The following is a 57,671-nucleotide window of genomic DNA, read 5'->3' on the forward strand; positions in this document are numbered from 1 at the left end:
GCTGGGGACGGCCCGCGCCCGTGCACGGTTGGCGCAGACACTCGGCGCGGCGCCCCCCGGGGTGCCGCCCGGAGTGTGGCCCCGCTGAGCCTCGAGTCGGGAGGCGGGGCCCCGGTGTTGCGCCTGGTCATCCGGTGGTGAAGTGTTCGATGCCATGTGCATGCTCGTCGTCGCCCGCCGGGTCCACCCCCGGTACCCGCTGGTGCTGGTGGCCAACCGGGACGAGGTCCACGCCCGCCCCACCGAATCCCTGCACGAATGGACGACCGGCAGGGAGGGGGTCGGCGGCATCGTCGCGGGCCGCGACGTCACGGCCGGCGGGACGTGGCTCTCGCTGGCCGCCGGGGCGCGGTTGGCGGCGGTCACCAACGTCCGGGAGGGCGGCCCCGAGCGCCCGGCGACCGCATCACGAGGTGAGCTTCCGGTCGACGCGCTCACCGGGCCGGTCCCCGTGACCGGGTTCGCCCAGCACGTCGTCGACGATCTGGGCAGGTACGGGCCGGTCAACCTGCTGGCAGGCGACCTCGACGAGATGTGGTGGGCGTCCAACCGGTCCGGTCGGGGGCCGATGCGGCTGGGCGCCGGGGTCCACGGCCTGTCCAACGCGGCGCTCGACACCCCGTGGCCGAAGGTCGTCGGGGCGGTCGCACAGGTGCGATCCCTGCTGGGCACCGAGGCGATCTCCGGTCAGGACTGGTCGGGTCCCCTACTCGACCTGCTCGCCGATCGCCGCAAGGCGCCGCTCCGGCACCTGCCGCGGACGGGGGTCCCGCTGTGGCACGAGTGGCGCCTGTCGTCCCGGTTCGTCCGGATCGGCCGGTGGTACGGGACCCGGTCGACGACGGCGGTGCGGGTCGACGAGCACGGTACGGCCGATGTGGTCGAGCGCACCTGGGACGCCCGGGGACGCGTCGCCGGGACGGCCACCGCCCGGCTCTGAGTGCAGCTCCGCGCGGTGACCGCCCCCGGGACGGTCCGGCCGGTGTGGCCGTCTGACCAGCGTGTCCGCCGTGTCCGTTTAGCCGACGGTCCAGGTGTTGCTGCCGTCGAGCAGTGACTGCAGGTCCGCCGGTGCGGTCTCCTTGGCGGCGGCGACCTGGGCACGGGCCTGGTCGTCGTAGGTCTCGCGGTGCACCTGCCGGATGATCCCGGTGACGGTGTACTCGAGGTCCTGGCTGGACAGGTTCGCCAGCGCGTGCGCGTAGGAGGGGTCCTCGGCGTGGGCGTCGTGGACGATGATGTCGGCCTCGTCGACCTCGGCGGTCGCGGCGACCTTCAGCGAGAATCCGGCGCGGACCACGCAGTGCTGGCCGTCGTCGCCGAAGATGATCTTCTCGCCGTGGCGCACCGGGATAAGGTGATTGCCGGCGTCTTCCTTGCGCAGCAGGTCGAACGAGCCGTCGTTGAAGATCGGGCAGTCCTGCAGGATCTCCACGAAGCTGGTGCCGCGGTGGCGGGCGGCGGCCTCGAGGACCTCGGTCAGACCCTTGCGGTCCGAGTCCAGGGCGCGGGCCACGAAGCTCGCCTGGGCGCCGAGCACCAGCGACAGCGGGTTGAACGGGTGGTCCAGCGACCCCATGGGGCTGGACTTGGTGACCTTGCCCGGCTCCGAGGTGGGTGAGTACTGGCCCTTGGTCAGCCCGTAGATCCGGTTGTTGAACATCAGGATGTTGAGGTTGACGTTCCGACGCAGGGTGTGGATGAGGTGGTTGCCACCGATCGACATGGCGTCGCCGTCACCGGTGACCACCCACACCGACTGGTCCGGGCGGGCGGTGGCCAGCCCCGTGGCGATGGCCGGGGCGCGCCCGTGGATCGAGTGCATGCCGTAGGTCTCGAGGTAGTACGGGAAGCGGCTCGAGCAGCCGATTCCGGAGATGAACGTGATGTTCTCGCGCTTGAGACCGAGCTTGGGCAGCAGGGCGCGGATGGTGGCCAGGATGACGTAGTCGCCACAGCCGGGGCACCAACGCACCTCCTGGTCGGAGGTGTAGTCCTTGGGCTTCTGCGGCGCATCACTCTTGGGCACGGACGCCAACGCGTCCAGGGGCAGCGGGCTGCCGACGAGTCCGGGTTCGGTGGTGGTCATGGAAATCCTCTCCTCGCTCGCGGGTCAGCGGGTTCGGTTGGCGGTGGTGGTGCCGGTGGCGGTGTGGCCGATCCGCCGGTTGCGCGCAGCTGGCTCGCCGGTCGTGGTGATGACCCCGTCGAGCGCCAGTCGGTACTTGTCGTGCTCGGTGTGGGTGAGCCGTCCGGCGAACTCCGCCTCGATGGCGGTCTGCAGTTCCTCGGCCGAGAACGCCATTCCGTGCACCTTGGTGATGGGCTGGATCTGAGCCGGGAAACGTGCCTTGAGCAGCATGGCGAGCTGTCCGAGGTTCATCTCCGGAACGAGTACCCGGTGGTACTTGGCGAGCACCTCACCGATGTTGTCCGGGAGCGGGTTGAGGTGGCGGACGTGCGCGCGCGCCACGCGGTGGCCGTTGGCGCGGGCGCGGCGGACCGCCTCGCCGATGGGGCCGTACGAGGACCCCCAGCCCACCACGAGTACCTCGGCCTCACCGGACGGGTCGTCGACCTCGAGGTCGGGCACGTCGATGAGCGCGATCCGCAGGGCCCGGGTCCGGGTCATGAGGTCGTGGTTCTCCGCCGTGTACGAGATGTTGCCGGTGCCGTTGGCCTTCTCCAGCCCACCGATGCGGTGCTCGAGTCCGGGCTCGCCCGGGACCGCCCAGTCGCGGGCCAGCGTCTCGGGGTCACGGGCGTAGGGGAGGTAGTCCCCCGCGGCCTCCGTTTCGCCGTCGGCGCCGGCCGCGGGCGCGGTGGCGAGGTTCTTGTCGATCGCCGGCAGGTCGGCCACGTCGGGCAGGAGCCACGGCTCGGAGCCGTTGGCGATCGCGCCGTCGGACAGCACAATGACCGGAGTGCGGTAGGTGACCGCGATCCGCGCCGCCTCACGGGCGATCTCGAAGCAGTCCGAGGGCGACTGCGGGGCGATCACCGCGACGGGTGATTCGCCGTTGCGGCCGAACAGTGCCTGCAGCAGGTCGGACTGCTCGGTCTTGGTGGGCAGGCCGGTCGAGGGGCCACCGCGCTGGACGTCGATGATCACCAGCGGCAGCTCGGTCATCACGGCCAGGCCGATCGCCTCGGACTTCAGCGCCAGGCCGGGTCCGGAGGTCGAGGTGACGCCCAGCGCCCCGCCGTACGAGGCACCGAGGGCGGCGCCGATACCGGCGATCTCGTCCTCCGCCTGGAAGGTGGTCACGTCGAACTGCTTGAGCTTGCTCAGCTCGTGCAGGATGTCCGAGGCGGGCGTGATGGGGTAGGTGCCCAGGAAGACGGGCATGTCCGCCGACCGGCCCGCGGTGACCAGGCCGTAGGCCATCGCCGTGTTGCCCGTGATCTGGCGGTACCGCCCCGTGGGCAGCTGGGCCGGCATGATCTCGTACTCCGAGGCGAAGGCCTCGGTGGTCTCGCCGTAGTTCCAGCCCGCGTGCAGGGCCAGGACGTTGGCCTCGAGGATGGCGGGCTTCTTGCCGAACTTGCTGCCCAGGAACTTCTCGATCGAGTCGACCGTGCGGCCGTACATCCAGGTGAGCAGTCCCAGCGCGAACATGTTCTTGCAGCGCTCGGCGTCCTTCTTGCCGATGTCCACGGACTCGACCGCGCCGATGGTCAGCGTGCCCATGGCCACCTCGTGCACCTGGAACGCCTCGAAGGCCGGGGAACCGAGGGGGTTGGACTCGTATCCCACCTTGGTGAGGTTGCGCTTGGTGAACTCGTCCGAGTTGACGATGAGGATGCCGCCGGAGGGCAGGTCGTCGATGTTCGCCTTGAGCGCGGCGGGGTTCATGGCCACCAGCACGTCGGGGCGGTCCCCGGCGGTGAGGATGTCGTAGTCCGCGATCTGGATCTGGAAGCTCGACACCCCGTGGATCGTGCCCTGGGGGGCCCGGATCTCGGCCGGGTAGTTGGGCTGGGTCGCCAGGTCGTTCCCGAAGGCCGCGGCCTCCGAGGTGAACTGGTCACCGGCGAGCTGCATGCCGTCACCCGAGTCGCCCGCGATGCGGATGACCACCTTGTCCAGCTTGGTCTTGGACACATTGCCCACCGCTGCTGACCTCCGTTGCGTCTTTGATGATCGGGGCTGGTCGTGACTCCCGTACGGCCACCGACGGTACGCCGGTTCCGGCGCGACCCGTGGCCGCGGCGGAATTGAAAAACGGTAACACGTTCCAGTTAGGCGTAGTGGCCTCTCGTGATCACCATAGACCGGTCTGTCTATCCGTGCCAATCCGCTGCACAGGATGAGCATTTTCCGGCGACTGACCGGCCAAGATGAGAAAGTAATGATCGCGACAGTGTCACCCTGGGCTGCGCCGGTCGTCGCTTCGGCGCCCGCATAGCCCCTCGAACATGACGATCCCCCTGCGCGAGGCTGCCGGGATAACGGTCCTGCGGAGCGCTCGCCCCATTCACCGCGAAGAGTTCACAGGAAGAAGATCATCGTGGCCATGGCTCGTCTCCTTCGCCCGTCAGCCGTACTCGGCGCCGCTGCCGCTCTCGTCCTGGGTCTGACGCCCACGGCGACCACGGTCCCACCGGGCGCGATGGTCGGTGTCGACGCGGTCGCCTGGACCCCATGTCCCGCCGACTCGGAGGTCGAGAAGATTTTCGGCTTTCCCCGTGCCGACGTGCTCTGCTCATCGGTCTCGGTACCGGTCGACCACGACGTCACGGACGGTCGTCGCGTCGACGTGGAGGTTCGCAGGATCACCGCCACGGGGGAACACACGGGGACGGTGTTCGGGAATCCCGGCGGTCCGGGCGCTGACGCACGGCAACTCTGGTACAACACTTTGAACGGAGCGAACGACGCGGCGATCGATGAGGTCCGACGAAATCACGACCTGGTGATCGTCCAACCCCGCGGGCTGGAGGGTGCGGGCGCGCTCGAGTGCACCGCCGGCGTCGAGGACGCGAGGACCGATTACCTCGCACGGGCGAAGAGGTGCATGGACAGCGATCCGGAGTTCGTCTCGTCGTTCACCACCGAGAACATCGTCCGGGACCACGAGGTGGTCCGCGAGGCGATGGGACTCGAGCGGATCTCCTTCCTGGGGTTCTCCTACGGCACCGCGATCGGGATGATGTACCAGACGCTGTTCCCGGACAGTATCGAGCGGATGGTCCTGGACTCGGCGGTCGGACCCACCGACTACTGGTGGTACGAGATCGACCGCCAGCAGGCGTTGACCCGTCACCAGGCCCGGGGCTATCTCATGCAGTGGATCGCCGATCACGACGCCACCTATCGGCTCGGGAACACCCCGCTGAAGGTCTACAACAACATCCGCGCACTGGACCGTAACGAGGGCAGTGGTGCGTCCCGCTTCCTGCCACCGCCCGCGCAACCTCAGGACGGGGTCCCGGGGTCCCTGGCCACCGGCTCACTGGGTACGGGTTCGGTGGACGGGCTCGCCGCCGGGTCGGTCCGGTTGGACAACGCCGCCCTCGCATCGACAGGGGAGTTCGACCGCGAGGTGGAGGACAGTCCGGAGTTCTTCGCGCTGTTGGACGAGGTCGTGGGGACACCGTCGCGTTGGTCGGATGTCGCCTGGCTGATCTCGGCCGGCGCGAACGGACTGCTCGGGGACGAGGCCGCGGGGAACGACCTGGAGGCGCAGGTCGAGGAGCAGCTGGCGATGCGGTCCGAGGTCCCGGAGCTGACGTCCGACATGGCGACGTACCTGGCGATCCTGCAGTGCAACGAGACCGCTCCGCCAGTTCGCAATCCGTTGGCCCCGGCACTGCTGGGCAGCAGTGACGCTGTCGGCAGCACCGCCGAGGACGTGAAGAACCTGGAGCATCAGACGGCGTTCTGTCCCTTCCCGCCGTCGACGGTCCCGCCGCGCATCAAGGCCAATCCCATGGTCGCCGCACCATTGGTCATCCAGGCGGATCACGACACCCAGACGCCGGGGATGTTCGGGCCGGCGACTGCCGCCGCGACCGGTGGGATCCTGGTCCGGGTCCGCGGGACGGTGCACTGCCACTTCGACACCGGCAACTCGGCGGTCGACGAGGTGGTCCTGAACTACCTGCGCACGGGTGAGGTGACCAAGGGGCAGTACCTGGACACCCCCCGACCGACGCCCGGCCCGGTCCCGTGGGACGAAGGGGATCCAGACGGCGACTGATAGCGCACGATCAGTGGGGGCGATCACCGGAGAGGCTCATCCGCCGCTACGGCGCGCGGGACGGTGAGAGGTGCACCTCGCGCGCGCCGCCATACGCAGGGTGGTTAGGCACCATCTCCGCGCGGAGAGCCCTCCGGGGGACAGGACATGTCGGCCGGTCCGGGGGCCCTCCCCGGTGAAGCGCGACTCTCGTGGAGGACCGATGGCCTGGTATGAATTCTCATAGACAGGCCCCGGCATGCGTACCGTATGCGGGACCGGAGTTCGGTGACACACGTCGCCGACGGATCAGCGCAGGTTGGGAGCAGTTCAGTGGCGAGCAAGAAGACAGCATCGGGCGGAAAGCGGAGCCTGGTGATCGTCGAGTCCGCCACCAAGGCCCGCAAGATCCAGCCCTACCTGGGGTCCGACTACGTGGTCGAGGCGTCGGTCGGCCACATCCGTGACCTGCCCAAGGGTGCCGCCGACATCCCGGCCAAGTACAAGAAGGAGCCGTGGGCGCGGCTCGGCGTGAATCCTGAGGACAACTTCGAGCCGATCTACGTGGTGAGCGCGGACAAGAAGAAGAAGGTCGCCGAACTCAAGAAGGAACTGGCCGGCGTGGACCAGCTCCTCCTGGCCACCGACCCCGACCGCGAGGGCGAGGCGATCGCGTGGCACCTGCTCGAGGTGCTCAAGCCCAAGGTCCCGGTCAAGCGCATGGTGTTCCACGAGATCACCAAGCCCGCGATCCTCGCCGCCGCAGAGAACACGCGCGAGCTGGACACCGACCTGGTCGACGCCCAGGAGACCCGCCGGATCCTCGACCGTCTCTACGGATACGAGGTCTCCCCGGTCCTGTGGAAGAAGGTCATGCCGCGGCTCTCCGCGGGCCGCGTGCAGTCCGTGGCCACCCGCGTGATCGTCGAGCGCGAGCGGGAGCGCATGGCGTTCGTCGCCGCCGACTACTGGGACATCACCGCGACCCTGACGACGCAGCATGCCACCGGCGGGGACGCGGGGGAGCCGCGCAGCTTCACTGCCCGCCTCGCCGCCGTGGACGGTGCCCGGGTCGCCCAGGGCCGCGACTTCGGCCAGAACGGCCGTCTCAAGACCTCCGGCGCGGCCAAGGACGCGGTGGTGCTCGGCGAGGCCGCGGCCCGCGCGCTCTCGGACGCCCTCGACGGCGCCGACTTCGTGGTGGACTCGGTCGAATCCAAGCCGTACACCCGACGCCCCTACGCGCCGTTCATGACCTCGACGCTGCAACAGGAGGCCGGTCGTAAACTGCGCTACACCTCCGAACGCACCATGCGCATCGCCCAGCGGTTGTACGAGAACGGCTACATCACCTACATGCGTACCGACTCCACGACGCTGTCCGAGGGCGGCATGTCGGCCGCGCGCGCGCAGGCCACGGAGTTGTACGGCAGCGAGTACGTCTCGCCCACCCCGCGTCAGTACACCCGCAAGGTCAAGAACTCGCAGGAGGCGCACGAGGCCATCCGTCCGGCCGGGGAGTCCTTCGCCACCCCCGGTCAGCTGCACAGCGCGTTGGACGCCGAGGAGTACCGCCTGTACGAGCTCATCTGGCAGCGCACGGTCGCCTCCCAGATGGCCGACGCCAAGGGCACGTCGGTGAGCATCCGGATCACGGGCGCCGCGGGCGAGAACCCGTCCGGGTACAGCCGGGCCACCTTCGCGGCCTCGGGCCGCACCATCACGTTCCCCGGCTTCCTCAAGGCGTACGTCGAGGCGGCGGAGGAGTCCACCGAGTCGTCCGACAAGCCCATGGCGGACGATGCGGAACGGCGGTTGCCCCGACTCAGCGAGGGGCAGGCGCTCACGGGCTCGGACCTGTCGGCCGACGGCCACACCACCAGCCCGCCGGCCCGCTACAACGAGGCCAGCCTGGTCAAGATCATGGAGGAGATGGGCATCGGCCGCCCGTCCACCTACGCCAGCATCATCCGCACAATCCAGGACCGTGGGTACGTCTATTCCCGTGGCAACGCCCTCGTGCCCAGCTGGGTGGCGTTCGCGGTGATCGGGTTGCTCGAGCAGAACTTCGGTCGCCTGGTGGACTACGACTTCACCTCGCTCATGGAGGACGAGCTCGACGAGATCGCCGAGGGGCGCGAGAACCGCGACGACTGGCTGCGTCGCTTCTACTTCGGTGACCCCGACGGCGCCGGGTCGGCCGGGGACGGGGACCACGCGGTCGGGCTCAAGAACCTCATCGACGTGAACCTCGAGGCCATCGACGCCCGCAGCATCAACTCGATCCGGGTGTTCGACGACTCCGAGGGGCGGCCGGTCCACGTCCGCGTCGGGCGATACGGTCCGTACCTCGAGCGCATGGTCGAAGGAGAGGACGGCGAACCGGAGTCGCAGCGCGCCAACCTGCCGGAGGGGATGAGCCCCGACGAGCTCACGCTCGAGGTGGCCGAGAAACTCTTCTCCACCCCGCAGGACGGGCGTCCGCTGGGCGTGGATCCCGAGACCGGTCACGAGATCGTGGTCAAGGACGGCCGATTCGGCCCCTACGTCACCGAGAAGCTGCCCGAGCCCACCGACGCGGAGAAGGCGCAGTGGGCCAGGAAGGTGCTCGCCGACGCCGAGGCGGAGAAGAAGAAGATCGACGCCGAGCGCGACGCCGCGATGGCGGCCGCGAAGGACGACGAGGCCAAGGCCGAGGCCAAGAAGGCAGCGACCAAGGCCAAGTCCGCCGTGACCCGCAAGGCCAAGAAGGAGTCCGACAACCCCACCGGACCCAAGCCGCGGACGGGGTCGCTCATGCAGTCGATGGAGCCGGCCACGGTCACGCTCGAGCAGGCCCTCAAGCTGCTGTCACTGCCACGGGTCCTGGGCGTCGACCCCACGAGTGGTGAGGAGATCACCGCGCAGCTCGGCCGATACGGTCCCTACCTGAGGAAGGGCACCGATTCACGGACGCTGGACACCGAGGACGCCGTCTTCACCATCACGCTCGAGGAGGCTCTGAAGATCTACTCCGAGCCCAAGCGTCGGGGTCGGCAGGCTGCCGCACCCAAGGCGCTGCGCGAGATGGGGGTCGACGAGGTCTCCGGCAAGCAGATGCTGGTCAAGGACGGGCGATTCGGTCCCTACGTGACCGACGGGGAGTCGAACGCGTCGCTGCGCAAGGGCGACACCGTGGAGACGCTCACCGACGCACGCGCCTCGGAACTGCTGTCCGAGCGGCGGGCCAAGTCGCCGCCGAAGAAGGCCGCCGCGAAGAAGGCCCCGGCCCGGAAGTCGCCGGCCAAGAAGGCCACCGCGGGGCGCTGACCCGACCGCGGTGGCGCTGCCCCAACGCCTGCGGGTGGGCGGGAGCTGCTCAGGTGTCGGCGGTGTCCAGGCCCTCGACGGTGGGGCGAAGCGCCACGTTCCCGGCCTGCCACCGGTCCGCGAGGGTCGGCCGGAGCGGTCGGGCGAGCTGCGTCATGATGCCGCGTCCACGGAGCTCGACGCTGCGGCCCAGCACCCATCTCGCCGCCTCGGGGGCGTCGGCGTTGCGGATCGCGGCAGCCGATGCCAGGACGTGGCCCTGCTCGGACTTGGCCAGGGTGGTCAGGCGTGCGGCCTCGTTGACCGGATCCCCGATCACGGTGTACTCGAAGCGCTTCGCGTGACCGATGTGCCCGGCGATCACGGTGCCGTAGGAGACCCCGATACCCGCCGACAGCGGGGAGAGTCCGGCGAGCTGACTCTGGAGGGCGCGGGCGGCACGGAGCGCCCGTCCGGCCTCGTTCTCGACCTCGATGGGCGCACCGAACACCGCGAGCAGCGCGTCACCCTGGAATTTGTTGATGTAACCGCCGTTGGTGTCGACGGCCTCCACCGCGATGCGGAAGAACTCGTTGAGCACGGCGACGACCTCGGCCGGCTCGTGGGCGGCGGCGAACTCCGTCGATCCGGTCAGGTCGACGAAGAGCACCGCGACCTGCCGCTCCTGGCCCCCGAGCTCCGTCCCTCGTTCGAGTGCGTGGCGCGCCACGTCCTCGCCGACGTAGCGGCCGAAGAGGTCCTGGATCGCCTCGCGCTCCTGCAGGCCGGTCACCATCTCGTTGAAGCCCTGGCCCAGTCGGCCGATCTCGGAACTGTCGTAGATGGTGACGCGGGCCTCCAGGTCGCCCTTCTTGACCCGACCGACGCCGGCCTGCATCTCGCGGACGGGGTCGGCGATGGAGTCCGAGACCAGGCCCATGCCGATCGCGCCGGCGATCACGGCGACGCTGGCCATCACCGCGAGCGCCACGAGGATGTGCCCGGGGTCGTCGCCGAACAGTCCGACCCACTGCCCGGTGAGGATCAGCAGGATCCCGGCGACGGGGATGACCGTGGTGAGCGCCCAGCCCAGGAAGATCCGTCGACGGACCCCCGGGACATGCCGGTTGGCCGGCACGCCCTGAGCGAGGGCGCGGACGGTGATCGGCCGCATGATCCGCTCGGCCTGGAGGTAGGAGATCAGGCAGGTGGTGGTCCCGCCGAGGATGCTCGTCACGCCCACCACGAGGGCGAGGCGGGGCGAGTGGGCCACGTTGGCGACGACAAAGACGACGGTGCCGATCAGCCACATGGCCCCGGAGATGAGCGCCTGGTGGAAGGGCAGTCGCAGGGCCCGGTTGCGGATCGCTCCGCCGAACTCCTCACCGGACCGGTCGACGCGGAGCACCGGCAGCAGGAGCAGGGTCGACGCGATGACCCCGCCGACGAACGCCAGCACCAGGTAGCCGATGAACAGGTATTGGTTGAGGAACCGGAACTGGTCCAGATCGAGGAAGCGGTCCATCGGGAGGACGAAGCGTAGGAACGCGAAGACGAAGACCGCGCCGATGATGTTGGCCTGCACCATCGTGAGGGCATAGACGGGCCAGGGGGTGGCCCACAGCCACCGGAACAGCCTGACCCAACGCTCCATTGGGTCAAGGGTAGTTCCCGGTGCTCGCCACGGGAACGCAGGTGTGACGTACTGCGGCGATATGGTGGGGCCATGCCAGGGGTGTTCGATCGGTTGGCCGGTCAGGCCGACGTCGTGGCGGAGCTGACCGCCGCGGCGTCGGCCGCGCGTGCGCGGGTACCTGGCCAGGGGTGGGACGAGTCGGACGCGCGGATGGTCCACGCGTGGCTGTTCACCGGTCCGCCGGGGAGCGGCCGGAGCGTCGCCGCCACGTGTTTCGCCGCCGCCTTGCAGTGCGAGCACCCGGAGATCGTGGGCTGCGGCGAGTGCCGGTCCTGCCACACCGTGCTGGCGGGGACCCACGCCGACGTGCATCTGCTGGCTCCGCAGGGGGTCAACATCCTTCTCAAGGACGTCAAGGAGACCATCCACCGCGCCGCCAGCCGCCCCAGCACCGGGCGCTGGCAGATCGTCGTGGTGGAGGAGGCCGATCGGCTCACCGAGCAGTCCGGAAACGCGCTGCTCAAGGTGGTGGAGGAGCCGCCGAGTCGCACGGTCTTCCTACTCTGCTCGCCCACGACCGACCCCATGGACATCATGGTCACCCTGCGGTCCAGGTCCAGGAATGTGGCCCTGCGCCAGCCGGACGCGGCCGCCGTGGAGAGCGCCCTCCTCGCCGGCGGTGGGATCGATCCAGAACGCGCGCGGTGGGCCGCGGCGGTCTCCTCCGGACACATCGGACGCGCCAGGTGGTTGGCCACCGACGAGGCCACCCGCGAGCGTCGGGACGTGGTGTTGGAACTTCCTATGGTCATGCACAACCCTGGCCGGGCATTCCCGCTGGCCGACCGGCTGGTCAGCGCCGCCGAGCAGGAGGCGCTCGCGCGCAACACCCGGAACGACGAGCGAGAGGTGGAGGAGCTGCGCACCGCGATGGGGGTGGGTGGCACCGGGAAGGGGGCGGTCGCGGCGGGTCGCGGCGCCGCGGGTGCGGTGAAGGAGTTGGAGAAGGCGCAGAAGTCGCGGCGGACCCGCTCCACCCGTGACTCGCTGGACCTCGCGTTGGTCGACCTGGCGGGCTTCTACCGGGACGCGCTCATGGCCGGACTCGGGGTCGCGGACGTCGCCCCGGTGCACCCGGACAAGGCCGAGGAGTCGGCGCGCCTCGGGGGGCACTATTCGCCGGCGTCCGTGTTGGCGGCCATCGAGGCGATTCAGGAGTGTCGCGCGGCCATCGAGGTCAACGTGAAACCGAAGTTCGCCGTGTCAGCGATGGTGGGGGCCATCCGGGAGGCGCTGGGGTGACGCGACGGGTGCGCCGACAGGGCCGGGGGGCAGTACGCGTGTGTACCGGGCGTTTTTCGACCGCGCGGGTCGGTCGTATATAGTTGCGGCGCCCCACAAGGGCTCGCCGCGTTAGCTCAGTCGGTAGAGCATTTCACTCGTAATGAAAAGGTCGTCGGTTCGATTCCGACACGCGGCTCAGATAGAAGAACGCCCCTGATCTCGGGAAACCGGGGTCGGGGGCGTTCTGTGTGGGGAGTGCGTCGTGTGCCCGAGTCGGATGCTTGATTCGCTGCGCTGGGTCCCTCGGGACCTTTCACGGGCCTCTCCCCGACGTGCTCAGCCACGCAGTTCCTCGGCGGCGTGGCGGATGAACCACCCCTCCCACTGCTGCGGAGTCCACCCCCGTTCTCGCGTCAGTCTCAACCACACCGACCTGCTCGTGAGCATCCACAGCGCGTCGACGACCGCATCGTCGGGAGGGGATCCGAGGATGAGGCCGGAGGCCCACCGCACTTCGTCCCACCGGGTGCGTTCTCTTTCCGTCAGTCGCACGGCGGCGACGTCATCGACGACCGCGGCCTCGTCGAGTACGTGCTGGATGGTGGCCGATCGCTCGTGAGCCCCGCGTAGCCAGCTCGCGCCGGCGGCGAGCCGGTCCCCGATAGACCCCTCGCCCATCTTGATGTAGTCGGGCAATTCGCGGACAGGCGAGTCCGCACCGTCGGACAACGCCAGGTCTATGCACGCGTCGAGCAGCGTGAGTTTGCCGTCGAACTGCTGGTAGACGGTCTGCCGGGAGAGTCCGGCGGCGGAGGCGACGTCGGACATCGTCGTCGTCACCCATCCCCGCTCGACGAACATCCTCCGCGCCACGTCCACCACCACTGCCCGGTTGAGGCGAGCACGCTCCGCACGGAGGTCCGAAGAGTAGGTCCTGGCCATGAACCGAGTCTAGACAGAATTGATTTTACAGAGTGTAATGTCAATTATGGATTCGGGATTCGTTGAGACGCGGCTCGGGCGACTGCACGTCGACGTGGTCGGAGAGGGTCCGCCTCTCGTGTTGTGGCACAGCATGTTCGTCGACTCGGCCAGTTGGAACAGACTGGTTCCGCTGCTGAAGGGCGCCCACCGCCTCCACCTGATCGACGCGCCGTCCTGCGGGAGGAGCGACCCGTTGACCGAGGCGACGACCATCTCCGCGTGCGCGGACGCCGCGATCGAGGTGCTGGAGCACATCCGCTCGTCGTCAGGGCAGGCCGGGATCGACTGGCTGGGCAACGCGTGGGGTGGCCACGTCGGCCTGGAGGTGGCTGCGCGCAGGCCCGACCTCATCCGCAGTCTGGTCGCCGTCAGCGCACCGACTCATCCGATCGATCGAGCTCTCCGCCGCAAGGTCCGGATGCTGGTCCCGCTCTATCGGCTGATCGGCCCCCACGGACCGGTGAGGTCCGCCATCGAGGAGACCCTCTTCACGGATCGCACCCGTGCACACGACCGTGAGGCCGTCGGCCTCCTGCGCGACTCGCTCGACCGGGCGGGGCGTACGGCGACGATCAGAGCGATCGAGACCGCGATCCTCAACCGCACCGACCTGCGCCGCGCGGCTCTCGCGGTGACCTGCCCGGTTCTGTTCGTCACCACCGACGACCGCGGCGAGTGGACGCCGGAGCAGGCCCGCGCGGTCGCCACCGACATGGTCGACGCACGTGAGAGCACGGTCCGCGGAGCACGGGTGATACCCGCGCTGGAGCAGCCCGAGGCGACATCCCGGGTACTGAGCGAGTTCTGGGCGGGGCTGATGCGCCGCTGATCCTCATCAGTGGAGTGGAGCAGCCCGGGGCGACGACGGCGAGGTCGCGCCGTTGCGGAAGTGTGCGGCATCGGGGCATTGGTGGTGACGCGGCCACCCGCTTGGCTACCGTTGGGCTGCGACCCCCTCTACAGGAAGTGCCCATGACCTCTCAGCCCCTGATAGTCGAGCGAGCCGACCACATCGAGACGTGGACGCTCAACCTGCCGGAATCCCGCAACGCCATCTCCGACCCGGCGATCGTCGACGCACTGTGCGCCCGGGTGGCGGAGGTCAATGCTGATCACGAGGTCAGGGCCGTGGTCCTCACCGGCGCGGGGTCGGCGTTCTCCGCCGGCGGCAACGTCAAGGACATGGTCGACAGGGCCGGGATGTTCGGTGGCAGTCCCTACGAGCTCCGCGACGGTTACCGCTCCGGTATCCAGCGGATCCCGCGGGCGCTGTACCACTGCGAGGTGCCGGTGATCGCGGCGGTGAACGGTCCGGCCGTCGGTGCGGGGTGCGACCTGGCGGTGATGTGCGATCTGCGGGTGGCCTCGACGACGGCGTGGTTCGCGGAGAGCTTCGTGCAGCTCGGGATCATCCCGGGCGACGGCGGCGCGTGGCTGCTGACCAAGGCGATCGGCCCGGCTCGAGCGGCGGAGATGGCGCTCACCGGTGACCGGGTCAAGGCCGAGCAGGCCGCGGCGTGGGGCCTGGTCAACGAGGTCGTGGAGCCCGAGGAGCTGCTCCCGGCAGCCCGGGCACTGGCCGGCCGGGTGGCCAAGAACCCGCCGCACGCGGTCCGGATGGCCAAGCGTCTGCTCCGCGAGTCCCAGCACCAGTCACTCGAGTCACTGCTCGAGCTCTCGGCGGCGATGCAGGCACTCGCACACCACACCGCCGACCACCGCGAGGCGCTCACCGCGTTCGGGGAGAAGCGCGCGGGGGAGTACGAGGGGCGCTGACCCGGTGACTCGCTGAGCTGACCCGCTGACCCATTGACCGCTGCCCGGCTGAACCGCCGTCACGACCACCGCCAGGCCTGCCCCAAGGAGCACCGATGACGTCTGCACTCGTCCCACCGACCACTCTGGCTTCGGCGGGGATGGATGCGCTGCGGGCTGAGGTCCGGGCGTTCCTGTCGGCGGAGATCGCCGCCGGGCGGCTGACGCCGTGGATCGACACGTGGCTGACCCGGTGGGATGAGGACTTCACCCGTAGGCTCGCCGAGCAGGGGTGGGTGGGGATGACGGTCCCGACCGAGTACGGCGGGCGGGGGCGCACGCACCTGGAGCGCTTTGTCGTCACCGAGGAACTCCTCGCGGTCGGGGCGCCCGTCGCCGCGCAGTGGGTCGCGGACCGGCAGATCGCCCCCTCGCTGCTGCGGTACGGGACCGAGGAGCAGAAGCGCGAGTTCCTGCCGCGGATCGCCGCGGGGGAGTGCTGTTTCGGTATCGGTATGAGCGAGCCGGATTCCGGGTCGGACCTGGCCAGCGTGCGGACGAAGGGCGTCCGGGTCGACGGGGGCTGGGAGATCACCGGCACGAAGGTGTGGACCTCCGGGGCCCAGCACGCGGAGGCGTTCATCGCACTGGCCCGCACCGAACCGCTGGACACCTCGGACCGTCACGCGGGGCTGAGCCAGTTCATCGTCGACCTGCGTGGCGAGGGTGTGACCATCCGCCCGATCGTGTCTCTGTCGGGTGACCAACATTTCAACGAGGTGGTACTCGACGAGGTGTTCGTCCCGGATTCCCGCGTGTTCGGCACCCTGGGCGAGGGGTGGGATCAGGTCAACTCCGAGTTGGCCTTCGAGCGCAGCGGGCCCGAACGGTTCCTGTCGTCCTTCCGCCTGCTCGCCGCCGAGATCGGGGCCGTCTGCGAGGGGCGGTTGCCCGCCCGCACGGATCTGGGCCGCTCGGTCGCGAGAATGGCGGGCCTGCACGCCCTGAGTCAGAACATCGCCGGGGCCCTGCAGCGCGGCGAGCCGGCGGACAACGCCGCAGCGCTGGTCAAACTCCTGGGCACCACCACCGAGGGCGACATCGTCGATGAGGTCTCGGCCCGGCTCGGTGACGAATTCACACCCGGTGACGCAGGCGGGGCTCCGGCCGCGTCCGAACTCACCGATCTCCTGCGTGCCGGACTGCACCAGCGGCCCGGCTTCACCCTGCGGGGCGGGACCAACGAGATTCTGCGCGGCGTGATCGCGCGGGGACTGGGGATGCGATGAACGCCGGGACCGGGCATGCGATGAACGCGGGGGCGGGGGACGCGAAGCCGACGGACACCGGGACCCGCGAAGGCGGCGAGAGCGTCGGTCTCGAGATCGACCAGGACCTCGAGTCGATGATGGCCGACGTGCTGGCGCAGTTCTCCGGCCCCACCGCCCGGCCCGACGCGACGATCGTGTGGCAGGCCCTCTCGGAGGTGGGGATCGGCCGACTCACGGCCCCCGAGGACACCGGGGGCAGCGGCGCGGGGTGGGCCGAGGCCGCCACCTTGGTGCGCTTGTCCGCCGCCGCCGGGGTCGCGGTCCCGTATGCGGAGACGGACCTGGTCGCAGGGCCCCTGCGCCGCGCGGCGGGCCTGGACGACTCGGCCACCGGAACGGCGACCCTGGCCGTTCTCGGGCCCGATGGTCGCGCGCGTCGTGTGGCCTGGGCCGGGGCGACCGACACCGTCCTTCTCGTGCGCAGGTCCGCAGCAGCCGACGATGCCGTGCCGCGGTACGAGGTCGCGGACATCGACACCGGCCACGTGGAGATCACGGCCGGCGACGGTGTCTCCGCCGTGCCGCTCGGGGACGTCGTCCCGCCCGAGGGCGCGGGGTGGACCGAGGTCGAGTCGGCCGCCGTGGAGGCGGCGGTGCTGCGCGGCGCGCTCGCTCGGGCGGTGCAGTGCGTGGGGGCCCTGGAGGGGATGCTGGAGTCGGCGATCGCCCACTCGACCGACCGCACCCAGTTCGGTCGGGCACTGGCCAGGTTCCAGTCCGTGCAGAACCTGGTGGTGGACATCGCCGCCGAGACCGTCCTGGCCCGCGCCGCGGTCGACCAGGCCGTCGCCGACGCCATGGCCACCGACCTCACCGGGCCGCTGTCGGGTTTCCGGGTGGCCGTGGCCCGCAGTGTGGCCTCTCAGGCCGTCGCGGTCGCCGTCCGCAACGCCCACCAGGTCCACGGGGCCATCGGCACCACGTACGAACACACCCTGCACCGCCTCACGCTGCCCGCTCTGCAGTGGCGCGGTGAATTCGGATCGGCGGCCTTCTGGGAATCCCTGCTCACGGACGCCGCGGTCGCCGGAGGGATGGACGGCGCATGGCCCATGGTCGTCCAGGGCGCGGCCGTCGAGGGCGCCGCCGCCACGTGGCTCGACCTGGTCACCCTCGGCAGGGTCGGTGGCGACGGTGGGGGCCCCGGCCGTGCACCGGGAGACTGAGCCCGTGACCGAGCCGCACCCGACCGAGCCGCACCCGAACGAGCCGCACCCGACCGAGTCACCACAGGCCGAGCCACCACGGACCGGTGCCCTCACCGACATCCGCGTCGTGGATCTGGCCCGGGTCCTCGCCGGACCGCTGTGCGGTCAGATGCTGGCCGACCACGGCGCGGACGTGATCAAGGTCGAACCGCCGGGCGGGGACGAGACCCGTGGCTGGGGGCCACCGTTCGTGCGGGATGACCACAGCGCGTACTTCGACGGGCTCAACCGGAACAAACGGCACATCAGCCTGGACCTGCGCAGTGACAAGGGGCGGGAGGTCCTGGAGAAGCTGCTCGACGACGCCGACGTGCTCATCGAGAACTTCAAGGCCGGCACCCTGGAGAAGTGGGGATTCGGTGACGGCGAGCTCGCCGAGCGCTTCCCACGACTGGTCCACTGCCGCATCACCGGCTACGGGGTCGACGGACCGCTCGGAGGCGCACCCGGGTACGACGCGGTCCTCCAGGGACTCTCGGGGCTGATGAGCATCAACGGCGAGCCCGACGGGGCGGCAATGCGGATCGGGATCCCGCTGGTGGACATCGTCACCAGCCTCAACGCGATGAGTGGCATCCTCATGGCGCTGCACGTGCGGACCACGACCGGGCGCGGCCAGCTCGTCGATCTGGCCCTGCTCGACAACGCGGTGTCGATCCTGCACCCGCACGCCGGCACGTGGTTCGCCACGGGCGAGGCCCCGGTGCGCACCGGGGTGGCGCACCCGACCATCTGTCCGTACGAGACCTTCACCTGCTCCGACGGACCGTTCTTCATCGGCGCCGGAAACGATCGTCAGTTCCGGGCGCTGGCGGAGGCGTTGGACGCGCCCGCACTGGTCGACGACCCCCGCTTCCTCACGAACCCGGACCGTCTGGCCCACTCGGAGGAGCTGCGCGCGATCCTCGGGGGTCTCGTCGCAGGTCTCCGTCGTGACGACCTGACGGATCGACTCCGCGCGGTCGGGGTGCCCTCCGGGGCGGTGAACCACGTGGGTGAGGCGTTGTCCATGCCCCAGGTGCTGCATCGCGAGATGGTCGTCGAGCGCGACGGGTACCGCGGTGTCGGAATCCCGATCAAGCTGTCCGACACCCCGGGATCCGTGCGGTTCGGTCCCCGACCCCACGGTGCGGACACCGAGTCCGTGCTGTCGGAACTGGGGGTCGATCGGACCGCGCCCACCGAGCCCGGCGGACGCTGACCGGCGGGACACAATCTCGGTACGCTGGTGAAGTAGTACCGAGAAAGGTCGATCCGTGGAATTCCTCCTCATCGCCGCAGTGATCGCCGTTGCTGTCGCCGTGGTCTCCCGCAGCCAGAACAAGGGCCAGACCCAGCTGGAAATGCAGCACAACCGCCATATCGAGGACTATCGCGCCGAGGCCGCGCGCTGGGTCGAACGGCTCGGCGGTCAGGTGTTCAACCTCGACGGCACCGACGAGGCGTCCAAGCAGGCGATGGCGGACGCCTCCGAGCGCTACACCGCGGCCGTGACGGAGCTGGAGAACGCGCGCACGCCTGTCCAGACAGAGCTCGCGAAGGACACCGCCCTTGAGGGTCTCTACTACGTGCGGGCCGCGCGTTCGGCGATGGGGCTGGACCCCGGTCCGGAGCTGCCCACGACCGAAGGACAGCAACGTGCCGGCCGGGTGACCGAGGACCGGACCGTCGAGGTCGAGGGCCGCACGATGACCGCGGCGACCGAGCCCAGTGACAAGACCCCGCACTACTACCCGGGCGGTGTGGTGGCCGGCCGACCGGTGCCCGCCGGGTGGTACTCGGAGCCGTGGTGGGCCTCCGCCCTGGCCACGGGCATGTGGATGATGGGCTCGATGATGATGTTCAACATGATGTTCGCCGGCATGGCGGGCGTCGGCTACTCCGGCGAAGACTTCGCAGCCGGGGTCGGCGAGGGGGGCGCGGACGTCAGCGACATGGGCGGCGGCGACGTGGGTGGCGGCGAGGGCGGCGACGGCTTCTTCGACGGCGGGCTCATGGGCGGGGACGGCGGCGGCGGCGACGGCGGCGGGTTCTTCGACGGCGGCCTGTTCGGCGGCGACGGCGGAGGCGGCGGTGGCTTCTTCGACGGTGGCCTCTTCGACTTCTGAGCTCAACCGCAGCCGGCCAGGACCCGCTCCATCGCCTCGTGCTCGGCCGGGGTCACCCAGAGTCCGTAGCGCTCCTTGACCAGGATCTGCCGCGAGATCAGGGGACAGCGGAACTCCCGTCGCGGGGGCAGCCAGGTGGCCGCGTCACCGTCGCTCTTGCTCTGGTTGGCGTGACCCGCCACCGCCAACAGGTTGAGCGGATCGTTGGCGAAGTCGCGCCGCTGGTCAGGGGTGAGCTGCTGGGCGCCCTTCTGCCACGCGTCCGAGAGGGCCACCACGTGGTCGATCTGCACCGCCGACGAGGTGTCCTGACCCCGCACGAACTCGATCCGCTCCCCGGTATACGGCCCGTACAGCACCCCGGTGAGCACCACACAGTCCCGGGTCCCCGGTCGCACCGTGATGTCCTGCAGGTCGCGACGCAGGATGTCGTTGCGCGTGTCGCACCCGTTGCGTCCGAACTCCACCGAGACGTCGTCGGACCACGCCTGTCCGAACAGGTCACGGTCGTATCCCGTCTTGGGCGCGCGTCCCTTGATCTCCAGCTGGGGTAGGGCCACCCGTGCGGCCGCGACCATGGGATCACCCGACGGGACGGCCTCGGTCGACGCCGGCTCGGGAGGCGCGGGTTCGGGGACGGGCGGGGCTGCCGGATCCGACATCGGGGGAGGGGGCGGTGGCGCGAGCGACGACGACGAGACGGGCATCCCGACTCCGCCGCCCATCTCCTGCTCGACATCCGCGCACCGGCCCAACCCCGCCAAGACGAGGACCGCCAACACCGAGACCACTGTGACGCGAGTGGTTCGAGTTGATCGAGTTCCCCGAGTTCTTCGTGCGTTCGAAGTGGCTCGGGAGGTCCGTGATGCCATGCACGCACCCTAGCGACACCGTCCGACACCGCGACCCCCCGTCCGGTTACGCTGGCGCCGATGCCGTCCGACGCCGACACCCAGCCGAGAGCCCACGACCCGGTGAACTCCGGGCCGCAGCGGCGGGATCCCGGCGAGGCGGCCCGCACGGCGCCCCGCGTGGTGGCGGCGTGCGTGGTGATCATCGTGGTCTTCACGGCGCTCCGGACCTGGGTGGCGGCCGCGGGCTGGTTCTACTGGGACGACCTGATCCTGCACGGCAGGGCCGCCGCGCACCGGCTCCCGGACCCGGGGCTGCTGCTCTCCGACCACGACGGCCACCTGATGCCCGGAGGGATGGCGCTGGCGTGGGTCGCGGCCCACACGGCCCCGCTCGACTTCCGTGTCCCGCTGGTGCAGATCGCGGCACTGCAACTCCTCGCCGGCGCGGCGCTCGCCCGGATGGTGTGGGTGCTGCTGCGGGGGCGGCCGGTGCTGCTGGTCCCGCTCGCCGCGACGCTCGCGATCCCCCTCGGTCTGCCGGCCGCCACCTGGTGGGCGGCCGCTCTCAACGCGCTGCCGCTCACCGCGGCGATGGCGTGGTCGGTGGCCTCGACGATCCGGCTGGCCGAGACGGGACGCCGACGGCACGCGGTGGGCGCGGTCCTGGCCACCGCGGTCGGCCTGCTGTTCGTGGAGAAGGCCGTCCTCGTTCCGGTGGTCGCGGCCGCCGTCCTGGCGGGCTGGTGGTGGGTCGGCCGGAGTGGGTCGGTGACCCCGGTTGTCATCTGGCGGCGGACGCGGATGGCCTGGGCTGCCCAGGGGGCCGTGCTCGTGGTGTGGGCGACGGTGTTCCTCGTCGTCGTCGGTCGTCTCGGTGGTCGGGGGTCGTTCGGTGAGGTCGAGGGCACGCGCCCGGGGTTCCCGGACCTCGTCGACCACACCTACAGACTGGCCGTCATCCCGACGTTGGGAGGTGGCCCGTGGCGGTGGGACCGGTGGCACCCGGGGCCGCCGATGGCGGACCCGCCGGTCGCCGCCGTGCTCCTCGGTGTCCTCGCGTGTGCCGGGGTGCTGGCGTGGTCTCTCGCCACCCGTCGGCGCACCGGGGCGCTCTGGGCGGTGGTCGCGCTGTACCCGCTGCTCTCCGTGGTGCTGGTCGCCGTGGGGAGGGCAGGCCCGGACACCGCGGCGGAGATCGTCCAGACCCTCCGGTATCACGCCGAGTTCCCGCTGGTCCTGGGCGCCGCCGCGGCACTGGCGCTGTCGGCGCCACGACGGGATACCTCCGCGACCGGACGCAGGATGGTGTCGGCGGGCGTGGTGGCGCTCATCGTGCTGCTCGCCTCGTCGGTGGCCTCGACTCTCACCTACCGGACGACGTGGGCCGAACAACCCTCCCGCGACTACGCCCTCCCGCTGCTCGAGACCCTGCGTGAGCGGAGCGCCCCGCTGCTCGACCAGGATCTCCCGCTCGAGGTCCTCCTCCCGGTCACCGCACCGTCACACCGGCTCTCGTCGTTGCTCGCGGGTGTACCCGGGATCCCACCGGTGGCCGGGTGGACCACTGATCCGGTCCTGATCGACGCCCTCGGCACCCTTCATCCGGCCGAGGTCGCGGCGCTCCGGACGATCCCCCAGGGGCCCGAGCCCGACTGCGGCTACCGGGTCTCCGGGGGCGGTGCCCGGATCCCGCTCGACGGCCCCCTGATCGACCGGGACTGGCTCGTCCAGCTCAATCTCTTCGCCGACGCGGACGGCGAGGTGGACGTCCGCCTCGACCAGGGCGCCGAGGTGACGGTGCCGGTGTCGGCGGGCCTGGGAACGGTCGTCGTCAGGGTCGAGGGAGGGGGAACGGGGCTGACCGTCTCCCCACGCGAAGGAGTCTCGGAGCTGTGCATCGGCAGCGGACCGGTCGGAGTCCTCGTCCCGCGCTGAGGGCCGCGGAGCGGGTGGACCATAATGGTCGGATCGGATGAGTACGACAGGGACGGAGGCGGGTCATCGACATCGCGATGGTCATGCTGACCCTCATCGCACTCCTCGTGGTCCCCGGGCTGATCGTGGGACTGGCCGCACGGCTCCCGCTCCGGCTGGCGGTGGGCACGTCGATCCCCGTGTCCGCGGGGATCGTCACGATCGCCACCTATGCGTACGGCCGGTCGGGTGTGCCGTGGTCGCTGGGCGCGTACGCGGTCGCCACGGCGGTCACCGCGGTGATCGTCGGGCTGGTGGGGTTGCTCATCTCCGGATCGCTGTGGTTCTGGCGTCGCCGTCGCGGGCGGGTGGGGGAGAGCCCGCGCGCCCGCCGCTCGTGGTGGTGGCTGCTGCCGGCCGCATCGATCCCGGTGAGCGCGTGGCTGATCGGGCAGATGATCCTCACCGAGCTCTCGGCCACCCCGGGCGGCACCGGCAACGTCTTCCAGGGCTGGGATGCCCACTGGCACGCCAACTACATCCGGTTCATCCACGACACGGGCCTGGCGTCCCCCGACCAGGCGGGCGAGCTGCGGTTCCCGGAGAACGGGGCCACCCTCTACTACCCGAGCACCTGGCACGCGGTCGCCGCCCTGGTCATGGGGCTACGCGGCATCGGGGCGGTCGAGACCTACAACCTGGTGCAGATCGGCGCCATGGCGATCGCGTTCCCGCTCGGTGTGGCCGCGCTCGCCTGGCTCATCACCCACCGGCGTTTCTCCCGACCGGCCGCCGCCACGTCGGCCGCGGTCGCGGCCCTGGCCACCCCGCTCTTCCCCGGGTTGCCGTTCGTCGAGGTCATGGTGGCCGCGACCCCCTCCGGCGTGGCGAGCGGGCTGGCGGGCCTGGTGGCCGCGGTCGTGGTGGCCGCGCTGGCCGACCGACGTCTCGTGCCCGCCGCCGCCCTCGGCCTGGTCGGCGTCGGGGGCATCCACCCGTCGGCCATGGTGACCGCCGCGGTGTTCGTGCTGTTCTGGTGGTTGTTCGAGGGTCTGTGGCGCCCGGTCCGGGGCCGGCTGCGGGACTTCGTCGTCCTGGCCGGGATCGGCCTGGCGGGTGTGCTCACGCTGCTGCCCCAGGTCCTCACCGTCTCCGAGGACGCGGACGAGATCTCGGCGTTCGAGTTCGAGATCAACGCCGACCGGGCGGCCGTCTGGGGTCGGGCCCTGGCGCTCCAGGTGCGGCACGTGCAGGACTGGGGAGTGCGCTGGGTGTTGCTGGCCCTCGCGGTGCTGGGGGTGATCGTCATGCTCCGCCGCCTCGTGCTGTGGCCGCTCCTGCTCTGGGGCGGGGTGCTCGTGGTGTGCGTCAACTCCATGAGCACGTTCGGCAACTGGACCGGCGGCGCCCTCCGCGGGATCGGGAGCATCTACTACAACGACCCGCGCCGGATCGGGGTGCTCCTTGCGGTCCTCGTGGCGGCCGCCGTCGGCGTGGGCGTGGGGGTGACCGTCCAGGCCCTGGCGGGGTGGACGGCCCGGTTGATCGACCCGATCACCGACCCGCGGGGGACCGGTGCGGCGGGCCTGCGGGTCGCGGTAGCGCTGGGCGCGCTGGTGGCCACCGGGTCGTGGGTGGTCCAGGCCTCGCCCGAGTACGCCGCGGCGGCGGGCGCGAACCAACGGGCGGGCCGGATGGTCGACAGTCACGATCTGCGGGCCTTCGAATGGCTCTCCGAGCAGCCGCAGGCGTACTCGGGACTCATCTACACCAACCCGGACGAGGGGTCGGGGTGGATGTACGCCACCGACGGTCTGCCCTCGACCGCACGCCACTACCTCCAGTCGGGGCCAACCGCCCCGCTCACCCACTTCCTGCTGCGCTCCATGGACCGGGCGGGGACCGACCCGCGTGTCGACGACGCGCTCGACGAACTCGGCGTGACCTACGTGTACGTCAGCCCCCCGAACTACTGGGGATTCCAGAAGCCCAATGAGAACCTGCTCCGGCTCGACCAGACCCCCGGCCTGGTCAAGGTTTACTCGGACTCCCAGGTGCGGATCTTCGCCGTCCGCGCCGCCTTCACCGAGGCCGAGCTGGAGCGGATCCGGTCCGACTCGCCGTTCCCGCCCGAGAAGCGGACCCCGCTGACCCGCGCCACCGCGCTGTACGGCCGGGAGTGAGCGACCCGACCCGGGACGGGTCGTATCCTGGGGGCTGTCGTCCGACAGGGCGTCGCGGCGGGATCGCCGCGCATCGGGAGGGGATCTCCAATGAGGGCACTCGTGACGGGTGGGGCCGGGTTCATCGGGTCGACGCTGGTGGACCGCCTGCTGTCCGAGGGACACGAGGTGACGGTCGTGGACGACCTGTCACGGGGCCGGCTGGAGAACCTCACGAGCGCCCGCGAGGCCGGTTCGCGGTTCACCTTCCGTCAGCTGGGCCTGACCGACCCCGTGATCGGGGACCTGATGGCGGACCTCGCCCCGGAGGTCGTGTTCCACCTGGCCGCGCAGATCGACGTCCGCCTGTCGGTGGAGGACCCGGTCCGCGACGCCGAGGTCAACGTGGTGGGCACCGTCCGGCTTGCCGAGGCCGCCCGACGGGCAGGGGTGCGGCGGATCGTCTTCACCTCCTCGGGGGGATCGATCTACGGACCCGTCACCGAGCTGCCGGTGGCCGAGTCACGGCCGGTGGACCCGATGAGCCCGTACGCGGCGGGCAAGGTCGCGGGCGAGGTCTACCTCGAGATGTTCGCCAAGCTCTACGGCATCGAGTGGGCGGGCGTCGCCCCGGCCAACGTGTACGGACCACGCCAGGACCCGCACGGTGAGGCCGGGGTGGTGGCGATCTTCGCCCAGCGACTGCTCGCGGGGGATCCGACCCGGGTCTTCGGGGACGGGGGCAACACCCGGGACTACGTGTTCGTCGACGACGTGGTCGACGCCTTCGTCCGTGCCGCGACCGTTCCGGCCGCCGCCGGGTTGCGCTTCAACGTGGGCACCGGCGTCGAGACCAGCGATCGCGAGCTGCACACGCTGGTGGCCGCGGCCGCGGGATCGGGGGACGACCCCGAGTACGCCCCCGCCCGACTCGGTGACGTCGCGCGGTCCGCGCTGGACGCCGGTCGCGCCGCCGAGGTGCTCGGCTGGACGCCGCGGGTGACGATCACCGAGGGCGTCGCCCGCACCGTGGACTATTTCAGGGCGTGAGCCCGGGCCCCTCGGCCGCCGCGCCGGTCGCGGTCTCGGCCGCGGGCGCCTGCCGCGCCGCGTCCGGCTGCGGAACGACGGGCTGCGGCAGGAACGGGCGGACCAGGTCGATGAGCCCCGGTAGGACTCCTCCCGGCGCGGGGGCGGGTTCGACCGGTTGGGTGATCTCCTGTTCCGAGGGCTCCCCGGTGGCGTCCCCGGTGGTCGTGTCGGTGGCGCCGCCTGCGGTGGCGGGGGTCGCCTGCGCGGCGACGGGGGTCGGCGCGGGCGCCTGACCGACCGGTCGCGGGGCGACCGCCACTGAAGTGGCGGACCGCGGCGCGGGGGCCGGGGTCCGCTCGACCGCCACCGTCGACGGCCCGGTCTCGGTCCCGGCCCCGGCCCCGGCGCCCACCGCGGGCTCGGGGTTCTCGGCGGGGGACCCGGTGGAGGTCTCGGTCGGCTCGGGAGTTCCGCTCCCGGCGTCCGGGTCGGAGGTGGTCGCGGCGACGGGCTCCGGTGAGGCCAAGGCGGTCTGGGCGGAGGTGACCTGCTCGCGTGCCCGCTCGACCGCCTGTGCGCTGCGGTGCGAGTCGTACCAGAGCCCTGTCGAGATCAGGCCGACGGAGACCACGCCGAGCGCACCCATCCCCAGAGCGGTGGCAGAGGGGCGGGAGAACCTGGTGTCGAGCGGAGCCATGGGCCCCAGTATCAGGCACCCCCGGTGTCGGCGACAACCCCGCGCTTCGCCGCGCGTGTCGAGAGCGGAACCGGGACAAGGCGTTCCGGTGCCTCCCAGACGACCTCCGCGTCGCCGTACGGGTCGTCGGCCCGTCGGAGCCACAACCCGGTGACGTGACGCCACACGGTGGGCAGGACCCGACCGTCGTCGCCCGGTCGGACACCCGTGTGCCGCGCACGGATCCCGCGGTCGCGCCAGAGCGGGACCAGGCCGCCGAGCATCACGCCGAGCATGGCGTCGAACGCGCCGCAGCCCCGGTCGAACACCCCGCCGTGTCCTCGCGTGCCGTAGACGGGGGTGCCGTCGGCGAAGTACCCGGTGTCGAGGCGGGTGGCGCTGTCGGCCAGGTCGGAGGTGGACCACCTCCACCGCAGGCCGGACCTGATCTGCAGCAGCTCGACCGGGTCCCCGGGGGCGGTGAACGAGAACCTGCGCACCGGGCCGGGGGACCGCCAGTCGGCCGGCCCGGACACGCCCACCCCGAGGTCCGGGGACTCGGCGTAGATCACCCGGTCGGCGCGCAGGCCCAGCCGCTCGGCGGTCCCGACGATGCGCCCGCCGTAGGAGTGGCCCACCACGGTCAGCGCGGCGCCCGGGCACTCGATCTCGATCACCCGGTCCACCTCCAGGCAGAACCGGACCAGGCGGGGCGCCATCGCCTCGGCGTAGCGCGGGTCACCGGCGTCGGCCATGATGTCCTGCGGGAACTCGCCGTCCAGGAACGCCACCACGGCCAGCCGGCCACCGCCGGCCTCGACCAGGTCCACGGCGACGTCGGTGTTGACGTGCGACATGTCGAGATTGGTGCCCGTGCCGGGAACGTAGACCGCGACCGCCTCGGTGTGCGGACCGAGGTCCCCCACCACCTCGATCATCCGCCCGCCCCGGAGCGGGGAGAACCCCACGAACGACCGACGACGACGAGGTGCCCGTCGAGCCATGGTCTCCAGTCGCCCGATCCGCGGGCTCCACGGTGTCCCGGCCAGCTGTTCGCGGTGCAGCGCACGGCGCACCAGGACGGAGTTCGCGCGCGCACGCACCGCCCACGGCACGCCGTAGGTCCCGCCGACGGCGTCGGGCTCGGTCAGCGCGAGCAGGCGCCGGTCGGCTGTGCTCATGTGCTCGATGCTGGAGTACACCTGATCCGGCGTGGCCCCCGCCCAGGCCGCGACGGTGGCCCGGGTGTCGAGGGTCCCGGAACCGGACTTCTCCGCGACACCCACCTCGCCCGCGGCGCCCGCCACCCCGGCGACGCCCGTCCCGGCCATCCGGGACAGGTCGTTGAGTGCGTTGTCGACGGCCCGGTCCAGCGAGGCACGCAGGCGGTCCCGCTCCTCGACGGGCACCGGGTCCGGGCCGTCGAGGTCGTCCCAGATGTCCTCGGCGAGCTCGACGAGCCTGTAGACACCCGCCAGGAGTTCGTCCACTCCTCTGACCTCGCCGTCGACCGCCTCGGCCAGGGCGGTCAGGGCGGGCGAGCGGGTGGGGGACGACGCGAGCGCGTCCCGCGCCGTGGTGAGGGCGTCACGCGCCGCCACCAGCCGGGCCGCCAGCTCGAGAAGCGACCGCACCTGCCCGGGCGGCGGGTTCTCCGGCCGGGCTCCGGTCACCTGGGTCGCCGCGCCTCTTGGGTCTCGGCCAGTTCCCGGACGGCCCGCGCGGCCGCGGCGTCGGATGTCGTGCCGTCCGCCAGTGACCGGGCGATCTCGTGCAGTCGGGTGACCCTGGCGAGGGCGGGGGCCAGGAGGTCGCTCACCTCGTCGTCGTCGAGCCGGGTTCTCGCCACCTCGAGCCGGCGCGCGAGCCGGCCCGCCTCGGCGCGAACCTCCGAGCCCTGAACTTCCGAGCCACGTACCTCCGAGCCACGTACCTCCGAGCCACATACCTCCGCGCGGGGGGTCGACCGCCCGGTCACCGTCGCGGGCGGTCGTCGTCGTCCGCGGCGGGCATCACCGCGGTCGCGTGGGGCTCGTCCTCCGGCCGCACCGCGTTCTGCAGCGCGATGGACCGGGCCAGCCTGGCGTAGCGCAGTTCCTGCTCGCGGAAGCGCACGTACGTGGAGACGGTGACGAAGGCGAAGCCCATGACCAGTGCGTACAGCACCAGGTCCGTGCCGCGCTGCACGCCCAGCGCGTTGGCCACCACGGTGAGATCGTCCGGGCGCATCACGGCATAGACCATGAACACCACAAACAACACGAAGCCGATCTTGACCCCGGCCTTGGCCCGCGCCTTGCGCCGGTTGGCCAGGAAGAACGCCACCAGCGCGGCGCCGGCGAGCAGCAGCAGTGCCTTGATCATCGCGGCAACCTCTTTCCCACGAAGCCGTCGGAGAGGATGTTGATCCCGTTGAGCAGCGACTGCCCCTTCGACATGGAGTACTCGGTGTAGAGGATGTCGACGGGCTGCTCGGCCACGCGCCACCCACGGCTGTCCATCAGTTCCACGAACTCGCTGGCGTGACTCATGCCGTTCATGCGCAGGTTGAGGTCGTCGGCGACGCGCCGGTTGAACACCCGCAGTCCGTTGTGGGCGTCCGTCAGGCCGAGCCTGCGGGTGCGTGGGCTGAGCATGACGACGGTCTTGAGGACGATCCGCTTGATCAGCGGCACCTGGTCGCCCTCGCGGCGTGGGCGACCGAATCGGGTCCCCACCACGATGTCCACGGGCTCACTGCGCAGCCGCTCGACCATCGCGAGGACGTCCTTGACCTGGTGTTGGCCGTCGGCGTCGAAGGTGACGAAGTAGCGGGCGCCGGGTTGCGCGCGGGCGTACTCGACACCGGTCTGGATGGCGGCCCCCTGCCCGAGGTTGACCGGGTGCCTGACCAGGTGTGCGCCCGCACGGTGGATCGCCGCCGCGGAGTCGTCGGTCGAGCCGTCGTCCACGGCCACGATGTTGGGGAACGTCTTGCGTGCGGTGCCGAGGACGTCCTCGATCACGGTGCCCTCGTTGAAGCAGGGGACGACCAGCCAGACGTCACGGTTGCCTACGGGGCCGCCCCCGGCCGTACCGGAGGGTCCTGGGAGTCGCTCACTGTCACTGCTCATCGCCGGTCGATACTATGCGATCGAACGGAAAACCCTGTGACGAGAAGGACGGCGGTTCCCCGATGGCCATCGATGTGATGCTCCCCTACTACGGGGATGTCGGCCACTTCAAGAAGGCTGTGGACAGTGTCCTCTTTCAGAGTTACACCGACTTCCGTCTGGTCGTGGTGGACGACGGCTACCCGGACCCGGAGCCGGCCCGCTATATGGGGGAGATCACCGCGCGCGACGAGCGTGTGACCTACGAGAAGAACGAGACCAACCTCGGGGCCAACGGCAACTACCGCAAGTGCCTGGAGATGGTCACGGCGCCGATCGTCGTGGTGATGGGCGCCGACGACGTCATGCTGCCCAACTACCTGCAGGTGGTGGCGGACGGTTTCGCGGCCGTTCCCGACGCCGCCGTGATGGAGGTCGGCGTCAGCGTCATCGATGAGCACGGTGCCCCCGTGCGGCCCCTGTCCGACACCGTCAAGGCGTTCACCTCGCCCAAGGCCGACGGTCGCACGGTCTTGCACGGCGAGAAGCTCATGACCTCGCTGATGCACGGGAACTGGACCTATTTCCCGTCGCTGGCGTGGAGTTCCGAGTGGATCCGCCGCATCGGGTTCCGCGAGGGACTCGACGTGGTGCAGGACCTGGCGCTGTTGGTCGACGTGATCACCGGTGGCGGACACATGGTCTACGACCCGACCCTGGCGTTCCTCTACCGCCGGCACTCCGCCTCCGACTCGTCCGTACGCGCGCTCGACGGCCGCCGCTTCGACGAGGAGGCCCGCTTCTTCGCCGGTGAGGCCGACGCGTTCGCCGCCCGGGGCTGGAAGAGCGCCGAGCGGGCCGCGCGTCTGCACCTGACCTCGCGGTTCAACGCGCTGTCGCTGTTGCCGACCGCTGCCCGGGCGGGCAAGTTCGCCGAGGGCGGCAAGCGGCTGCTCGGTCACAGCTTCCGGAAGTTCTGACCGCCCGCGCCCGCTGTGGTCGCACTCACCGTGCTCGCGGTCGCACCTGCCGAGGCGAATCGCGCCCAGCGCCGCGGTGAGTGCAACCAGTAGAGACCAGGGGGGAGGGCCCACATGATCCCCGAGGCGTGGATCCCGCACCGCCGTGAGGACGGCGAACTGATCGGCTGGATCGACATGACCACCGCCGAGCCGCTGCTCGTGCCGATCGACCGGCTCGGCCGCCCGCTCGACCCGGTCGACGACTGGCACAGGGCGGAGGACGTACTCGAGGGGATCGGTCTGCGGTTCCTCATGGAGCGTTTCCTGTTCCACGAGAACGGCCGCGACGCCGTGGTGCGGATCTCCCACCTCTACGAGGACCGGATCGTGTTGTCCACCGCGCTCACGGACGCGATCGAGGAGGTCGGCCGCGAGATCGTGGTGCCGTTCCCGGCGCCGGCGACGCTGCGCCCCGCCTGACCCGCACCGGCGACGCTGCGCCCCGACTGACGGCTCAGCCGGACGCTGCGTCCAGCCTCACCTGCGCCCCGCCTGCGCACCGGCCCGGCCCGGTCACCGCCGCACCACCACCACCACCCGTGAGCCCACCTCGCGGACGTCGAACACCTCCGGGTCCTCGAACACCTCCGGCGTGAACCGGATCTCCTCCCGACTGTTGTTCCGGGCCAGGGGCATCTCGTTGATCGCCACCGGCACCACCCAGCTCCGAGAGCTCTCCCGAGAGAACACCATCACATCCGGACCGCGGAACGGGCCCGAGTCCATCGCGTCGGCCAGCTCGCGTGGGGAGGCTTCAGAGGCCCACGCGCGGATCTCGTCCGTCCGTGCGGTGTACCGACCGGCCGGGGTGGCGTAGGCCTGCGCAGGCGCCTGGAAGGTGAAGTACGGGCGGTAGGCGTAGACGGTCGGGACCGAGGTGAGGACCACCAGATCCGAGGGCTCTCGCCCGGGGGTCATCTCGTCGATCGCCTCCAGTACCTCCGTCGGGGCCGCGGGGGTCTCGCGGGCTGCAGCGGCGAACCGCGAGTCCTCCTCGGAGACGTGTTGCACCATCTGAATCGCGGCCAGACCGGCCACCACCACGGCCACCGCGGCGGCCCGGCCGCGCGAGTGTGCGGGCGACGTGGCCAGCGCCCACCGGGCCAGGGCGAGCGAGCCGGTCACCCCGGCGAGCGCGAGTGCCAGCGTGATCACCGGGATCATCCGGAACGGCAGCAGCGTGGACCCGGTGACCGCCCGCAGCCCCGAGAGCGCGTACCAGCCGAACACCGCCAGGACCATCAGCCCCAGCGCCTGCGCCAGGACGAGGCCGCGGTCTGGTGTCGGGAGCGGCCAGCCCGGTGAGTGGGTGGCCTCGTCGTCATCGTTGTCCTTGTCGTCATCGACGCCGCGGCGGTCAGCTTCGCGGCTTCCGATCCGGGCGCCCAGGGACGCCGACGCCCGGCCGGTGAGCCGGCCGGCGCCGCCCGGCCACACCGTCACCACCACCCACACCAGCCCGATCAGACACAGCAGGCCGGCGGCGGACACCTCGAACATCGGCAGCGGCCAGCGCGAGCCGATCTCCGGGGCGAAGTCGTTGGCGACGGACGCCTCGGTCTCGGCGCCACCCAGCACCGCCAGGAGGAAGCGGTGCCAGAACACCAGCGCGAGCAGCATGGAGATGCCGGCCGTCGCGGCCAGGTGGGCGATCAGCGCGGCGACGATGCGGCGGTCGGCGCGGTGGCGCCATATGTTCACGACGACGACGAGGGCGACCAGCAACGCCGCGACACCCGCGATGAGTGTGTACGCCAGGGCGGCCCAGCCGAGGTAGACGCCGATCGTCACGACCAGCGGCCACGTGGGTCGGCCGCTCCCCGGGTCCCGCGACCGCGCGGCGGCGCGTGCGCAGAGCAGGAAGGTCGCCACCACGACCTGCGGGAGCAGGCAGATGAGGATCCACGAGTAGGGCTCGTAGGCGTTGGTGTGCCCGCCGACGACCGCGGTGAGCAGGCCGAACAGCACGGCCAGCCGAGTCGGCACCAGCCAGCGCCAGGCGACGAACGCGATCGCGCCCGCGACCGCCATGGTGACGATCGCGTAGGGCTTGTAGAACTCCCATGCCTCGACCCCCGCCAGAGCGGCCAGTCGCCCGCCCACCCAGAACCACTGCGGCGGGTAGAAGGGCGCGGCATCGGCGTAGAAGGGGTCGCTCAGGGCGGGGGAGTCGGCGAAGCGGGTCACGTAGGCGACACGGTTGAGCTGGTCGCCGCCGAGCCCGAAGAGATAGTGCGGGGTGCCGCCGAGCAGCAGCCCGAGGTGGGAGGAGGCCAGGAACGCGGGGCCCGCGGTCCCGAGGAACCACAGTCCGCGCTCGCCGGTCCCGCGGCGACTGTCTCGGCCCCGGCGCCCCCCGCGCAGCAGGAGCCAGCCGGCCAGCGCCACCAGGCCCGCGGCGACGGTGGCGCCCAGAGCCTGGGGCAACCAACTGGGCTCCGGCAGGGACAGTGCGTCGATCGCCGTGAGGCTCAGGGCACCGACGAGTGCGGCCACCACGAGCCCCGCCACGAGTTCGCACCCGCGCCGCAGGAGCAGCCGGGCCTCGCTCATCGGGGGGGCTCCGCGCCGAGGCGGGCGATCACCGCGAGGCCCACGACGTGCACCACCACTCCGATGCCGGGTCCGGCGAGGAGGGCGATGGCCGAGCGCACGTCGAGCGGGCCGGGCACCGAGACCAGGAGGACCAGGGCGGCCAGCACCGCCACCCACCAGCCGACGTTGTAGAGCAGATGTCGATCGAAGGCCAGCGCGGCATTGCCGGTGACCATGAGCGCGGCGGTACCCACGGAGGCCGCGGTGAGGGCGGCCAGAACCGCCCCGGGCAGTTCGAACTCGGCACCGAACAGCACGCGGATGAGCCATGGTCCCACGAGCCAGGCCGCGCCCGCGCCCACCAGTCCGACCGCGGTGACCAGGCCGAGGGGCGCGGCCAGGGCGCGTGGGCCGAGCTCGCGACGCTGGACAAAGTAGACGATGATCGCGCTCTGGAAGCTGGTCAGCGGCACCAGTAGCGGGGCCCGGGTGAGGGTGATGGCCAGGATGACCGCGCCGACCAGCGGCGCCGGATCCGTCTCGCGGACGGTAGCGGTGACGAACACGGGGAAGCCCACCACGAGCGCCGCCGTGCCCGCCGAGGCCAGCATCGCGGAGGCGGTGTTGCGCCAGAACCTCTGGCGCCCCACATCGAGCGCGCGGGCCAGCGCCTCGCGGGTGGCCGGGTAGAGCGAGACCATCAGGGCCCAGGTGACCGTGCCCGCGACGGTGGCGAGCGCGAATCCGAGTCCGGCGTCACCGGCCCACCACGCCACCCCGGCCACCACCAGGCGCAGTGCGGCGTCGACGGTGAGCAACACCGCGTACATGCCCCAGCGCTCGGTCCCCGAGAGCGCCCCGGCCGTGGCGGCCTGGAGGCTGAAGCCGAGGATCCCGACCGCCATCACCGCGACGCCCATCCCGGAGAAGGTGGGCAGTCCCAGGGCGGGCCAGGCGGGAGCGCTCACCGTCACGACCGCCGCCAGCGCCAGGCCCAGCATCAGTCCGGCGGGCAGGAGTCGGACGCGGCCGCCCGTGCCCGGTGCCCGAGCGCGCCCGTCCCTGCCCGGTCCGGAGACGCGTCCCCCGCGCGCGTCGTCCGGCGTGGGACCCACCCGCGCCGACCGCACGGCCCGCGTGGCCTCCTGCATGAGCCCGTTGGCCACCCCGCCCAGGGCGAAGAACGCGCCCCAGTAGGTGGCGAAGAGCGGGTAGTCCGCCGGGCCCAGCGCCCGGCCGGCGACCAGCATGACCAGGTAGCCGGAGGCGGCGGCGAACACCGTCGCCAGCGTCAGGGCCCGCATCCCACCCGCGGCGCGGCGGCCGGCTGTGGGTGTCGGTTCAGCGGCGGCCGGCGTGGTCATCGGGCATGCCGAGGGTGGGTGGCAGCGGCTGCGAGAACAGCCACGCGGCCCACAGGGGGCGCAGGTCGACGGGGGAGTGGTCGGCGGCCATGTGCAGGAAGTCGTCGGTCGTCGCGGTCTTGCCCGAGTACTTGGTCACCCAGTCGCGCAGCAGTTGGAAGAACCGCTCGTCGCCGATCGTCAGGCGCAGGGCGTGGAGGGTGAGTGCGCCGCGCTTGTAGACGCGGTCGTCGAACATGTCCTTGGGGCCGGGGTCGGCCAGGAGTAGGTCCTGGGGCGAGTTCTGCAGCTTGGAGTAATAGCGGAGCGCGTGGCTGCCCGCGTCGGCGCCGCCGGAGAACTCGGTCCACAGCCACTCGGCGTAGCAGGCGAAGCCCTCGTGGAGCCAGATGTGCTTCCATTCGGCGGCGGTGACGGCGTTGCCGAACCACTGGTGCGCGAGTTCGTGGGCGATCAGCCGCTCGTCGTCCGTGCCCGCCTCGGCGGTGTTGCGGCCGAACGTGGACATGCCCATCGCCTCGAGGGGGATCTCCAGCTCGTCGTCGGTCACCACCACCTTGTACTCACCGAACGGGTACGGGCCGAACAGGTCGGTGAAGACGTCGATCATCTCGAGCTGGCGGGCGAACGCCACCCGGAAGTCCCGCTTGAGGTCCGCGGGCAGGTAGGCGTGGAACGGCACCGCCCCACCCGTCACCTCCAGGTGCTCGTACTGACCCAGGTTGATGGTCACGAGGTAGGTGGAGGTGGGCTGCGGGAGGTCGAACTCCCACGTGGTGGTGCTGCCGCTGCGCTTCTTGCCCACCAGCGAACCGGTCACGACGGCGCGGTACGGGGAGTCAGTGGTGAGCCGGATCCGGAACGGGGCCTTGGACGACGGGTGGTCGTCGCACGGGAACCAGCTGGCGGCGCCGTTGGGCTGGTTGGCCACCAGGACCCCGTCGCTCAGTTCCTCCCACCCGACCTCACCCCATGCGCCGCGGATCGGGCGTGGGTTGCCCGCGTACCGGATGGTGAGTGTGAACGCGGCACCGACGGGGATCGGCTCGGCCGGGGTGACGGTGAGCTTGCCCCGGGGCCGGCTGTACCTGGCCACCCGACCGCGGTCGAGAGACACCTTGGATACGTCGAGGTGGGGGGACAGGTCGAGCTGCACCGAGTCGAGCGGTTCGGTGGCCGTGGCGGTGATGACGGCCTGGCCACGCAGGTTGTTGGAGCTCATCTTGTAGGTGAGGTCCAGTTCGTACCGGGTCACCCGGTAGCCGTGGTTTCCGGCGCTGGGCAGGTAGGGGTCGACCGGATCGGCGCGCGACGAATCGCGGGGGGCTGCGATCTTGGCGATGAGGTCCTTCTTGACTGCCTTCAATTCCATGACCTGCGCGAGTGTAGTGGACCCGGGGTGATCGGCACCGGTCCCGGCGTCCGACTGGTGGAAATTACTTGCCAGAAGGGAAAGTAGTTGACTATGGTCTAGTCATTGCCCGGGCGGCTACCCCGGGACCGTTTCGAGGAAGGTGTCGCCATGACCACGGAGAACCCCACCACCGGCGCGCTCGATCGCGCCGAGGCCGCCCGGCTCCTCGCGGAGGTCGAGGGTCGCCCGCCGGTCAGCTCCACGCGGGACGCCCGGGTCTTCGCCTGGTTCGCCGCCGTCATCGCGGTGGTGATGGGTGCCGGGACCATCGCGATCATGTTCTCCAACTGGGCGATGGTGCCGTACGTGGTGCTGCTGTTCGCCGTGATCTTCTGGCAGCGGCGGTCGATCGGCGCCAGCCCCCGCGGTTCGGCCCGGACGTACCTCTGGGGGGTCGCGGGCTCCGGCGTGATGGTCCTCGTCGTCGTCACCGGGTTGCACGTCATCCGCACCACGATCGGCCTCACCCCCTGGTGGTACCTCCTCGGTGCGGCGCTGGTGGCGCTGCCCGGACTGATCGCCTCCGCGCGCATCGCACGCCGGGGCGCCGCCCGGTGACCGGCCCGCAGGGCGGGGCCCCCGACGTTCCCGACGCCCCCGCCCACGGCACCGCTGCCGCCGACGTTCCCGACGCCCCCGACGCCCGGCCGGACGGGCACGCGAGGCACCGGCTCGACGAGGTCATCCACGCTCCGGTGAGGTTCTCGATCGTCGCCGCGTTGGCGGGGGTCGACGACGCCGAGTTCGCCACCATCCGCGACGCCGTGGAGGTGTCCGATTCGACGCTGTCCAAGCAGGTCGCGGTGCTCGAGAAGGCCGGGTACGTCAAGGTGCGCAAGGGGTACGTGGGCAAGCGTCCTCGGACCTGGCTGGCGCTGAGCCGCGAAGGGCGCAGGGCCTACGGGTCACACCTGGATGCCCTCCGCTCGATCGCCGGCGGCTGACCCGCGCGGGCGCAGCGCCGCCGGCTCAGCCCCGCCAGGGCGCGATCGGGTTGCCCTGCCAGCGGGTGCCCGGGGGGATGCGGTCGCCGCGCATGACGAGCGACGCCGGGCCCACGGTGGAGCCGTCGCCGATCGAGGACGCCGGGAGGGTCACACAGTGGCAGCCCAGGGTCGCGCCGTCGGCCATGTCCACCCGGTCGATCTGCATGATGCGGTCGTGGAACAGGTGGGTCTGCACCACACAGCCGCGGTTGACGGTGACGGCGTCGCCAAGGGAGACCAGGTCGGCCTCGGGGAGCCAATAGGACTCGCACCACACCCCTCGGCCGATGCGCGATCCGAGCAGCCGCAGCATCACGGTGAGGATCGGGGTGCCGGAGGCGGGGCGGGCCATCCAGGGCGCGGCCAGGAGCTCGACGAACGAGTCGGCGACCTCGTTGCGCCACACGAACGAGGACCACAGCGGCTGTTCGCCCGCCCGGATCCTGCCCACCAGGAGCCACTTGGCCAGCACCGAGACGAACAGGGCCACGAGTCCGGCGTACGCGAGGGTGACCCCGGAGGTCAGAGCGGCGACGCCGAAGCCCCACTCCCGGTGGATCTCCTGCATCACGGCCAGGACGCTGACCAGCAGCAGGAACGAGAGCCACACGGGGACGAGTCGCAGCGTCTCCCATGCGCCCCGGGCCACCTTGAGGCGCCGGGGTGGCTGGTAGGTGCGCGCGTCGCTCTCGCCGTCGGTCACGGCCCTGGGCAGCTTCTGCGGGGGCGAACCGAGCCACGAGGTGCCCTTCTTGGCCTTCTGCGGCGCGGAGGACAGCACCGCGACCAGCCCGCGCGCGGGGACCTTGCGGCCGGCGGACGCGATCCCCGAGTTGCCCAGGAACGCACGCTTGCCGACCTGCGCCTGCTCCAGCCGCATCCAACCCGATCCCAGCTCGTACGGGGCGACCATCGTGTCGTCGGCCAGGAACGCCCCGTCACGGACGGTGGTGAGCGAGGGGATGAGCAGGACGGTCGAGGCCTCCACGTCCTTGCCGATCCTCGCGCCCAGCGCCCGGAGCCACATCGGGGTGAGCATCGAGGCGTAGAGCGGGTACAGCCAGTTCCGCGCGGCGTCCATGATGCGTTCGCTGCACCACGCCTGCCATGAGATGCGCGAGTGAACCGGGTGGAAACCCTCCTCGAGGCCCACGGAGAGCGCCCGGACCGACACCAGCGTGAGCACGGCGAACAACGCGAGTGCGAGCAGCATCCCGGGGACGGACCACAGGGCGGAACGCAGGAACAGCTGGCCGGGGGTCGTGGCGTCCCGCGCCCCCCAGGCCACCACCGCGAGTCCGGCGGCCAGGGCGAGTAACGGCATCGCGCCGAGGGCCACCGCCGAGAGCTGGTAGACCACGCTCCACACGCGACTGCGGGGAGCGGGCTCGGCCGGCCAGCTCGAGCCCCGCTTGCCGCGCTTGAGGGCGGGCGAGCCGGCGTAGCGTTTCCCGGCCTTGACGGTGCCCACCACGGCCGACCCGATCTCCACGTGCGCGCCGTGGCCGACCACCGCGCCGGGCAGCAGCGTGGACCGGGCTCCCACCACCGCGTTCTCGCCGATCGCCACGGCGCCGATGTGCAGGACATCGCCGTCGATCCAGTGCCCGGCCAGGTCGACCTCGGGTTCGATGGAGGCTCCGTCGCCCACGGTCAGCAGCCCGGTGACGGGGGGCAGGGTGTGCATGTCCACGCCGTGGCCGATCCTCGCGCCGAGAAGCCGGGCGAACGGTGTGAGCCAGCCGGCACCCTCGAGGTTCGCGACCCCGGAGGCCTCGACCAGCCGTTCGGCCGCCCAGAGGCGCAGATGGACCGAGCCGCCCCGCGGGTAGGTGCCCGGCGTGACCCCGGCCATGAGGACCCGGCACAGGAGCCCCGTCACCACCGCGCGGCCCGCGGGCAACAGCAGCAGCACCGCGAGGATCCCGAGCACCCACCACGAGACCGGGCGCGCCCAGGGCACGCCCATGGATGCGGCGACGTTGTTGGCGATCCCCAGCCAGGTGAGCCACTGCAGCCCGGTGATCGTCAACAGCGGGAGGGTCGCCAGGACCTGCACCACCTGCGTGCCGCGGCCGACCGGACTGACGTGGCGCGGCTCCACCGCGGCCACGGGTTCGAGCTGGTCGAGGTATTCGGCGAAGTCGCCCAGGCGAGGGCGGTCGTAGATGTCGCCCACGGTGACGGCAGGGAAGCGCTCCCGGACGGCGACCACCACGTGGGCGGCGGCGAGGGAGCCGCCTCCCAGCGCGAAGAAGTCCTCGTCCACCCCGGAGACGTCGGCGCCGAGCGCCGAGGACCACAGTTCGGCCACCCACGCATCGGTGCCGTCCAGCTCGGTCTCGGCGGCCGAGGTCTGCGCGAGGGGCCACGGCAGGGCCGCGCGGTCGACCTTCCCCGACGTACGGGTGGGCAACTCGTCGACGAGGGTCAACCGGGGGACCACACCGGCAGGCAGGCGGTCGCGCAGGATGCCGGCGGCGTCGGCGAGATCGAAGCTCAGGGGGTCGTCGGCCACGAGGTAGGCCACGAGCACGGACTGGCCCGCGTCGGTCTTCTTGACCGCGGCGGCTCCGGCGCTCACGCCGGGCAGGGCGGACACGGCGGTGTCGACCTCGCCCAGCTCGAGTCGGCGTCCACCGATCTTGACCTGGTCGTCCACGCGGCCGGTGAAGTACAGACCGTCGGCCTCGAGGCGCACGACGTCGCCGGACCGGTAGGCGCGCTCCCACCCGAGGGTCTCCATTGGCGCGTACTTCTCGGCGTCCTTGTCCGGGTCGAGGTACCGGGCCAGTCCGACCCCGCCGATAACCAACTCGCCGGATTCGCCGTAGCCGACCGGCAGGCCCGTGGCGTCGACCACGGCCAGGTCCCACCCGTCCAGCGGCAGGCCGATCGAGACCTCGCCCCTTCCGTCCAGCTGCGCCGCGCACGCCACCACGGTGGCCTCGGTCGGCCCGTAGGTGTTCCAGACCTCCCGGCCGTCACCGGCGAGTCGCGCGGCGAGCTCGGGCGGGCAGGCCTCGCCGCCGAGGATCACCAGGCGGATGTCGGCGAGCATCTCCTCCGGCCATATCGAGGCCAGGGTCGGGACGGTGGAGATCACCGTGATCCGGCGGTCGCGCAGCCACGGGCCCAGGTCGAGACCGGACTTGACGATCGACCGGGGCGCGGGCACCAGGCACGCCCCGTGAGCCCAGGCCAGCCACATCTCCTCGCAGGAGGCGTCGAACGCCACGGACAAGCCCGCCAGCACCCGGTCGCCCGGGCCGAGCGGGCCGCCGGTGAGGAAGATCCGCGACTCGGCGTCCACGAACGCCGCCGCACTCCGGTGGGTCACCGCCACACCCTTCGGCAGGCCGGTGGTGCCGGAGGTGAAGATGATCCAGCAGTCGTCGTCGACGGTGGGGGCCCGGTGCCGCGACGGGTCGGCCGGGCGTCCGGGGTCGGTGACCCGCATCCCCTGCGCGGTGTACACGGCCGCCACCTGCGCCTGCCCGAACACCAACTCGGCGCGCTCGACCGGATCGTCCACGTCCACGGGGACGTACGCCGCCCCGGCGGCGAGGGTCGACAGGATCGCCAGGTACAACTCGACGCCGCCGGACGGCATGTGGATGCCCACCCGGTCGCCCGCCCCCACCCCCTGCCGCTGCATCCAGCGTGCCGAGGTGTGGATCTCCTCCCACACCTCGCGATAGCTGAGCACGCGCGAGCCGTCGTCGAGGCACGGGGCGTCCGGGTGACCCTGGGCCGCGGAGCCCAGAATGTCCAGCAAGGTCCGGGGGCTCGGGGCCTGTGAGCTGCGAAGATACTGCTCAGGGATGGTGTGCACGTGCGGATGGTATCCCGGTCGGGTGAACTTCCCCCCGCAGCGTGGGCGGAACTGGTTCTATTAACTCATGTCAGAATCTCTTCAGGGCAAGACCGTCGTGATCATGGGAGCAGGGCCCGGTTTCGGCCGGACCCTCGCCCTGCGGGCAGCCGAACAGGGGGCGACCGTCGTCGTGGCCGCCCGGACCGCCTCGAGGCTGGACGGGATCGTCGACGAGGTCCGTGCCGCCGGTGGCACCGCGATCGCCGCCGCGGTGGACGCCACGGAGCCCGACTCCGTGCGGGCGTTGCGGGAGACCGTCGCCCAGCACACCGATGCGGTGCACGGCCTGGTCTACAGCGCGTTCGCCGTGCCCAGCATGAAGCCGCTGGCCCAGACCGATCACGAGCAGATCTCGCGGGGGATCGACCTGTCGGTCCTCGGCGCGCTCCGCACCACCCAGGAGTTCTCCCCGCTGCTCGAGGCGGGTGCGGCGACCCCGGATGCGGAGCAGGCCGACGCCGCACCCGCGAGCAGTTCCGTGGTGATGATGGCCTCGGCCGTCATCCACCATTCCCGCGAGCGTTACGCCGGCTACAAGATCGCCAAGACCGCCCTCGTCGCGCTGGGGCATTCTCTGGCCACCGAGCTCGGACCGCGCGGGATCCGCGTCAACACCGTGGCGCCCGGGTACATCTACGGCGAGACCCTCAAGGGGTACTTCGAGCACCTGGCGGGTAAGTACGGCGGGACCGTGGAGGACGTCTACGCCCACACCGCCGAGAAGATGGACCTGCGCCGTCTGCCCAGCGAGGGCGAGATCGTCGACCCTGTGTTGTTCCTGCTCTCGAACGCCGCGTCGGCGATCACCGGCCAGACCCTGACCGTGGACTGCGGCGAGTTCCACACCTGAGCCCGCGCCCGCTCCCGCGTCCCCACCCCGAGGCGCGGCTCAGGGTCGGATTCGGGGTCCATCCCGGATGTGGGGCGCCCCGTGGAGGAGGAGACTGGAGGTCATCGGGGAGAGGTCCCCGGCCACCAATTTCCGACGACGACGAGGTGACATGTCATGACCTACCCTTCAGACTCCAAGCCCAAGCGACTGACCAGGTCCGAGGACCGCTGGATCGGGGGCGTGTGCGGCGGACTGGCCGACTACTTCGGGCTGGACCCGGTGTTGGTCCGCGTCCTGTTCGTGGCCTCGCTGCTGCTGCCCGGGCCGCAGGTGCTGCTGTACGTGATCCTGTGGTTCGTCATGCCTGACGCCCGCGCCTGAGGAGGCCATGGCAGGCTGAGCGCATGAGCACTCCAGACACCTCGGCCGCGCCCGGTCAGTACTCCTCCGTCCGCATCGAGAAGGGGGTCCGGGACCCGTACGTCGCCCAGGTGACGCTGATCGGACCCGGCCCCCACAACGGCATGGGGCCGGACTTCTGGTCGGAGATGCCCCGCGTGATGGCGGAACTCGACGCAGATCCCGAGGTCCGCGCGGCTGTCATCGCCGGTGAGGGTCGGAACTTCTCCTACGGGTTGGATCTGATGGCGATGATGCCGCAGTTCATGGAGTTCCTGCCCCAGGACAAGACCCCGGACGCCTCTCGGAGCGAGCGGATCCTGGACTTTGTGGAGAACATGCGCCGCGCCATCGACTCGGTGGCGTCGGCCAAGACCCCCACCGTCGCCGCGGTCCAGGGCCGCTGCATCGGGGGCGCGGTGGACATGATCTCCGCGTGCGACGTCCGTCACGGCGCCGCCGATTCCACCTACTCGATCCGCGAGGTCAAGGTGGGGATCGTGGCCGACATGGGCTCGCTCGCGCGTCTGCCCCACATCATCGGCCAGGGTCTGACCCGGGAGCTCGCCCTGACCGGACGGGACATCGACGCGGAGACCGCCCTGCGCTACGGGCTGGTCACCCACGTGGCCGACGACGCCGCCGGCGTGTTGGACTCGGCCCACGCCACCGCCGCCGAGATCGCGGGAAACCCCCCGCTCGTCGTCCGCGGGACCCGCGAGGTGTTGAACCGCGGCATCGAGGGCCAGATCCACGAGAACAACCGCTACGTGGCCACGTGGAACGCCGGCTTCCTCGCCTCCGCGGACATGATGGAGGCCATCTCGGCGACGCTGGAGAAGCGCGAGGCGAAGTTCACCGGCCGCTGAGGCCGCGCAACCACTCCCGCGAGCCGTCCCGCGCCGAGGCCGTCCCGCCCCGCCCGCGCCGCCCCTTCCCGACTCGCTCATCGACAAGAGCGTTCCGCACACCCGCTTCTCGGGCGATGTGTGCGGAACGCTCTTCGCGTGGCCGTGGGACGGGATCCGGGGCCCGGCCGGGGTCAGCCGCGGTTGGGCTCGGCCTTCTCCTCGGGGTGCGTGCCGAAGTTCTCGATACCCTCGGCCACGAGCTTCTCGCCGTGCGCCTTGCCCTTCCACTCTCCGGGCGTGACGTGCTTGCCGGGCTCGAGGTCCTTGTAGTGGAGGAAGAAGTGCTCGATCGCCTTGAGCTCGAAATCCGGGACGTCGTCGATGTCCTGGATGTGCTCCCACCGGGGGTCCAGGGCCGGCACGCACAGCAGTTTGTCGTCGCCGCCGGCCTCGTCGGACATCGTGTAGACCCCGACGACACGGGAGTTGACGATCACGCCGGGGTGGACAGACTCATCGAGAAGCACCAGCGCATCGCACGGGTCGCCGTCGTCGGCCAGCGTGTTGTCGATGAACCCGTAGTCGGCCGGGTAGCCCATCGAGGTGAACAGGAACCGGTCGAGGTAGATCTTCCCGGTCTCGTGGTGGATCTCGTACTTGTTGCGCGAGCCCTTGGGGATCTCGATGGTCACTTCGACGGACACTGGCGTACCTCGCTGATCGGCGTTCTCGGGACCCCGGACGCGCGCCCGGGAATTCGCGTCGAGTGTAGTAGGCCGGTGCGGCACCGGGGGCGCTCGTCGTCAGGTCGCCCGCTAGCGTGGGTGGTTGATGGCCGCTGCCCGGTCGGGTGCGGGGTGAGGCGAGTCCGGGAGGGTGGGGGTCTGTGACCGAACGGCGCGTGTGGCGGGGGCGGGGCCCGGCGTGGCGGATCGGGGTCGTCCTCGTCACCGTCGCGCTGCTGGTCGCGGGCCTCGTGGTGGCGGCACTCCTCACCGATGTCGAGGGGGAGTTGCGTGTCGGCCGGGACATGTCCGCGTCCGCCTCGCCCCCACCGTCGCCCGGACTCGTGGCCGCCGGTGACGACGCGCCGACCCCCGACCCGGCCGCTCTCGACGGCATCCTGGGGCCGCTGGCCTCGTCGCCCGCGGTCGGGGACCTGACCGCGAGCGTGGTGGACGACGCCACCGGACAGGTCCTGTGGGAGCGCCGCCCCCGCGACGCCAAGGTCCCGGCCTCCACCGTCAAGCTGCTCACGGCCGTCGCCGCGCTCAGCCGCCTGCCCGCCGACGCCCGCGTCGACACCGTCCTGGCGCGTGGCACCCGGCCCGACACCCTCGTGGTGATCCCGGGGGGCGACCCCACCATGTCAGGCTCCGCCGAACCCGGCCCCCTCTTCCCCGGCTCCGCCACGATCGCGCAGGCCGCGGGGGTCGTGCGCACGGCCGGTCAGACCCCAGCGCGCATCGTGGTGGCCCCGGGTCCGTACACCGGGCCGCGCCTCGGCCCCGGCTGGTCCCCGGTCGACATCGCGGCGGGGAACATCGCCCCCGTCCAGGCATGGATGCTCGATGCCGGTCGCCTGGACCCGGCGGACGAGTACTCGCCCCGCACCGCCGAGCCCACGTTGGCGGCCGGCCGGGCACTGGCCCGTGAGCTGGGCGTGGACCCGGCCGAGGTGCAGGTCTCTGAGGAGCCGGTGGAGACGACGGAGGAGTTCGGTCGCGTGTCGTCCGCGCCGCTCACCGAGCGGGTGCGGTCGATGCTCGTCCACTCGGACAACGTGCTGGCGGAGGCGATCTGCCGGGAGGTGGCGCTCGACCGGAACCCGGATCAGGCGGCCGGGTTCACGGCGGGGACCACCGCCGTGGTGGACACCCTCGCCGAGCGGGGACTCGACATGTCCGGGGTCCGACTCGACGACTGTTCGGGGATGAGCGCGGGCAACCGGCTCTCGGCGGCCGCCCTGACCGACGTCCTGCGCACCGCCGCCGCCCCCGACGCGACCAGGGAGCTGCGCGATCTGCTCGACGCCCTGCCCGTCGCGGCGGGTTCGGGAACCCTCGTGGACAGATTCGACGGCCCGTCGGCGGCGGGTGCGGGATGGGTGCGCGCCAAGACCGGCACCCTCAGGGAGACCAGCGCCCTCGCCGGGACCGTGACCAGCGCCGATGGCCGCACGATGAGCTTCGCCCTGCTGGCCTCAGGCACCGACCCGACCGTCGCTCGCCCGGTCCTCGACCGGATCGCCGCCGAGTTGCGCAGCTGTGGCTGCCGCTGACGGACCGGACCGGGCCCACGCCCAGTCCGCCCACGCCCAGTCCGCCCACGCCCGGTGGACCGGCCCGGCGTGGACGGTCCGCAGGGCCGTGCGGGCGTTCCGCCGCGCCCATCCCGAGGTGGGCGACGAGGTGTGCGTGGCGCTGTCCGGGGGTGCGGACTCGCTCGCCCTCACCGCGGCCGCGGTGACCGAGTTCGCAGACGTGACCGCCCTGGTGGTGGACCACGGCCTGCAGGCCGGATCGGACGAGGTCGCCCGGGGTGCGTGCCGGGCGGCGCAGCGACTGGGCGCGCGGTCGCGGGCCCTCGTCGTCGTCGTCGACCCGGACGGTTCCGGCCCCGAGGCCGCCGCGCGCACCGCGCGGTACGCCGCACTCGACGCCGCGCGCGAGGGCCGGCCGGTCCTCCTTGCCCACACCCTCGACGACCAGGCCGAGACGGTCCTGCTGGGCCTCGGCCGTGGTTCCGGCGCGCGGTCCCTGCGCGGGATGGCCGCCTGGGACGCGCCGTGGGGCCGCCCGTTGCTCGGCGTACGTGCGACCAACACCCGCGCCGCCTGCCGCGCACTGGGCCTGGACTGGTGGGACGACCCGCACAACCTCGACCCGGCCTTCACCCGCGTGCGACTGCGCCGCGAGGTGCTCCCGCTGCTCGAGGACGTCCTGGGGGGCGGGGTGGCGGAGGGGTTGGCGCGGACCGCGGAGCTGCTCCGGACCGACGACGACGAGCTGGACCGTCTCGCCGCCGCCGTGCCCGCCTCCGGAGACGGCGGACTGGACGTCTCCGTCCTCGAACCCCTACCGATCGCCGTGCTGACCCGGGTTCTGCGGCGATGGCTGCTGGCCAACGGCTGCCCGTCGCCCACGTACGCGCACCTGTCGTCGGTGGCGGCCCTCGTCACGGACTGGCACGGGCAGGGGGGCGTGGCGGTGGGGGGCACGGGGCCGGACGGGTCGGGTGTGTCGGCGGGCCGGGGCAGGTTGGTCGCTCGGCGGCGGCATGGAAAGGTGGTCCTGGAGATCGAGCGGGCGAGCGGAGCGGGGACGTAGATGAGCACGGACAAGTACGCCGACGAGATCGAGTCGGTGCTCATCGACACCGATGTGATCCACGACCGGATCGCCGAGATGGGCGCGACGATCGGGGAGCGCTACCGGGACTCCGAGCAGGAGGTCGTGCTGGTCGCCGTCCTCAAGGGTGCGGCGATCTTCGTCTCGGACTTCGCCCGGGCGCTGACCATCCCCTCCGAGCTGGAGTTCATGGCGGTCAGTTCCTACGGCTCGTCGACCAGCTCCTCGGGCGTCGTCCGGATCCTCAAGGATCTCGACCGTGACATCGCGGATCGCGACGTGATCATCGTGGAGGACATCATCGACTCGGGTCTGACCCTGTCGTGGCTGATGCGCAACCTCCGGACCCGCAATCCGCGGTCGCTGGAGATCGTCACCCTGCTGCGCAAGCCCGACGCGGTCAAGGCCGACCTCGACATCCTCGAGATCGGGTTCGACATCCCCAACGAGTTCGTGGTGGGCTACGGCCTGGACTTCGCCGAGCGGTACCGCGACCTGCCGTACATCGGCCGGCTGCACCCCCGCATGTATTCCTGAGCCCCGCTACGGCGGCCCCCGCGATGGGCGGCGCGAGCTGTTCCGCCGCCTGGTACACGGACAGCAGTGTTCGCCGTTTCCTAGCGGGTGAAGGCGAACGCCAGGACCCCCCCGAGGGCGACGTAGATCAGGGCGACGGGGAAGGTAGAGCGCAGCACTTTTCCCTCTCGCCCGGTGAGGCCCACCGTGGCGACGGCGGCCACGATGTTGTGCGGACAGACGATGTTCCCGACTGCTGCTCCGAAGCCCTGTGCGCCGAGTAACGGCAAGGCAGGAACGCCGACAGCGTGGGCGGTGGTGGTCTGTAGTTCGGTGAACAGGACGTTGGACGCGGTGGCGGAACCGGTGACGAAGGTCCCGAACGCCCCGACTGTGGGGGAGAGCAGGGGCCACGCGATACCCAACCCGGCTGCTGCAAAGGCCAGCTCGTCGGTCATCCCTGAATGGGACATCGTGCGGGCGATCGTGACCATGGCGATCAGCGCCACCATCACCGGACCCAGCTGTCGGGTCGCAGTCACGACAGCCTCCCGGACATCGCGTCCCGAGGCCCGCTGCAGAACGGCGCCGGCACCGAAGGCCAGAGTCAGCAACATCGCCGGGTGGAACAGTGGCTGGACACTGCCGGAGAAACCAGTACCGGTCTCCCATTCGATCGTCACGGTCTCCAGCGCATCTCGGACCGGGGGAATCAACCGGGTGCCGAGGACGAGGAGAACCAGGACCAGGTAAGGAGCGGCTGCTCGCATCAGCTCCACCGGGTCACCCGGCTCAGCGGATCCACCGCCGCCGGCGGGCGTCTCCCGGCGCCGTCGTCGGACGAGGACGAAAGCGAAAACGACGACTCCGACCAGAGCTCCCCCGAGCGTGGGCAGTTCCGGACCGATGAACGCCGCGATGAGTCCATAGGGGACCAGGAAGGAGACAGCGGCCAGGAGCCCCCAGGGCCAGAGCCTTCCGTCACCGGGCATGGCGCGCCCGATGGTCACGATGACGGCGGCGGTGAGAATCCCACCGAGAATGACGTGGTAGGGAGCTGTGGCCCGGGCCAGTTCCGCGCCGGAGAAGTCCACCAGCGCGCTCTGGACCAGCACGGGCGTGCCGATGGCGCCGAAAGACACCCCCGCGGCGTGGCCCAGTAGGGCAGCTGCCACGGCGCTCACCGGAGGCATGCCCGCCGCTACGAGGAATGGCGCGGCCAGCGCCACCGGTGTCCCGAACCCGGCGGCTCCTTCGAGAAACAGCGCGAAAAACCAAGCCACTAGAATTGCGCCCATCCGGGGATCCGGGTGGAGTCGAGCCAATCCAGCCTGCAACTGCTTTGCCGCGCCGGTACGTTGCTGGAGGTAGTGGATGCCCAGAGCGGGGCCGATGATGCCCGCCACCGTCGCGGCGATGAAGGAGGCTTCGGCCACCACCCCGACCGTGCCGTGGACAATGCTGAACTGATCTCGCGGACCGCCGAAGCCGAACGCTGCGGTCGCGACCACCAGTGTGATGCCGGCTGTCACCACACCCGCCCGCGCGGCCGACCAACTCGCGATCGTCATCAGTGCGAGCACGAGCAGCACTGGAGCGGCTGCGAGAAATGCCAGCATCGTGACCGGTTACTCCGCGAGAAGGTCTGCGGAGACCAGATCGAGGTCCACGTGGTTGAATCCCGCAGAGCGCGACATCACGTAACGCACTCCGAGCCGGGCCAGACCCTCCGGAGCCTGTGAGCTGAGGCCGTCATTAGCACACGCGCACACGGCGTCAGCGCCTGCGGACGGGGAAACTGTGACCAGGGACAACCGTTCTTCCGGGAACGTAGGATCGTGCCCATGAGCAGCATTGGCCTCGTGGGGAAAGTCGCGGCCATAGGGCTTCGTGCTGAAGAGAGCTACCCTCATTCCTCGCCTCCGCCTGTCGCTCCGTGACTCCCCCGGCTCCGTCGCGGAGCCCTCCCGAATCGCAGTGGTTCTTATGGGGATTCGGGCTATCGGTTTCCGACGACGGTCTGGTCGGCTACGTCTCGTAGCGTAGAACGTCCCCCCGGTCTCTGCTGGCCGGACGTCGACGAGCTACCCACATGGGCGGCGCTCCCTGTGCCGGCACACCCGGTCGGGCATCGCCACCGCCCAAACCCGTGATCCGGATCACATGTGGGATATATGCTTCGCGCATGTTCCCGGGAACCTTCGCCGCCACCACGCCCGACAAGCCCGCCGTGATCCGCCCCGCGACGGGCGAGCAGATCACCTACGCCGAGCTCGAGGCCAGGTCGGCGCAGCTCGCGCACGTCCTGACCGACGACTGGGGGCTGCGCCCCGGCGACACCATCGCCGTGGTCTCGGACAACACCCTCGAGATGGTCGAGATCTACTGGGGCGCGCTGCGGGTCGGGCTCTACATCGCCGCCATCAACCATCACCTGACGGCCGAGGAGTCCTCCTACATCATCGGGGACTGCGGCGCCCGTGCCCTCTTCGTCTCCGCTCCCGTGGCCGACCACGTGGACCTGTCCGCGGACGCGCACCCCGACGTCGAGCACCGGGTGGTGTTCGACGGGACGCTCGACGGATTCGCGGACTACCGCGACCTGCTGGCCGACAAGCCCACCGACCCGCCCGCCGACCAGCCCCGGGGCCACGACTTCCTCTACTCCTCCGGCACCACCGGCCGGCCCAAGGGCGTGCGCGTGGACCCGCCGGAGGGGCAGATCGACGAGGTCCCCGACGTCTACACCCCGGTGTTCAGCTTCCTCTACGCCTTCGACGCCGACAGCGTCTACCTGTGCCCCGCGCCGCTGTACCACGCGGCCCCGCTGCGGTTCTGCGGCGTGGTCAACTCCGTCGGCGGGACCGTGATCCTCATGGACCGCTTCGACGCCGAGGAGTCACTCCGGCTCATCGAGGAGTACCGCGTGACGCACTCCCAGTGGGTGCCGACGATGTTCGTGCGCATGCTCAAGCTGCCGGAGGAGACCCGCGAGCGCTACGACGTCTCCAGCATGACCCACGCGATCCACGCCGCCGCGCCGTGCCCGCCCGAGGTCAAACGCCGGATGATCGAGTGGTGGGGCCCCGTGATCCACGAGTACTACTCGGCCACGGAGGGCATGGGGATCACGTTCATCAACTCGCAGGAGGCACTCGAGCGCCCCGGATCGGTGGGTCGCGACGGGCTCAAGGGCATCGCGCACATCTGCGACGAGGAGGGCCGCGAGCTCCCCATCGGCGAGATCGGCAGCATCTACTGGCAGCAGGACGAGGGCACGTTCACCTATCACGGGGACCCGGAGAAGACCGCGTCCGTCTTCCACCCCGAACACCCCAACTGGTCCACCTTCGGCGACGTGGGTTACCTGGACTCCGACCGCTTCCTGTACCTGACCGACCGCAAGGCGTTCACCATCATCTCCGGCGGCGTGAACATCTACCCGCAGGAGATCGAGAACGCACTCGCGCTGCACCCGGCGGTCGAGGACGTCGCCGTGATCGGGATCCCGGACGAGGAGATGGGGGAGAAGGTCCACGCGGTGGTGGTGCCCGCCCCCGACCGCGCCGACGACCCCGACCTGGGCGAGGATATCCTCGGATCGCTCCGGGGCCACATCTCGGACTTCAAGATCCCGCGGGCGGTGGACTTCGTCGACGAGCTACCCCGCACCCCCACCGGGAAACTGGTCAAGCGTCGGATCCTCGACCGTTACACGAGCGGGACCGTCGCCTGAGGCGTCGATGGACCTGACCGGCGAGTTCGAACGCGAGCGACCCAGACTCACACGGATCGCCGCGCGAGTCCTCGGTGATCCGGCCGAGGCCGAGGACGCGGTCCAACAGGCGTGGCTGCGGCTGGTGAGGGCCGACGCCGACGCTGTCGACAACCTGCAGGGCTGGCTCACCACCGTCGTCACCAGAGTGTGTCTGGACCGTCTCAAGGCCTCGGTTCCGGTGCCAGTGCCCGGGGATGCGCCCGATCGTCCGGGTACCGATCCCGACCCGGCCGAGGAGGTGGCCCTCGCCGAGTCGGTGGGATCTGCGCTGCACCTGGTGCTCGACCGGCTGTCCCCCGCCGAGCGGGTGGCGCTGGTCCTCCACGACTCGTTCGCCGTGGACTTCGCCACCATCGCCGGGATCCTGGACTGCACCCCGGCCGCCGCCCGCAAACACGCCTCCAGGGCGCGGTCCAAGGTGGCGGCGCCGCCGGACGGTCGGGGAACGGCGGACTGGAACGTGGTCGACGCCTTCCTGGTCGCGGCCCGGGACGGCGAGTTCTCCCGACTGCTCGGGCTCCTCGCGCCTGACGTGGTGGTGGCCGGCGACCCGGTCGCCGTGGGCCTGGGGACCCCCGCGCGCATCGAGGGGCGCGACGCGGTGGCGGAGTTCTTCAACGGCGCGGCGGCCTCCGCGTTGCCGGTGTTCGTGCACGGCCGGCCCGGAGCGGCGTGGTTCGACCGCGGAGTCGCCAGAGTGGCGTTCGACTTCCGCGTCTCGGGTGGGCTCGTCACGCGCATCGACTTCCGCGCACGGCCGGAGGCACTCGAGACGATCAACCGCCGGCGGGACGGCGCCGTGCGCTGACTCCTGCCGGGGAGGCGCCGCCTCTCCGGCCTCGGGTTGGTCACATCTTCGGCCCGCTGCTCGTCATCATGGTGAGGAGCGCACACCGCGCTACCCGGACACGGGAGGAACGAACCATGAAGACCATGTCCTGCAGAGACCTCGGGGGGCCCTGTGACCTCGCCCATTCCGGCGAGACCGCAGACGACGTGATCAACGCCCAGGACGCCCATCTGAAGGAACTCGTCAAGGCGGGGGACGAGGCGCACGGGCCCGCGCGGAAGGAGATGAAGGGGCGGTGGATGCGGCCCAGGCAGGCGCTCGGGTGGTACAACGACGTCAAGAAGCGCTTCGCCGAACTGCCGGAGGACTGACCCGGGGGCTGGCCCGTCGCGGTCCCGCCCGTCGCCGTCCCGCCCGCGTCAGGCCCCGGCCCGTGCCCCCTCGATCGCGGCGGCCAGCGAGAGCAGGGTCGGCTCCGAACCGGGCCGCCCGACCAGTTGCACCGAGGTCGGCATGTCCCGGCCGGCCGGGGTCACGGTGCGACCGCACGGGACGGACATCGCGGGCCACCCGAGCACGTTGGCTAAAGGGGTGAACGGGGAGAACCTCATCGACGCCCACAGCGAGCGTCCCCACGAACGCCGGTGCCAGTCGGTCGCCTCGGGCGGCAGGTCGGCCAGCGCCGGGGTGAGCCACACGTCCACGCCGGAGGAGTCCATCGCGCGCTCGACCTCGGCGCGCAGCGCCTCGGTCGCCCGGTTCCACCTGGTGTCCCCGTCGCCCGCCCCGCCGTGCCGGAACGCGGTGCGGCCCAGCAGGGCGTGGTGTCGGGTGCGGCGCTCCATCGCGGAGAGCGGGAGGTTCTCGTCCTCGGCGGCGCGGGCCACCGCGGAGGTCCACCGCGCCAGATAGAGCACCGGGTCGCGAGGTGACGGCAGGGGGGTGTCGACGACGACGAGGTCTCGGGCCCGGAGCAGATCCGCAGCCTCCCGGGCCGCACGGGTCCACGGCTCGCGGATCCGGACGAGATCCCGGCCGAGCCGGATCGGACTCGTCGTGGACAGGCCCACGCGCGTCCCGCCGGGCACGGGCCCGACGGAGGCGAGCTCCGGTCGCCCCGCCATCACGGACAGCGCCAGTGCCACGTCCCCGACGGTCCGGGCCAGTGGTCCCGACTCCGCCAGGCGGCCCCAGTTGTCGCCGGCCAGCCGGGTGGGGACGACCCCCGGTCCGGGCTTGATGGTGACGATCCCACAGGCGGCGGCGGGGATCCGCAGGGAACCCATCCCGTCGTCACCCACCGCGAGCGGGACCATGCCGGAGGCGACCGCCGCGGCGGACCCGCCCGAGGACCCGCCCGCGGACAGGGACTCGTCGAGGGGGTTGCGGGTGATGCCGTGCTCCTCGGAATCCGTCATCCCCCACGTGCACAGCTGGGGCGCGGCGGTGATGCCCACCGGGACCGCGCCGGCCGCGAGCAGGGGAGCGATGACCGGGTTGTCGAGGGTCACGGTGCTCTTGACGGCCAGGGGGACCCCGGCCAGGGGCAGTCCCGACCGTCCGGCCTCGTCCCGGGCGTCCACCGCCGCCGCGGCCGCCCTGCCGTCAGCCCCGAGGAGAGTGGTGAAGGCCCGGAGTGCCGGATCCAGGTGCGCGATCCGGTCCAGGGCGGCGTCGAGCGCCCCCGTCGCGGTGTCGGCGCCGGATCGCACCGTGTCTGCGGTCCGGGAGGCGGGCGGGGTGGTGGTGGTCACGAGCCCGATGGTACGGGGCGGATACGACACGATCGCCTGTCCGCCCACGGCGATCAGCACGGTCGGCCGTCGTGCCCCGCAGGTAGCCTGGGGCGATAGGCGACGAGGTCGGTCGCATCACGAGGTCCGCCGACCGGCGGGGCCGTCCTTCGCACTCGAGGACCGAATGGAACGTAAGAGCAACACCGTTTTCCGCAACGTGGCGATCGCGGGCGTCATCATCCTGGCGATCGTCGGTTTCTCGTTCTTCGCGAACGACGAGCGGGGGTACACCGAGGTCGACACCTCGGTGGCCCTCGCGCAGATCGACGCCGGGAACGTCAGGGAGGCGACGATCGAGGACCGCGAGCAGCAGCTGCGGCTCACCCTCGAGTCGCCGATCACCCCTGACGAGGGTGCGGACGAGACCGACCAGCTGCTCGCCAAGTACCCGGAGTTGGCGGCGGACCAGATCTTCGACCGGATCGCCGCCGCCGAGCCGGAGAAGTACGACACCACCGTCACCCAGCAGGGGTTCCTCACCCAGATGCTGTCGTTCCTGCTGCCCATGCTCATCCTCTTCGGGCTCCTCTTCTACTTCATGACGCGCATGCAGGGCGGCAAGGGCGGCCTGTTCGGCGTCGGCAAGTCGCGGGCCGTCGAGTTCACCAAGGACATGCCCCAGACCACGTTCGCCGACGTCGCCGGTGAGGACGAGGCCGTGGAGGAGCTCAACGAGATCAAGGACTTCCTCCAGAACCCGGCGCGGTACGAGCGTCTGGGGGCCAAGATCCCCCGCGGCGTCCTCCTCTACGGGCCGCCCGGAACGGGCAAGACCCTGCTGGCGCGGGCGGTGGCCGGCGAGGCCGGGGTGCCGTTCTTCTCGATCTCGGGCTCGGACTTCGTGGAGATGTTCGTGGGCGTGGGCGCCTCGCGTGTCCGCGACCTGTTCGAGAAGGCCAAGCAGAACGCGCCCTGCATCGTGTTCGTCGACGAGATCGACGCCGTCGGTCGGCACCGCGGCTCCGGGACGGGCGGCGGCCACGACGAACGCGAGCAGACCCTCAACCAGCTCCTCGTGGAGATGGACGGGTTCAGCGACCGCGAGACGGTCATCATGATCGCGGCGACCAACCGCCCCGACGTGCTCGATCCGGCCCTGCTGCGGCCCGGACGGTTCGACCGTCAGGTGCCGGTGACCAACCCGGACCTGCGCGGTCGCGAGTCCATCCTCGCCGTCCACTCGGTGGGCAAACCCCTGGCCGCCGACGTGGACATGAGGTCGCTGGCCCGCCGCACGATCGGCATGTCCGGCGCGGACCTGGCCAACGTGCTCAACGAGGGCGCGCTGCTGGCCGCTCGGATGGGCCGGGACGAGATCTCGATCGACATCCTCGAGGAGGCCACCGACCGGGTCGTGGGCGGACCCCGCCGCAAGCACCGCGTGATCAGCGAGCACGAGAAGAAGGTCACCGCCTACCACGAGTCCGGGCACGCGCTCGCCGCGTGGGCGATGGAGGACCTGGAGCCGGTCCACAAGGTCACGATCCTCGCGCGCGGCCGCACCGGCGGGCATGCCCTTGTCGTCCCGGAGGACGACAAGTCGCTCATGACCCGCGCGGACATGATCGCGCGGATCGTCATGGCCATGGGCGGCCGCGCAGCCGAGGAGTACGTCTTCGGCGAACCGACCTCCGGCGCCAGTTCGGACATCGAACAGGCCACCAGGATCGCCCGCACGATGGTCGCCGAGTACGGGATGAGTTCCAGGCTCGGGGCGGTCAAGTACGGCGGCGAGGGCGGGGACCCGTTCCTCGGGCGCGGTGGCGGCGCGGGCTCCGAGTACTCCCCGGAGGTGGCCAAGGCCATCGACGACGAGGTCCGCCGGATCATCGACGCCGCGCACACCGAGGCGTGGAAGGTCCTCGAGGAGAACCGCGAGATCCTCGACTCCGTGGCCGGGGAACTGCTCGAGAAGGAGACGCTCCGCCAGGAGGATCTCCAACGGCTGTTCGCGGACGTGGTCAAGCGTCCGAGGATCACCGAGTTCGACGACTTCGCCGGTCGTGTCCCGTCGACCCGGCCGCCCATCAAGACACCGGGTGAGCTGGCAAAGGAACGCGGCGAGCCGTGGCCGCCGCCGGTGAGCGACCCGTTCGCGATGCCCGTCCTCCCGGCGAGCCGCGAGCCGGGTGGCACAGGGCAGGACGCGGGCCGGGACCCCGGCGACCGGACCGATCGCGAGCGTGAGTCGGTGCCGGCGGGTGCGTCGTCGTCCGGGATCCCGGCCTACGGCACGCCACCGCCCCCCGGCTGGTCGGCCCCCGGGTGGCCCCCGCGGGCGACGACGCCGGGAACGGGCCGGGCGCCCGACACGGGACGGGGCGGCGGACAGGGACCCGTCGGGGACCGACCCCTGGACAGGACGTATGGTCCGAGCGAGTCCGAGACCACCAGGCTCCCGGCCGCCCCCGCCGAGCCCGAGACCACGGTCGACGAGCCGGACAGCCCGGGTGACCGGGACGCCTCGCCGTCCGATCGGTCGACCCGCGCGTGGTCGGCGGTGGACGGGGACGGGCGCCGGAGCGGGTCGCGGCGACGTGAGGACAAGGAACCCGGGTGGCGCGCCCCGTGGGAACGTGACGACTGACCCCCCGGTCGGTTTCGTGCGAGAAGAGGACTGATGACAACCCCTGACCACATTCCCCCGGCCGACGCCCGGTCGAGGTCCACCGACCGCGTGTTCGACGCCGAACGCGCCGAGGCGGCGGTCCGGGAACTCCTGATCGCCGTGGGCGAGGACCCGGAGCGCGAGGGACTCCTGGACACCCCGGCTCGCGTGGCCCGCGCCTACCGGGAGGTGTTCGCGGGGCTGTACACCGACCCCGCGGACGTGTTGTCCAAGACCTTCGACGAGGATCACCGCGAACTGGTCCTGGTGCGTGACATCCCCATCTACTCGACCTGCGAGCACCACCTGGTGCCGTTCCACGGGGTGGCCCACATCGGGTACATCCCGGGGCGATCCGGCGCCGTGACCGGGCTGAGCAAGCTCGCGCGACTCGTGGACCTCTACGCCAAGCGCCCGCAGGTCCAGGAACGCCTGACCGGCCAGGTCGCCGACGCCCTGGTGGACAGGCTCCAGCCCACCGGCGTCCTCGTGGTGATCGAGTGCGAACACCTGTGCATGAGCATGCGGGGGATCCGCAAAGCCGGTTCCGTCACCACCACCTCCGCGGTCCGGGGCAGCATGCGGTCCAACGCCTCCACAAGGGCGGAGGCCCTCGGCCTCCTCCGGGGTACGTGAGCCACCCGGCCGCCCCGCCGCGCCCGTCCGCACTGCCGCGCCCGGGCCGCTGCGCGGTCATGGGCATCGTCAACGTCACGGAGGACTCCTTCTCCGACGGTGGCCGGCACCTCGCCCCCGAGGCGGCCCTCGCCCATGCGCGCCGCCTGGTCTCCGAGGGCGCCGACCTCCTTGACGTCGGCGGCGAGTCCACGAGACCCGGTGCGATCCGGGTCGATCGGACCGACGAGGCGGGCCGGGTGATCCCGCTGGTCCGCGCGCTCGTGGAGGAGGGGGTCACGGTCTCGGTCGACACCATGCGCGCCTCTGTCGCAGCCGAGGCACTCGACTCGGGAGCGGCGCTCATCAACGACGTCTCCGGAGGCCTCGCCGATCCCGGCATGCTGCGGGTCGTCGCCGACCACGGCTGCCCCGTGGTGCTCATGCACTGGGTGTCACCCGACCAGTACCGGGCGGGCGCCGGCGGGCGTGCCGACTACGGCGGGGACGTGGTGACCTCGGTCCGCGACCACCTCGCCCGCCGCGCCGACGCGGCGGTGTCGGCAGGCGTCGACGCGGGCTCGATCGTGCTGGACCCCGGGCTGGGGTTCGCCAAGGACGCCGCCGACAACTGGGCGCTGCTCCACCGACTCGACGTCCTCATCGACCTGGGCTTCCCGGTGTTGGTGGCCGCGTCCCGCAAGCGCTTCCTCGGGTCGCTCCTCTCGGACACCTCCGGTGTGCCCCGGGCGGTGGCCGACCGTGACCCGGCCACCGCGGCCGTCACCGCTCTCGCGGCGGCGGCGGGGGCGTGGGCCGTGCGCGTCCACGACGTCCCGCCGAGCGCCGATGCCGTCCGGGTGACGGCCGCCTGGGCGGCCGGAGGGGTGGAGGAAGGCTGATGGCGGACCGGATCGAACTGAGGGGCCTGCGGGTCCGCGGCAACCACGGTGTCTTCGAGCACGAGAGACGCGACGGCCAGGACTTCCTCGTGGACCTGGTCCTGTGGACCGACTTCGCCGCGGCCGCGGCGTCCGATGACCTCGCCGACACGGTCGACTACGGTGCTCTGGCCCTGTTCGCCCGCGACGTGGTGTCCGGGGCCCCCCGCGACCTGATCGAGACGGTGGCCTCGCAGATCGCAGACGGGATCATGGACCTGGCTCCCCAGGCACACGCGGTCGAGGTGACGCTGCACAAGCCGCAGGCCCCCATCCCGGCCGAGTTCGCGGACGTCGCGGTGGTGGCCCGACGCTCGCGCGGCCACGGCGACCGCCCGGGTGTGGACCGGTGACCTGTCGGGCCGTGCTGTCGATCGGCGGAAACCAGGGGGATTCACTCAAACTGCTCCGTGGGGTGGCGGCCGCCGCCGCCCGGGAGGGGATCCTCCGTCGCGTCTCCTCCGTCTACGCGACCCCACCGTGGGGCGGGG

50 protein-coding genes and 1 tRNA gene (2 of these 51 only partly in view) are annotated in these 57,671 nt (G+C 71.2%); 33 read left to right on the forward strand and 18 right to left on the reverse strand.

The genetic code is table 11. The features are described 5' to 3' along the window. Both ABIE38_RS10105 and ABIE38_RS10110 read left to right on the forward strand, forming a co-directional pair. Positions 1–88: the 3' portion of a hypothetical protein gene (locus tag ABIE38_RS10105; RefSeq protein ID WP_354055886.1), read on the forward strand. Its footprint begins 500 nt before the window's first position; the window shows 88 of its 588 coding nt (coding positions 501–588); its start codon lies beyond the left edge, outside the window; its stop codon occupies positions 86–88. 54 nt (positions 89–142) lie between these two features. Then, entirely contained in the window at positions 143–940 is a 798-nt protein-coding gene (locus tag ABIE38_RS10110; RefSeq protein ID WP_354055888.1) for an NRDE family protein, read from the forward strand. Between the two features lie 78 nt (positions 941–1,018). On the opposite strand, the gene ABIE38_RS10115 is transcribed toward ABIE38_RS10110, so the two are convergent. Then, complete coding sequence (locus tag ABIE38_RS10115) at positions 1,019–2,089, reverse strand: 2-oxoacid:ferredoxin oxidoreductase subunit beta (protein WP_354055890.1); 1,071 nt, start codon at positions 2,087–2,089, stop codon at positions 1,019–1,021. Between the two features lie 24 nt (positions 2,090–2,113). Beyond that, positions 2,114–4,114, reverse strand: coding sequence for a 2-oxoacid:acceptor oxidoreductase subunit alpha (locus ABIE38_RS10120; protein ID WP_354055892.1), 2,001 nt, complete (start codon positions 4,112–4,114; stop codon positions 2,114–2,116). A gap of 403 nt (positions 4,115–4,517) precedes the next feature. Here ABIE38_RS10120 and ABIE38_RS10125 point away from each other — a divergent pair, with 403 nt between their 5' ends. Both ABIE38_RS10125 and topA read left to right on the forward strand, forming a co-directional pair. Further along, on the forward strand, positions 4,518–6,203 hold the full coding sequence (locus tag ABIE38_RS10125; protein WP_354055894.1) for an alpha/beta fold hydrolase: 1,686 nt from the start codon (positions 4,518–4,520) through the stop codon (positions 6,201–6,203). Between the two features lie 354 nt (positions 6,204–6,557). Further along, the gene (gene topA / locus ABIE38_RS10130; protein ID WP_354056096.1) at positions 6,558–9,491 is read left to right on the forward strand and encodes a type I DNA topoisomerase; all 2,934 of its coding nucleotides are present in this window, start codon (positions 6,558–6,560) and stop codon (positions 9,489–9,491) included. 49 nt (positions 9,492–9,540) lie between these two features. On the opposite strand, the gene ABIE38_RS10135 is transcribed toward topA, so the two are convergent. Continuing rightward, on the reverse strand, positions 9,541–11,124 hold the full coding sequence (locus ABIE38_RS10135) for an adenylate/guanylate cyclase domain-containing protein (protein ID WP_354055896.1): 1,584 nt from the start codon (positions 11,122–11,124) through the stop codon (positions 9,541–9,543). A 72-nt stretch (positions 11,125–11,196) separates the two neighbouring features. Between ABIE38_RS10135 and ABIE38_RS10140 the strand changes: the two genes are divergently transcribed. Further along, positions 11,197–12,408 (forward strand): DNA polymerase III subunit delta', encoded by a 1,212-nt coding sequence (locus ABIE38_RS10140; protein ID WP_354055898.1) that lies wholly within the window; start codon positions 11,197–11,199, stop codon positions 12,406–12,408. Positions 12,409–12,513: 105 nt separating this feature from the next. Beyond that, positions 12,514–12,586: transfer RNA gene (locus tag ABIE38_RS10145), tRNA-Thr, on the forward strand. Between the two features lie 140 nt (positions 12,587–12,726). Here ABIE38_RS10145 and ABIE38_RS10150 read toward each other — a convergent pair. Continuing rightward, on the reverse strand, positions 12,727–13,332 hold the full coding sequence (locus ABIE38_RS10150; RefSeq protein WP_354055900.1) for a TetR/AcrR family transcriptional regulator: 606 nt from the start codon (positions 13,330–13,332) through the stop codon (positions 12,727–12,729). Positions 13,333–13,378: 46 nt separating this feature from the next. On the opposite strand from ABIE38_RS10150, the gene ABIE38_RS10155 reads away from it, so the two are divergent. From ABIE38_RS10155 to ABIE38_RS10180, 6 genes are all read left to right on the forward strand, one after another. After that, the gene (locus ABIE38_RS10155; protein ID WP_354055902.1) at positions 13,379–14,203 is read left to right on the forward strand and encodes an alpha/beta fold hydrolase; all 825 of its coding nucleotides are present in this window, start codon (positions 13,379–13,381) and stop codon (positions 14,201–14,203) included. Between the two features lie 143 nt (positions 14,204–14,346). Continuing rightward, complete coding sequence (locus tag ABIE38_RS10160; protein ID WP_354055904.1) at positions 14,347–15,150, forward strand: crotonase/enoyl-CoA hydratase family protein; 804 nt, start codon at positions 14,347–14,349, stop codon at positions 15,148–15,150. Between the two features lie 95 nt (positions 15,151–15,245). After that, complete coding sequence (locus ABIE38_RS10165; RefSeq protein WP_354055906.1) at positions 15,246–16,418, forward strand: acyl-CoA dehydrogenase family protein; 1,173 nt, start codon at positions 15,246–15,248, stop codon at positions 16,416–16,418. A 20-nt stretch (positions 16,419–16,438) separates the two neighbouring features. After that, entirely contained in the window at positions 16,439–17,626 is a 1,188-nt protein-coding gene (locus tag ABIE38_RS10170) for an acyl-CoA dehydrogenase family protein (protein WP_502914769.1), read from the forward strand. 100 nt (positions 17,627–17,726) lie between these two features. Further along, positions 17,727–18,869: a CaiB/BaiF CoA transferase family protein gene (locus tag ABIE38_RS10175; RefSeq protein WP_354056100.1), complete on the forward strand. Its 1,143-nt coding sequence runs from the start codon at positions 17,727–17,729 to the stop codon at positions 18,867–18,869. Positions 18,870–18,924: 55 nt separating this feature from the next. After that, entirely contained in the window at positions 18,925–19,776 is an 852-nt protein-coding gene (locus ABIE38_RS10180; protein ID WP_354055908.1) for a DUF1542 domain-containing protein, read from the forward strand. Between the two features lie 2 nt (positions 19,777–19,778). Here the strand turns inward: ABIE38_RS10180 and ABIE38_RS10185 are convergent, their stop codons facing one another. Then, on the reverse strand, positions 19,779–20,558 hold the full coding sequence (locus ABIE38_RS10185) for an HNH endonuclease family protein (protein WP_354055910.1): 780 nt from the start codon (positions 20,556–20,558) through the stop codon (positions 19,779–19,781). Positions 20,559–20,708: 150 nt separating this feature from the next. On the opposite strand from ABIE38_RS10185, the gene ABIE38_RS10190 reads away from it, so the two are divergent. The 3 genes from ABIE38_RS10190 to ABIE38_RS10200 all read left to right on the forward strand — a co-directional run bounded on the left by ABIE38_RS10190 (position 20,709) and on the right by ABIE38_RS10200 (position 25,756). Next, positions 20,709–22,565: a proline dehydrogenase family protein gene (locus ABIE38_RS10190; RefSeq protein WP_354055912.1), complete on the forward strand. Its 1,857-nt coding sequence runs from the start codon at positions 20,709–20,711 to the stop codon at positions 22,563–22,565. Between the two features lie 77 nt (positions 22,566–22,642). Beyond that, entirely contained in the window at positions 22,643–24,727 is a 2,085-nt protein-coding gene (locus tag ABIE38_RS10195; RefSeq protein ID WP_354055914.1) for a DUF6541 family protein, read from the forward strand. A 90-nt stretch (positions 24,728–24,817) separates the two neighbouring features. Further along, on the forward strand, positions 24,818–25,756 hold the full coding sequence (locus tag ABIE38_RS10200) for an NAD-dependent epimerase/dehydratase family protein (RefSeq protein ID WP_354055916.1): 939 nt from the start codon (positions 24,818–24,820) through the stop codon (positions 25,754–25,756). Here ABIE38_RS10200 and ABIE38_RS10205 read toward each other — a convergent pair. From ABIE38_RS10205 to ppgS, 5 genes are all read right to left on the reverse strand, one after another. Continuing rightward, the gene (locus ABIE38_RS10205) at positions 25,746–26,435 is read right to left on the reverse strand and encodes a hypothetical protein (RefSeq protein WP_354055918.1); all 690 of its coding nucleotides are present in this window, start codon (positions 26,433–26,435) and stop codon (positions 25,746–25,748) included. The genes ABIE38_RS10200 and ABIE38_RS10205 overlap by 11 nt on opposite strands. 11 nt (positions 26,436–26,446) lie before the next feature. Further along, on the reverse strand, positions 26,447–28,087 hold the full coding sequence (locus ABIE38_RS10210; protein WP_354055920.1) for an alpha/beta hydrolase: 1,641 nt from the start codon (positions 28,085–28,087) through the stop codon (positions 26,447–26,449). Next, positions 28,084–28,263, reverse strand: a complete 180-nt coding sequence (locus tag ABIE38_RS10215) for a hypothetical protein (RefSeq protein ID WP_354055922.1) — start codon at positions 28,261–28,263, stop codon at positions 28,084–28,086. Before ABIE38_RS10215 ends, ABIE38_RS10210 begins: the two co-directional genes overlap by 4 nt. A 125-nt stretch (positions 28,264–28,388) precedes the next feature. After that, entirely contained in the window at positions 28,389–28,778 is a 390-nt protein-coding gene (locus ABIE38_RS10220; RefSeq protein ID WP_354055923.1) for a DUF2304 domain-containing protein, read from the reverse strand. Then, positions 28,775–29,527 carry a polyprenyl-phospho-N-acetylgalactosaminyl synthase PpgS gene (gene ppgS, locus ABIE38_RS10225; protein WP_354055925.1) on the reverse strand — a complete coding sequence of 251 codons (753 nt, stop codon included), beginning with the start codon at positions 29,525–29,527 and terminating at the stop codon, positions 28,775–28,777. Before ppgS ends, ABIE38_RS10220 begins: the two co-directional genes overlap by 4 nt. 62 nt (positions 29,528–29,589) lie before the next feature. Between ppgS and ABIE38_RS10230 the strand changes: the two genes are divergently transcribed. Further along, a complete protein-coding gene (locus ABIE38_RS10230; RefSeq protein WP_354055927.1) occupies positions 29,590–30,486 on the forward strand; it encodes a glycosyltransferase family 2 protein in 897 nt (298 codons plus the stop codon). Positions 30,487–30,600: 114 nt separating this feature from the next. Continuing rightward, on the forward strand, positions 30,601–30,948 hold the full coding sequence (locus tag ABIE38_RS10235) for a hypothetical protein (protein ID WP_354055928.1): 348 nt from the start codon (positions 30,601–30,603) through the stop codon (positions 30,946–30,948). Positions 30,949–31,041: 93 nt separating this feature from the next. Here ABIE38_RS10235 and ABIE38_RS10240 read toward each other — a convergent pair whose 3' ends face one another. The 3 genes from ABIE38_RS10240 to ABIE38_RS10250 are packed head-to-tail and all read right to left on the reverse strand — an operon-like array spanning position 31,042 to position 35,793. Next, a complete protein-coding gene (locus ABIE38_RS10240; protein WP_354055930.1) occupies positions 31,042–33,081 on the reverse strand; it encodes an arabinofuranosyltransferase in 2,040 nt (679 codons plus the stop codon). After that, complete coding sequence (locus ABIE38_RS10245) at positions 33,078–34,427, reverse strand: polysaccharide biosynthesis protein (protein WP_354055932.1); 1,350 nt, start codon at positions 34,425–34,427, stop codon at positions 33,078–33,080. The genes ABIE38_RS10240 and ABIE38_RS10245 overlap by 4 nt, the downstream gene beginning before the upstream one ends. Then, entirely contained in the window at positions 34,405–35,793 is a 1,389-nt protein-coding gene (locus ABIE38_RS10250; protein ID WP_502914770.1) for a M1 family metallopeptidase, read from the reverse strand. Before ABIE38_RS10250 ends, ABIE38_RS10245 begins: the two co-directional genes overlap by 23 nt. A gap of 156 nt (positions 35,794–35,949) precedes the next feature. Between ABIE38_RS10250 and ABIE38_RS10255 the strand changes: the two genes are divergently transcribed. Both ABIE38_RS10255 and ABIE38_RS10260 read left to right on the forward strand, forming a co-directional pair. Further along, a complete protein-coding gene (locus ABIE38_RS10255; protein WP_354055935.1) occupies positions 35,950–36,399 on the forward strand; it encodes a hypothetical protein in 450 nt (149 codons plus the stop codon). Further along, a complete protein-coding gene (locus ABIE38_RS10260) occupies positions 36,396–36,785 on the forward strand; it encodes a winged helix-turn-helix domain-containing protein (protein WP_354055937.1) in 390 nt (129 codons plus the stop codon). The genes ABIE38_RS10255 and ABIE38_RS10260 overlap by 4 nt, the downstream gene beginning before the upstream one ends. A gap of 25 nt (positions 36,786–36,810) precedes the next feature. On the opposite strand, the gene ABIE38_RS10265 is transcribed toward ABIE38_RS10260, so the two are convergent. After that, on the reverse strand, positions 36,811–40,662 hold the full coding sequence (locus tag ABIE38_RS10265) for a Pls/PosA family non-ribosomal peptide synthetase (RefSeq protein WP_354055939.1): 3,852 nt from the start codon (positions 40,660–40,662) through the stop codon (positions 36,811–36,813). Positions 40,663–40,729: 67 nt separating this feature from the next. Here ABIE38_RS10265 and ABIE38_RS10270 point away from each other — a divergent pair, with 67 nt between their 5' ends. The 3 genes from ABIE38_RS10270 to ABIE38_RS10280 all read left to right on the forward strand — a co-directional run bounded on the left by ABIE38_RS10270 (position 40,730) and on the right by ABIE38_RS10280 (position 42,804). Continuing rightward, positions 40,730–41,554: an SDR family oxidoreductase gene (locus ABIE38_RS10270; protein WP_354055941.1), complete on the forward strand. Its 825-nt coding sequence runs from the start codon at positions 40,730–40,732 to the stop codon at positions 41,552–41,554. Between the two features lie 156 nt (positions 41,555–41,710). After that, positions 41,711–41,917, forward strand: a complete 207-nt coding sequence (locus ABIE38_RS10275; protein ID WP_354055943.1) for a PspC domain-containing protein — start codon at positions 41,711–41,713, stop codon at positions 41,915–41,917. Positions 41,918–41,940: 23 nt separating this feature from the next. Beyond that, positions 41,941–42,804 carry a crotonase/enoyl-CoA hydratase family protein gene (locus ABIE38_RS10280; protein WP_354055945.1) on the forward strand — a complete coding sequence of 288 codons (864 nt, stop codon included), beginning with the start codon at positions 41,941–41,943 and terminating at the stop codon, positions 42,802–42,804. 173 nt (positions 42,805–42,977) lie between these two features. Here the strand turns inward: ABIE38_RS10280 and ABIE38_RS10285 are convergent, their stop codons facing one another. Next, entirely contained in the window at positions 42,978–43,490 is a 513-nt protein-coding gene (locus ABIE38_RS10285) for an inorganic diphosphatase (RefSeq protein WP_354055947.1), read from the reverse strand. Positions 43,491–43,672: 182 nt separating this feature from the next. Here ABIE38_RS10285 and dacB point away from each other — a divergent pair, with 182 nt between their 5' ends. From dacB to hpt, 3 genes are read left to right on the forward strand one after another with little or no spacing between them, the layout of a single operon-like run. Beyond that, positions 43,673–45,067, forward strand: coding sequence for a D-alanyl-D-alanine carboxypeptidase/D-alanyl-D-alanine endopeptidase (dacB, locus tag ABIE38_RS10290; protein WP_354055949.1), 1,395 nt, complete (start codon positions 43,673–43,675; stop codon positions 45,065–45,067). Next, positions 45,054–46,115 carry a tRNA lysidine(34) synthetase TilS gene (tilS, locus tag ABIE38_RS10295; protein WP_502914761.1) on the forward strand — a complete coding sequence of 354 codons (1,062 nt, stop codon included), beginning with the start codon at positions 45,054–45,056 and terminating at the stop codon, positions 46,113–46,115. Before dacB ends, tilS begins: the two co-directional genes overlap by 14 nt. Further along, complete coding sequence (gene hpt / locus ABIE38_RS10300; protein ID WP_354055951.1) at positions 46,116–46,673, forward strand: hypoxanthine phosphoribosyltransferase; 558 nt, start codon at positions 46,116–46,118, stop codon at positions 46,671–46,673. Between the two features lie 80 nt (positions 46,674–46,753). On the opposite strand, the gene ABIE38_RS10305 is transcribed toward hpt, so the two are convergent. After that, the gene (locus ABIE38_RS10305) at positions 46,754–48,271 is read right to left on the reverse strand and encodes an L-lactate permease (RefSeq protein ID WP_354055953.1); all 1,518 of its coding nucleotides are present in this window, start codon (positions 48,269–48,271) and stop codon (positions 46,754–46,756) included. Between the two features lie 9 nt (positions 48,272–48,280). Then, positions 48,281–48,565 (reverse strand): hypothetical protein, encoded by a 285-nt coding sequence (locus ABIE38_RS18115; protein ID WP_502914762.1) that lies wholly within the window; start codon positions 48,563–48,565, stop codon positions 48,281–48,283. 272 nt (positions 48,566–48,837) lie between these two features. Here ABIE38_RS18115 and ABIE38_RS10310 point away from each other — a divergent pair, with 272 nt between their 5' ends. The 3 genes from ABIE38_RS10310 to ABIE38_RS10320 all read left to right on the forward strand — a co-directional run bounded on the left by ABIE38_RS10310 (position 48,838) and on the right by ABIE38_RS10320 (position 51,591). After that, positions 48,838–50,388 carry an acyl-CoA synthetase gene (locus ABIE38_RS10310; protein ID WP_354055955.1) on the forward strand — a complete coding sequence of 517 codons (1,551 nt, stop codon included), beginning with the start codon at positions 48,838–48,840 and terminating at the stop codon, positions 50,386–50,388. 7 nt (positions 50,389–50,395) lie between these two features. Then, positions 50,396–51,238, forward strand: coding sequence for a sigma-70 family RNA polymerase sigma factor (locus ABIE38_RS10315; protein ID WP_354055957.1), 843 nt, complete (start codon positions 50,396–50,398; stop codon positions 51,236–51,238). 116 nt (positions 51,239–51,354) lie between these two features. After that, positions 51,355–51,591, forward strand: coding sequence for a DUF1059 domain-containing protein (locus ABIE38_RS10320; RefSeq protein ID WP_354055959.1), 237 nt, complete (start codon positions 51,355–51,357; stop codon positions 51,589–51,591). Between the two features lie 48 nt (positions 51,592–51,639). Here ABIE38_RS10320 and ABIE38_RS10325 read toward each other — a convergent pair whose 3' ends face one another. Next, entirely contained in the window at positions 51,640–52,974 is a 1,335-nt protein-coding gene (locus ABIE38_RS10325) for an amidase (protein WP_354055961.1), read from the reverse strand. Between the two features lie 166 nt (positions 52,975–53,140). On the opposite strand from ABIE38_RS10325, the gene ftsH reads away from it, so the two are divergent. The 5 genes in view from ftsH to folK are tightly spaced (at most 33 nt apart) and all read left to right on the forward strand, a layout consistent with a single transcriptional unit that may run on beyond the window. Next, positions 53,141–55,603 (forward strand): ATP-dependent zinc metalloprotease FtsH, encoded by a 2,463-nt coding sequence (ftsH, locus tag ABIE38_RS10330; RefSeq protein WP_354055963.1) that lies wholly within the window; start codon positions 53,141–53,143, stop codon positions 55,601–55,603. A gap of 33 nt (positions 55,604–55,636) precedes the next feature. Then, entirely contained in the window at positions 55,637–56,260 is a 624-nt protein-coding gene (gene folE / locus ABIE38_RS10335) for a GTP cyclohydrolase I FolE (protein ID WP_354055965.1), read from the forward strand. Further along, positions 56,257–57,141 (forward strand): dihydropteroate synthase, encoded by an 885-nt coding sequence (gene folP / locus ABIE38_RS10340; RefSeq protein WP_502914763.1) that lies wholly within the window; start codon positions 56,257–56,259, stop codon positions 57,139–57,141. Before folE ends, folP begins: the two co-directional genes overlap by 4 nt. Continuing rightward, positions 57,141–57,533, forward strand: coding sequence for a dihydroneopterin aldolase (folB, locus tag ABIE38_RS10345; RefSeq protein WP_354055967.1), 393 nt, complete (start codon positions 57,141–57,143; stop codon positions 57,531–57,533). Before folP ends, folB begins: the two co-directional genes overlap by 1 nt. Further along, positions 57,530–57,671, forward strand: the 5' portion of a protein-coding gene (gene folK / locus ABIE38_RS10350; RefSeq protein WP_354055969.1) for a 2-amino-4-hydroxy-6-hydroxymethyldihydropteridine diphosphokinase. The gene runs 383 nt beyond the window's last position; the window shows 142 of its 525 coding nt (coding positions 1–142); its start codon is at positions 57,530–57,532; its stop codon lies off the right edge, out of view. Before folB ends, folK begins: the two co-directional genes overlap by 4 nt.

Source organism: Dietzia sp. 2505, assembly GCF_040546785.1.
Taxonomy (GTDB): Bacteria; Actinomycetota; Actinomycetes; order Mycobacteriales; family Mycobacteriaceae; genus Dietzia.

Coding starts and splice junctions, on each gene's coding strand:
- ABIE38_RS10270 (WP_354055941.1), top strand. CDS start 40,730: ATGTCAGAATCTCTTCAGGGCAAGACCGTCGTGATCATGGGAGCAGGG.
- ABIE38_RS10235 (WP_354055928.1), top strand. CDS start 30,601: ATGATCCCCGAGGCGTGGATCCCGCACCGCCGTGAGGACGGCGAACTG.
- ABIE38_RS10275 (WP_354055943.1), top strand. CDS start 41,711: ATGACCTACCCTTCAGACTCCAAGCCCAAGCGACTGACCAGGTCCGAG.
- ABIE38_RS10255 (WP_354055935.1), top strand. CDS start 35,950: ATGACCACGGAGAACCCCACCACCGGCGCGCTCGATCGCGCCGAGGCC.
- ABIE38_RS10280 (WP_354055945.1), top strand. CDS start 41,941: ATGAGCACTCCAGACACCTCGGCCGCGCCCGGTCAGTACTCCTCCGTC.
- ABIE38_RS10125 (WP_354055894.1), top strand. CDS start 4,518: ATGGCTCGTCTCCTTCGCCCGTCAGCCGTACTCGGCGCCGCTGCCGCT.
- ABIE38_RS10135 (WP_354055896.1), bottom strand. CDS start 11,124: ATGGAGCGTTGGGTCAGGCTGTTCCGGTGGCTGTGGGCCACCCCCTGG.
- ABIE38_RS10140 (WP_354055898.1), top strand. CDS start 11,197: ATGCCAGGGGTGTTCGATCGGTTGGCCGGTCAGGCCGACGTCGTGGCG.
- ABIE38_RS10170 (WP_502914769.1), top strand. CDS start 16,439: ATGAACGCGGGGGCGGGGGACGCGAAGCCGACGGACACCGGGACCCGC.
- ABIE38_RS10205 (WP_354055918.1), bottom strand. CDS start 26,435: ATGGCTCCGCTCGACACCAGGTTCTCCCGCCCCTCTGCCACCGCTCTG.
- ABIE38_RS10160 (WP_354055904.1), top strand. CDS start 14,347: ATGACCTCTCAGCCCCTGATAGTCGAGCGAGCCGACCACATCGAGACG.
- ABIE38_RS10200 (WP_354055916.1), top strand. CDS start 24,818: ATGAGGGCACTCGTGACGGGTGGGGCCGGGTTCATCGGGTCGACGCTG.
- ABIE38_RS10240 (WP_354055930.1), bottom strand. CDS start 33,081: ATGAGCGAGGCCCGGCTGCTCCTGCGGCGCGGGTGCGAACTCGTGGCG.
- ABIE38_RS10155 (WP_354055902.1), top strand. CDS start 13,379: ATGGATTCGGGATTCGTTGAGACGCGGCTCGGGCGACTGCACGTCGAC.
- ppgS (WP_354055925.1), bottom strand. CDS start 29,527: ATGAGCAGTGACAGTGAGCGACTCCCAGGACCCTCCGGTACGGCCGGG.
- ABIE38_RS10305 (WP_354055953.1), bottom strand. CDS start 48,271: ATGCTGGCATTTCTCGCAGCCGCTCCAGTGCTGCTCGTGCTCGCACTG.
- ABIE38_RS10115 (WP_354055890.1), bottom strand. CDS start 2,089: ATGACCACCACCGAACCCGGACTCGTCGGCAGCCCGCTGCCCCTGGAC.
- ABIE38_RS10195 (WP_354055914.1), top strand. CDS start 22,643: ATGGTCATGCTGACCCTCATCGCACTCCTCGTGGTCCCCGGGCTGATC.
- ABIE38_RS10150 (WP_354055900.1), bottom strand. CDS start 13,332: ATGGCCAGGACCTACTCTTCGGACCTCCGTGCGGAGCGTGCTCGCCTC.
- ABIE38_RS10315 (WP_354055957.1), top strand. CDS start 50,396: ATGGACCTGACCGGCGAGTTCGAACGCGAGCGACCCAGACTCACACGG.
- folB (WP_354055967.1), top strand. CDS start 57,141: ATGGCGGACCGGATCGAACTGAGGGGCCTGCGGGTCCGCGGCAACCAC.
- ABIE38_RS10320 (WP_354055959.1), top strand. CDS start 51,355: ATGAAGACCATGTCCTGCAGAGACCTCGGGGGGCCCTGTGACCTCGCC.
- ABIE38_RS10190 (WP_354055912.1), top strand. CDS start 20,709: ATGCCGTCCGACGCCGACACCCAGCCGAGAGCCCACGACCCGGTGAAC.
- ABIE38_RS10245 (WP_354055932.1), bottom strand. CDS start 34,427: ATGACCACGCCGGCCGCCGCTGAACCGACACCCACAGCCGGCCGCCGC.
- folE (WP_354055965.1), top strand. CDS start 55,637: ATGACAACCCCTGACCACATTCCCCCGGCCGACGCCCGGTCGAGGTCC.
- ftsH (WP_354055963.1), top strand. CDS start 53,141: ATGGAACGTAAGAGCAACACCGTTTTCCGCAACGTGGCGATCGCGGGC.
- ABIE38_RS10220 (WP_354055923.1), bottom strand. CDS start 28,778: ATGATCAAGGCACTGCTGCTGCTCGCCGGCGCCGCGCTGGTGGCGTTC.
- hpt (WP_354055951.1), top strand. CDS start 46,116: ATGAGCACGGACAAGTACGCCGACGAGATCGAGTCGGTGCTCATCGAC.
- ABIE38_RS10165 (WP_354055906.1), top strand. CDS start 15,246: ATGACGTCTGCACTCGTCCCACCGACCACTCTGGCTTCGGCGGGGATG.
- ABIE38_RS10310 (WP_354055955.1), top strand. CDS start 48,838: ATGTTCCCGGGAACCTTCGCCGCCACCACGCCCGACAAGCCCGCCGTG.
- ABIE38_RS10230 (WP_354055927.1), top strand. CDS start 29,590: ATGGCCATCGATGTGATGCTCCCCTACTACGGGGATGTCGGCCACTTC.
- ABIE38_RS18115 (WP_502914762.1), bottom strand. CDS start 48,565: ATGAGGGTAGCTCTCTTCAGCACGAAGCCCTATGGCCGCGACTTTCCC.